This window comes from Brevundimonas sediminis, from assembly GCF_048799765.1.
GTDB lineage: Bacteria > Pseudomonadota > Alphaproteobacteria > Caulobacterales > Caulobacteraceae > Brevundimonas.
On sequence record NZ_JBLYQK010000020.1, the window covers coordinates 1 to 47,652 of the forward strand.

50 protein-coding genes and 1 pseudogene are annotated in these 47,652 nt (G+C 68.5%); 18 read left to right on the top strand and 33 right to left on the bottom strand.

Annotation, left to right across the window (positions count from 1 at the left end):
- Positions 1 to 97: 97 nt before the first annotated feature.
- From ctaD to ACLQ7T_RS11550, 10 genes are all read left to right on the top strand, one after another.
- On the top strand, positions 98 to 1,762 hold the full coding sequence (gene ctaD / locus ACLQ7T_RS11505) for a cytochrome c oxidase subunit I (RefSeq protein WP_420479557.1): 1,665 nt from the start codon (positions 98 to 100) through the stop codon (positions 1,760 to 1,762).
- 72 nt (positions 1,763 to 1,834) lie between these two features.
- Complete coding sequence (locus tag ACLQ7T_RS11510) at positions 1,835 to 2,797, top strand: heme o synthase (RefSeq protein WP_420479558.1); 963 nt, start codon at positions 1,835 to 1,837, stop codon at positions 2,795 to 2,797.
- 5 nt (positions 2,798 to 2,802) lie between these two features.
- Positions 2,803 to 2,982 (top strand): hypothetical protein, encoded by a 180-nt coding sequence (locus tag ACLQ7T_RS11515; protein WP_420471280.1) that lies wholly within the window; start codon positions 2,803 to 2,805, stop codon positions 2,980 to 2,982.
- A complete protein-coding gene (locus ACLQ7T_RS11520) occupies positions 2,979 to 3,557 on the top strand; it encodes a cytochrome c oxidase assembly protein (RefSeq protein ID WP_420471281.1) in 579 nt (192 codons plus the stop codon). The genes ACLQ7T_RS11515 and ACLQ7T_RS11520 overlap by 4 nt, the downstream gene beginning before the upstream one ends.
- A gap of 52 nt (positions 3,558 to 3,609) precedes the next feature.
- Positions 3,610 to 4,518, top strand: a complete 909-nt coding sequence (locus ACLQ7T_RS11525) for a cytochrome c oxidase subunit 3 (protein WP_420479559.1) — start codon at positions 3,610 to 3,612, stop codon at positions 4,516 to 4,518.
- Positions 4,515 to 4,904: a DUF983 domain-containing protein gene (locus ACLQ7T_RS11530; protein ID WP_420479560.1), complete on the top strand. Its 390-nt coding sequence runs from the start codon at positions 4,515 to 4,517 to the stop codon at positions 4,902 to 4,904. The genes ACLQ7T_RS11525 and ACLQ7T_RS11530 overlap by 4 nt, the downstream gene beginning before the upstream one ends.
- Positions 4,897 to 5,625, top strand: coding sequence for an SURF1 family protein (locus tag ACLQ7T_RS11535; protein ID WP_420479561.1), 729 nt, complete (start codon positions 4,897 to 4,899; stop codon positions 5,623 to 5,625). Before ACLQ7T_RS11530 ends, ACLQ7T_RS11535 begins: the two co-directional genes overlap by 8 nt.
- Before the next feature lie 47 nt (positions 5,626 to 5,672).
- The gene (locus ACLQ7T_RS11540) at positions 5,673 to 6,884 is read left to right on the top strand and encodes a M16 family metallopeptidase (protein ID WP_420479562.1); all 1,212 of its coding nucleotides are present in this window, start codon (positions 5,673 to 5,675) and stop codon (positions 6,882 to 6,884) included.
- Positions 6,885 to 6,908: 24 nt separating this feature from the next.
- On the top strand, positions 6,909 to 7,499 hold the full coding sequence (locus tag ACLQ7T_RS11545; protein ID WP_420479563.1) for a GNAT family N-acetyltransferase: 591 nt from the start codon (positions 6,909 to 6,911) through the stop codon (positions 7,497 to 7,499).
- 26 nt (positions 7,500 to 7,525) lie between these two features.
- A complete protein-coding gene (locus ACLQ7T_RS11550) occupies positions 7,526 to 9,193 on the top strand; it encodes a putative bifunctional diguanylate cyclase/phosphodiesterase (protein WP_420479564.1) in 1,668 nt (555 codons plus the stop codon).
- Positions 9,194 to 9,578: 385 nt separating this feature from the next.
- Here ACLQ7T_RS11550 and ACLQ7T_RS11555 read toward each other — a convergent pair whose 3' ends face one another.
- Positions 9,579 to 10,148: a YqgE/AlgH family protein gene (locus ACLQ7T_RS11555; RefSeq protein ID WP_420479565.1), complete on the bottom strand. Its 570-nt coding sequence runs from the start codon at positions 10,146 to 10,148 to the stop codon at positions 9,579 to 9,581.
- Positions 10,149 to 10,275: 127 nt separating this feature from the next.
- Here ACLQ7T_RS11555 and ACLQ7T_RS11560 point away from each other — a divergent pair, with 127 nt between their 5' ends.
- Together ACLQ7T_RS11560 and ACLQ7T_RS11565 are read left to right on the top strand one after the other, a co-directional pair.
- On the top strand, positions 10,276 to 10,761 hold the full coding sequence (locus ACLQ7T_RS11560; protein WP_420471289.1) for a peroxiredoxin: 486 nt from the start codon (positions 10,276 to 10,278) through the stop codon (positions 10,759 to 10,761).
- Positions 10,762 to 10,807: 46 nt separating this feature from the next.
- Positions 10,808 to 11,254, top strand: a complete 447-nt coding sequence (locus tag ACLQ7T_RS11565) for a very short patch repair endonuclease (protein ID WP_420479566.1) — start codon at positions 10,808 to 10,810, stop codon at positions 11,252 to 11,254.
- Here ACLQ7T_RS11565 and ACLQ7T_RS11570 read toward each other — a convergent pair.
- The 5 genes from ACLQ7T_RS11570 to ACLQ7T_RS11590 form a co-directional block, all read right to left on the bottom strand.
- Positions 11,215 to 13,161, bottom strand: a complete 1,947-nt coding sequence (locus ACLQ7T_RS11570; RefSeq protein ID WP_420479567.1) for an ATP-binding protein — start codon at positions 13,159 to 13,161, stop codon at positions 11,215 to 11,217. The genes ACLQ7T_RS11565 and ACLQ7T_RS11570 overlap by 40 nt on opposite strands.
- 67 nt (positions 13,162 to 13,228) lie before the next feature.
- Positions 13,229 to 14,266, bottom strand: coding sequence for a quinone-dependent dihydroorotate dehydrogenase (locus tag ACLQ7T_RS11575; protein ID WP_420479568.1), 1,038 nt, complete (start codon positions 14,264 to 14,266; stop codon positions 13,229 to 13,231).
- Positions 14,257 to 14,613 carry a DUF952 domain-containing protein gene (locus ACLQ7T_RS11580; protein WP_420479569.1) on the bottom strand — a complete coding sequence of 119 codons (357 nt, stop codon included), beginning with the start codon at positions 14,611 to 14,613 and terminating at the stop codon, positions 14,257 to 14,259. Before ACLQ7T_RS11580 ends, ACLQ7T_RS11575 begins: the two co-directional genes overlap by 10 nt.
- Positions 14,610 to 15,110 carry a SixA phosphatase family protein gene (locus ACLQ7T_RS11585; protein WP_420471294.1) on the bottom strand — a complete coding sequence of 167 codons (501 nt, stop codon included), beginning with the start codon at positions 15,108 to 15,110 and terminating at the stop codon, positions 14,610 to 14,612. The genes ACLQ7T_RS11580 and ACLQ7T_RS11585 overlap by 4 nt, the downstream gene beginning before the upstream one ends.
- 10 nt (positions 15,111 to 15,120) lie before the next feature.
- Complete coding sequence (locus ACLQ7T_RS11590; RefSeq protein WP_420479570.1) at positions 15,121 to 15,879, bottom strand: class I SAM-dependent methyltransferase; 759 nt, start codon at positions 15,877 to 15,879, stop codon at positions 15,121 to 15,123.
- A 45-nt stretch (positions 15,880 to 15,924) separates the two neighbouring features.
- Here ACLQ7T_RS11590 and gloB point away from each other — a divergent pair, with 45 nt between their 5' ends.
- Positions 15,925 to 16,653 (top strand): hydroxyacylglutathione hydrolase, encoded by a 729-nt coding sequence (gene gloB / locus ACLQ7T_RS11595; protein WP_420479571.1) that lies wholly within the window; start codon positions 15,925 to 15,927, stop codon positions 16,651 to 16,653.
- A gap of 97 nt (positions 16,654 to 16,750) precedes the next feature.
- Here gloB and ACLQ7T_RS11600 read toward each other — a convergent pair whose 3' ends face one another.
- The 24 genes and pseudogenes from ACLQ7T_RS11600 to ACLQ7T_RS11715 form a co-directional block, all read right to left on the bottom strand.
- Positions 16,751 to 17,503, bottom strand: coding sequence for a DUF4908 domain-containing protein (locus tag ACLQ7T_RS11600; protein ID WP_420479572.1), 753 nt, complete (start codon positions 17,501 to 17,503; stop codon positions 16,751 to 16,753).
- 99 nt (positions 17,504 to 17,602) lie between these two features.
- Positions 17,603 to 18,328, bottom strand: a complete 726-nt coding sequence (gene phbB, locus ACLQ7T_RS11605; RefSeq protein WP_420479573.1) for an acetoacetyl-CoA reductase — start codon at positions 18,326 to 18,328, stop codon at positions 17,603 to 17,605.
- Positions 18,329 to 18,433: 105 nt separating this feature from the next.
- Positions 18,434 to 19,186, bottom strand: a complete 753-nt coding sequence (locus ACLQ7T_RS11610) for a DUF72 domain-containing protein (RefSeq protein ID WP_420479574.1) — start codon at positions 19,184 to 19,186, stop codon at positions 18,434 to 18,436.
- A 42-nt stretch (positions 19,187 to 19,228) separates the two neighbouring features.
- Positions 19,229 to 19,576: a hypothetical protein gene (locus tag ACLQ7T_RS11615; RefSeq protein WP_420479575.1), complete on the bottom strand. Its 348-nt coding sequence runs from the start codon at positions 19,574 to 19,576 to the stop codon at positions 19,229 to 19,231.
- Between the two features lie 55 nt (positions 19,577 to 19,631).
- A pseudogene (locus ACLQ7T_RS11620) lies at positions 19,632 to 19,763 on the bottom strand (DUF72 domain-containing protein); the annotation flags it as partial.
- 2 nt (positions 19,764 to 19,765) lie between these two features.
- Positions 19,766 to 20,083, bottom strand: coding sequence for a type II toxin-antitoxin system RelE/ParE family toxin (locus ACLQ7T_RS11625; protein ID WP_420479576.1), 318 nt, complete (start codon positions 20,081 to 20,083; stop codon positions 19,766 to 19,768).
- A complete protein-coding gene (locus ACLQ7T_RS11630; RefSeq protein WP_420479577.1) occupies positions 20,080 to 20,334 on the bottom strand; it encodes a type II toxin-antitoxin system ParD family antitoxin in 255 nt (84 codons plus the stop codon). The genes ACLQ7T_RS11625 and ACLQ7T_RS11630 overlap by 4 nt, the downstream gene beginning before the upstream one ends.
- Positions 20,335 to 20,370: 36 nt before the next feature.
- Entirely contained in the window at positions 20,371 to 21,000 is a 630-nt protein-coding gene (locus ACLQ7T_RS11635; protein ID WP_420479578.1) for a hypothetical protein, read from the bottom strand.
- A gap of 63 nt (positions 21,001 to 21,063) precedes the next feature.
- Complete coding sequence (locus ACLQ7T_RS11640) at positions 21,064 to 22,620, bottom strand: PAS domain-containing hybrid sensor histidine kinase/response regulator (protein ID WP_420479579.1); 1,557 nt, start codon at positions 22,618 to 22,620, stop codon at positions 21,064 to 21,066.
- Positions 22,621 to 22,731: 111 nt separating this feature from the next.
- On the bottom strand, positions 22,732 to 23,400 hold the full coding sequence (locus ACLQ7T_RS11645) for a hypothetical protein (RefSeq protein ID WP_420479580.1): 669 nt from the start codon (positions 23,398 to 23,400) through the stop codon (positions 22,732 to 22,734).
- Positions 23,401 to 23,422: 22 nt separating this feature from the next.
- Entirely contained in the window at positions 23,423 to 23,929 is a 507-nt protein-coding gene (locus tag ACLQ7T_RS11650; RefSeq protein ID WP_420479581.1) for a CYTH domain-containing protein, read from the bottom strand.
- 3 nt (positions 23,930 to 23,932) lie between these two features.
- The gene (locus ACLQ7T_RS11655; protein ID WP_420479582.1) at positions 23,933 to 25,294 is read right to left on the bottom strand and encodes a glutamate--cysteine ligase; all 1,362 of its coding nucleotides are present in this window, start codon (positions 25,292 to 25,294) and stop codon (positions 23,933 to 23,935) included.
- A 53-nt stretch (positions 25,295 to 25,347) separates the two neighbouring features.
- The gene (locus ACLQ7T_RS11660; RefSeq protein WP_420479583.1) at positions 25,348 to 25,800 is read right to left on the bottom strand and encodes an ion channel; all 453 of its coding nucleotides are present in this window, start codon (positions 25,798 to 25,800) and stop codon (positions 25,348 to 25,350) included.
- Positions 25,801 to 25,825: 25 nt separating this feature from the next.
- Positions 25,826 to 26,575 (bottom strand): 16S rRNA (uracil(1498)-N(3))-methyltransferase, encoded by a 750-nt coding sequence (locus ACLQ7T_RS11665; RefSeq protein ID WP_420479584.1) that lies wholly within the window; start codon positions 26,573 to 26,575, stop codon positions 25,826 to 25,828.
- A 9-nt stretch (positions 26,576 to 26,584) separates the two neighbouring features.
- Positions 26,585 to 27,982, bottom strand: a complete 1,398-nt coding sequence (locus ACLQ7T_RS11670; RefSeq protein WP_420479585.1) for a hypothetical protein — start codon at positions 27,980 to 27,982, stop codon at positions 26,585 to 26,587.
- A gap of 127 nt (positions 27,983 to 28,109) precedes the next feature.
- The gene (locus ACLQ7T_RS11675; RefSeq protein ID WP_420479586.1) at positions 28,110 to 29,273 is read right to left on the bottom strand and encodes an acyl-CoA dehydrogenase family protein; all 1,164 of its coding nucleotides are present in this window, start codon (positions 29,271 to 29,273) and stop codon (positions 28,110 to 28,112) included.
- Positions 29,274 to 29,483: 210 nt separating this feature from the next.
- A complete protein-coding gene (locus ACLQ7T_RS11680; protein ID WP_420479587.1) occupies positions 29,484 to 31,271 on the bottom strand; it encodes an acyl-CoA dehydrogenase C-terminal domain-containing protein in 1,788 nt (595 codons plus the stop codon).
- A gap of 2 nt (positions 31,272 to 31,273) precedes the next feature.
- Complete coding sequence (locus ACLQ7T_RS11685) at positions 31,274 to 31,759, bottom strand: MerR family transcriptional regulator (protein ID WP_420471310.1); 486 nt, start codon at positions 31,757 to 31,759, stop codon at positions 31,274 to 31,276.
- Positions 31,760 to 31,817: 58 nt separating this feature from the next.
- Positions 31,818 to 32,165, bottom strand: a complete 348-nt coding sequence (locus tag ACLQ7T_RS11690) for a hypothetical protein (RefSeq protein WP_420479588.1) — start codon at positions 32,163 to 32,165, stop codon at positions 31,818 to 31,820.
- Positions 32,166 to 32,217: 52 nt separating this feature from the next.
- On the bottom strand, positions 32,218 to 32,640 hold the full coding sequence (locus tag ACLQ7T_RS11695) for a DoxX family protein (protein ID WP_420479589.1): 423 nt from the start codon (positions 32,638 to 32,640) through the stop codon (positions 32,218 to 32,220).
- A 333-nt stretch (positions 32,641 to 32,973) separates the two neighbouring features.
- On the bottom strand, positions 32,974 to 33,129 hold the full coding sequence (locus ACLQ7T_RS11700; protein ID WP_420479590.1) for a hypothetical protein: 156 nt from the start codon (positions 33,127 to 33,129) through the stop codon (positions 32,974 to 32,976).
- A 68-nt stretch (positions 33,130 to 33,197) separates the two neighbouring features.
- Positions 33,198 to 33,392 (bottom strand): helix-turn-helix transcriptional regulator, encoded by a 195-nt coding sequence (locus ACLQ7T_RS11705; RefSeq protein ID WP_420479591.1) that lies wholly within the window; start codon positions 33,390 to 33,392, stop codon positions 33,198 to 33,200.
- Positions 33,389 to 33,607, bottom strand: coding sequence for a hypothetical protein (locus ACLQ7T_RS11710; protein ID WP_420479592.1), 219 nt, complete (start codon positions 33,605 to 33,607; stop codon positions 33,389 to 33,391). Before ACLQ7T_RS11710 ends, ACLQ7T_RS11705 begins: the two co-directional genes overlap by 4 nt.
- 112 nt (positions 33,608 to 33,719) lie before the next feature.
- On the bottom strand, positions 33,720 to 35,174 hold the full coding sequence (locus tag ACLQ7T_RS11715; RefSeq protein ID WP_420479593.1) for a protein adenylyltransferase SelO family protein: 1,455 nt from the start codon (positions 35,172 to 35,174) through the stop codon (positions 33,720 to 33,722).
- A 194-nt stretch (positions 35,175 to 35,368) separates the two neighbouring features.
- Here ACLQ7T_RS11715 and nhaA point away from each other — a divergent pair, with 194 nt between their 5' ends.
- Both nhaA and ACLQ7T_RS11725 read left to right on the top strand, forming a co-directional pair.
- Positions 35,369 to 36,583, top strand: coding sequence for a Na+/H+ antiporter NhaA (nhaA, locus tag ACLQ7T_RS11720; protein WP_420479594.1), 1,215 nt, complete (start codon positions 35,369 to 35,371; stop codon positions 36,581 to 36,583).
- Between the two features lie 230 nt (positions 36,584 to 36,813).
- A complete protein-coding gene (locus tag ACLQ7T_RS11725; protein ID WP_420479595.1) occupies positions 36,814 to 39,444 on the top strand; it encodes a TonB-dependent receptor in 2,631 nt (876 codons plus the stop codon).
- A 330-nt stretch (positions 39,445 to 39,774) separates the two neighbouring features.
- Here the strand turns inward: ACLQ7T_RS11725 and ACLQ7T_RS11730 are convergent, their stop codons facing one another.
- Together ACLQ7T_RS11730 and ACLQ7T_RS11735 are read right to left on the bottom strand one after the other, a co-directional pair.
- A complete protein-coding gene (locus tag ACLQ7T_RS11730; RefSeq protein ID WP_420479596.1) occupies positions 39,775 to 42,981 on the bottom strand; it encodes an efflux RND transporter permease subunit in 3,207 nt (1,068 codons plus the stop codon).
- 9 nt (positions 42,982 to 42,990) lie between these two features.
- Positions 42,991 to 44,088 carry an efflux RND transporter periplasmic adaptor subunit gene (locus ACLQ7T_RS11735; RefSeq protein WP_420479600.1) on the bottom strand — a complete coding sequence of 366 codons (1,098 nt, stop codon included), beginning with the start codon at positions 44,086 to 44,088 and terminating at the stop codon, positions 42,991 to 42,993.
- Positions 44,089 to 44,321: 233 nt separating this feature from the next.
- Here ACLQ7T_RS11735 and lepA point away from each other — a divergent pair, with 233 nt between their 5' ends.
- From lepA to ACLQ7T_RS11750, 3 genes are read left to right on the top strand one after another with little or no spacing between them, the layout of a single operon-like run.
- Entirely contained in the window at positions 44,322 to 46,130 is a 1,809-nt protein-coding gene (gene lepA / locus ACLQ7T_RS11740) for a translation elongation factor 4 (protein WP_420479597.1), read from the top strand.
- Positions 46,131 to 46,179: 49 nt separating this feature from the next.
- Positions 46,180 to 46,404 carry a DUF433 domain-containing protein gene (locus ACLQ7T_RS11745; protein ID WP_420471322.1) on the top strand — a complete coding sequence of 75 codons (225 nt, stop codon included), beginning with the start codon at positions 46,180 to 46,182 and terminating at the stop codon, positions 46,402 to 46,404.
- Entirely contained in the window at positions 46,401 to 46,610 is a 210-nt protein-coding gene (locus tag ACLQ7T_RS11750; RefSeq protein ID WP_420479598.1) for a DUF5615 family PIN-like protein, read from the top strand. The genes ACLQ7T_RS11745 and ACLQ7T_RS11750 overlap by 4 nt, the downstream gene beginning before the upstream one ends.
- Positions 46,611 to 46,731: 121 nt before the next feature.
- Here ACLQ7T_RS11750 and ACLQ7T_RS11755 read toward each other — a convergent pair.
- Positions 46,732 to 47,652, bottom strand: a 921-nt coding sequence (locus tag ACLQ7T_RS11755; protein ID WP_420479599.1) for an NfrA family protein, incomplete at its 5' end; no start/stop codon positions are given.

Here is a 47,652-nt window from a genome sequence, read left to right on the forward strand (position 1 = left end):
CCTCCACCGCCGCGCCTGTCGCGGCCTCGCCGGCCCCGGCTGCGGCTCCCGCCGCCGCCCCGGCCGCCCAGTAACGATACGCGAGAGCCCCAAAGACATGGCCACCGCAGCTGAAAACCTCGCCCACGACCACGACGGGCATCACGACCACAAGCCGGGCTTCTTCACCCGCTGGTTCCTGTCGACGAACCACAAGGACATCGGGACCCTGTACCTGATCTTCGCCATCATGGCGGGGATCGTGGGTGGCGCCCTGTCCGGCCTGATCCGTCTGGAGCTGGCCGCGCCCGGCATCCAGTATTTCGTCCCGGGCGGTCTCATCGACCAGCTCGGTCTCGTTGAGGCCTCCAAGCACGGCTACAACGTCACCGTCACGGCCCACGCCCTGATCATGATCTTCTTCATGGTCATGCCCGCCATGATCGGCGGCTTCGGCAACTGGTTCGTTCCGATCATGATCGGCGCGCCGGACATGGCCTTCCCGCGGATGAACAACATCTCGTTCTGGCTGCTGGTGGCGGCCTGGATCCTGCTCTGCCTGTCGATGTTCGTCGACGGCGGTCCGGGCAAGGGCTTCGGCGGCGGCTGGACCATCTATCCGCCGCTCTCGACCTCGGGTCACACCGGCCCGGCGATGGACCTAGCGATCTTCTCGCTGCACGTCGCGGGCGCCTCGTCGATCCTCGGCGCGATCAACTTCATCACCACCATCTTCAACATGCGCGCGCCGGGCATGACCCTGCACCGCATGCCGCTGTTCGCCTGGGCCGTGCTGATCACCGCCTTCCTGCTGCTGCTGTCGCTGCCGGTCCTGGCCGGCGCCATCACCATGCTGCTGGCGGATCGCAACTTCGGCACCAGCTTCTTCAACCCGGCCGGCGGCGGCGACCCCGTCATGTTCCAGCACCTGTTCTGGTTCTTCGGCCACCCCGAGGTGTACATCCTGATCCTGCCGGGCTTCGGCATCATCTCGCACATCGTCTCGACCTTCTCGAAGAAGCCCGTCTTCGGCTACCTCGCCATGGCCTACGCCATGGTCGCCATCGGCTTCATCGGCTTCATCGTGTGGGCGCACCACATGTACACCGTCGGCATGTCGGTGAACCTGCGCGCCTACTTCGTGGCCGCGACCATGATCATCGCGGTGCCGACCGGGGTTAAGATCTTCTCGTGGATCGCGACGATGTGGGGCGGCTCGATCAGCTTCAAGACGCCCATGCTGTGGGCGATCGGCTTCATCTTCCTGTTCACCGTCGGCGGCGTGACCGGCGTGGTCCTGTCGAACGCCGGCATCGACTACAGCCTGCACGACACCTACTACGTCGTGGCGCACTTCCACTACGTGCTGTCGCTGGGCGCCGTGTTCGCCATCTTCGCGGGCTTCTACTACTGGTTCGAGAAGATGTTCGGGGTGAAGTACAACGAGTTCCTCGGCTGCCTGCACTTCTGGATCATGTTCGTGGGCGTGAACCTCGTGTTCTTCCCGCAGCACTTCCTGGGCCTGCAGGGCATGCCGCGCCGCTACATCGACTATCCGGACGCGTTCACCCTGTGGAACCACGTCTCGTCGGTCGGCTATGTGATCACGATCGTCGGCGTCGCCGTCTTCCTGATCATGCTGATCGAGGCCGCGATCCGTCGCCGTCCGGGCGTCGCCAACCCGTGGGGCGAAGGCGCCACGACGCTGGAATGGACGCTCAGCTCCCCGCCGCCGCACCACCAGTTCAACGTGCTGCCGGTGGTCAAGAGCGACGACCACTAAGACCGGCCTGGCCGGACAGTAACCGGGGGCCGCTCCTGCGCAGGGGCGGCCCTCATCCGTTAAGAAGACCCGATGACCGAACCCGCCGCCCACCCCGCGATCTCCACGGCCCAGCCGGAAGACTTCTTCCAGCTGCTGAAGCCGCGCGTGATGTCGGTGGTCATCTTCACGGCCGTCGTCGGCCTGGTCGTGGCGGACGGAACGCTGGACTGGATCTCCTCGGCCATCGCCGTGCTGTGCATCGCGGTCGGCGCCGGCGCCGCCGGGGCGCTGAACATGGCGCTGGAGGGCGAGACCGACGCCCTGATGCGCCGCACCCGCGGCCGGCCGGTCGCGGCGGGCCGGGTGCGGAAGAACGACGCCATGGCGTTCGGCGTCATCCTGTCGGTCTTCTCGGTGATGCTGCTGGGCATGACGACCAACTGGCTGGCCGGCGGCCTGCTGCTGCTGACGATCCTCTACTACGCGGTCTTCTACACCCTGCTTCTGAAGCGCCGGACGCCCCAGAACATCGTCATCGGCGGCGCCGCGGGCGCCTTCCCGCCGGTGATCGGCTGGGCCGCGGCGACCGGCCAGGCGCCCTGGCAGGCCTGGGTCCTGTTCCTGATCATCTTCCTGTGGACCCCGCCGCACAGCTGGGCCCTGGCGCTCTATTCGGCCGGCGACTACGCCAAGGCGGGCATTCCGATGATGCCGGTGGCGCGCGGGGCGAAGAGCACCCGGCTGCAGATCGTGATCTACACCGTCCTCTTCCTCGTCGCGGCGATCGCGCCGGGTTTCGTCGGCATGGGCGGCCTGATCTACCAGGTGGTTTCGATCGGCGGGGGGCTGGCCTTCCTGCTGCTGGCCCTGCGCCTGTGGCGCTCGCGCGCCGGCGACCAGCCGGACAAGGCCGAGGCCGTGGGGCGAGAGGCCGCATTGTATGACGTCCGCGCCGAGGCCAAACCGGCGCGCAACCTGTTCGCCTTCTCGATCCTGTACCTGCTGGCCATGTTCGCCGCTCTGCTGGTCGAGAGCTTCACCCCGGGACTGTAGGACCCATGCGCCAGCTCACCCCCGAAGAACTGAACGCCCGCAAGAAGCGCAACTACGCCATCGCCGGCGTGCTGGTCGCCTTCATCATCCTCGTGTTCGGCGTCACCATCCTGAACCTGAAGCGGAACATCGACGCCCGCACGGCGGCGATCGCGGCGGGCGAGCCGGTCGGGTACGCCCGATGAAACTGTCCCGGAACGCCGTGGCCATCATCTGCGTGGCGGGGGTCATGGGCATGACCGGCGCCTCGTTCGCGGCCGTGCCCCTGTACCGGATGTTCTGCCAGGTGACGGGCTTCAACGGCACGGTCAGCCGGGCCGACAAGGCCCCGGACGTCCAGCTGGACGAAACCGTCCTCATCCGGTTCGACACCAATGTCCGCGGTCTGCCCATGCGTTTCCGCGCCGAACAGGTCAGCCAGCGGGTGCGCATCGGCGAAACCGGCATGGCCTTCTTCGATGTGACCAACACCTCGGACCAGCCGATCAGCGCGAAGGCGGGCTACAACGTCGTGCCGGAACGCGCCGGCCCCTACTTCCAGAAGCTGCAGTGCTTCTGCTTCGATGAGCAGATCATCCAGCCCGGCCAGACCGTAAAATTCCCGGTCCAGTATTTCGTCGCGCCTGAAATGGCGACCGACGCCGAGGCCCGTGGCGTGACCGAAATCACACTCAGCTACACCTTCTATCCGACCGACAGGTTCCAGCAGGCCGCAAACGGCGCCCAAACAGTGGCGCAACCCTCTGGCGCGGCTGGATAGCGGGCGCTATAGCCTGCCCCAATACGACTCTCGACCGTTTCAAGAGACACCGATGGCCGACGCGCACGCGACACCGCACCACGACTACCACCTCGTCAACCCGAGCCCCTGGCCGCTGGCGTCCTCGCTGGCCGTCACGGTCATGATGATCGGCGCGGTCGTCTGGATGAAGGGCCTGGTCCCGGCCGACTCGGGCGCCGTCATGGGCGCTCTTCTGGCCAAGGGCGACAAGGCCCTGTTCTTCGCCGGTCTGGCCGGCGTGCTGATCTCCGCCGGCTGCTGGTGGGCGGACGTGGTCAAGGAAAGCCGCGAAGGCGATCACACCCCGGTCGTCCAGATCGGCCTGCGCTACGGGATGATCCTGTTCATCGCGTCGGAAGTGATGTTCTTCGTCGGCTTCTTCTGGATGTTCTTCGAGATGACGCTCTTCAATGAAGCGCGCGCTCACATCCCGGAAATCGGCGCCTGGGCCGACACCGCCAAGTCCTGGTCGACCTGGCCGCCCAAGGGCGTTGAAACCCTCGACGCCTGGCAGCTGCCGCTGCTGAACACCCTGATCCTGCTGCTCTCGGGCACGACCGTGACCTGGGCGCACCATGCGCTGGCGCAGGGTGATCGCAAGGCCACCAAGATCGGTCTGGGCATCACCGTCGCCCTCGGCCTGCTGTTCACCGCAGTGCAGGCCTACGAGTACCACCACATCATCCACGAGAACCTCTTCTTCAACGAAGAGGCCATCAACTCGGGCCTGTACGGTTCGATCTTCTTCATGGCGACCGGCTTCCACGGTTTCCACGTCCTGATCGGCACCCTGTTCCTGATCGTCTGCCTGCTGCGTCTGCTGGCCGGCCAGTTCACCCCGCAGAAGCATTTCGGCTTCGAGGCGGCGGCCTGGTACTGGCACTTCGTGGACGTGGTCTGGCTGTTCCTGTTCGCCTTCGTCTACGTCGTCTTCGGGTGACCGAAGGCCCGACAGGGCCATCGTCTCAACCGGCGCGGATCGACCCGATCCGCGCCGGTCTGCTTTGTCGCTGCCCCAACTGCGGTGAGGGGCGGCTGTACGCGGGCTTCCTGAAGGTGGTGGACCGGTGCGAGGTCTGCGCCTTCGACTTCACCCGGCTGAACACCGGCGACGGCGCCGCCATCTTCATCATGCAGATCTCCGGAGGGCTGGTGGTGTTCAGCGCCCTGTTCGCCATGATCGCGTGGAACCCGCCCATCTGGCTGCTCCTGCTCATCGCCATGCCGCTGACGGTCGGTCTGTCCGTCGGGCTGATGCGGCCGGGCAAGGGGGTGATGATCGCCCTGCAGATGCGCAACAAGGCCGGACAACACGACCATGTCTGACCCGCGCGCCCGCTTCCCCTGGGGCCTGACCGTCGCGACCGGCCTGGCCCTGGTCCTGCTGTGCGGTCTGGGGACGTGGCAGGTCCAGCGCCTGCACTGGAAGGAAGCCCTGATCGCCGAGGCCGGGGCGGCGGCCGCCCAACCGCCCCGACCGGTGGCCGAGGTGCTGGCCGGGCCCGCTCCGGAGTTCCGGGCGGTCACCCTGACCTGTCCGGGTCTGGCGTCCGCGCCGTTCGTGGAGTTGCAGACCGTCCAGGACGGACAGGTCGGCGTGCGCCTTGTTTCGGCCTGCCGTCCCGATCCCGCCGGCCCGACCTTCCTTGTCGACCGGGGCTTCGTCGCCGACACCGTTTCGGCCCGACCGCCGGTGGCCGTGTCCGATACGCCGGTCGACCTGACCGCCGAGGTGCGCCATACCCCGCCGCCCGGACCGATGGCCGCCCCGCCCAGTGGGCCGCATTTCTACGCCCGGGACACGCCGGCCATGGCGAGGGTCCTGACCGTGTCCGGCCCCGTGGCGGCCGAGACGCTCTACGCCACCACCTCCTCCAATCCGGACTGGTCGGCCCTTCAGCCCTCCGCCCCGCCGGCGGCCTTCTCCAACAACCACCTCGGCTATGCGCTGACGTGGTTCGGGCTGGCGCTCGCCCTGCTGGGGACCTACGTGGCCCTGCTCCGGCGCCGGATGAGCGCCCCGACGCCTGAAAAGAGTTCGACCTGACTACCCTTCACACCCTGTCCAACGGCGTCCGCGTCGTCTGTGATCCCATGCCGGGCCTGCGCACCCTCGCCCTGACCGTCGCCGTGCGGGGCGGGGCCAAGTGGGAGAGCGAGGCCACCTCCGGCTGGTCCCACTGTCTCGAGCATCTGGTGTTCAAGGGCGCGGGCGACATGGGCGCGCGCGAGATCGTCGAGCGGATCGAGGCCGGCGGCGGCTCCATCAACGCCGCCACCGGTTACGAGCGCACCAGCTTCGAGGTCCGGGCCCTGCAGGGCGGCCTGCCGCTGGCCATGCAGGTCCTGTCCGACCTCGTCTTCCGCCCGACCCTCGATCCGGCCGAGATCGTCCGCGAGAAAGATGTCGTGGCGCAGGAGATCGCCGAGGCCTTCGACACGCCCGACGACCACGTGTTCGAGATGGCCCAGACCCGCGCCTTCGCCGACCAGCCGCTGGGTCGTCCGATCCTCGGCTCCGTGGCCAGCCTGAAGCCCCTCGACAAGGCCTCGGTCGCGGCCTGGCGGGCGCGCCTGTATTCCCCGGACCGGATGGTGGTTGCGGCGTCGGGCGCGGTCGACGAGGTCGAACTGCTGACCCTGGCCGAGCTGTGGTTCGGCGACCAGGTCGCCACCCCGGCGGCGGCGCCGGTCACGCCCGTCTTCACCGGGGGCGATGCGGCCCTGACCCGGCGCATCGAGCAGGCGAACATCGTCTTGGAGCTGCCGGCGCCGTCGGCCCACGATCCGCTTTATCCGGCGACCCGGCTGATGAGCGAAATCCTCGGCGGCGGGATGGCCTCGCGCCTGTTCCAGAGCGCCCGCGAGGAGCGGGGGCTGGCCTACGCCATCGACGCCTGGCACGAGCCCTACGAGGACGCCGGCGTGCTGGGCATCTATTCCGGCGCCTCGGCGGACCGGGCGGTCGAGCTGGCTCAGGTCTGCGCGGCCGAGCTCAGGGCGCTGGCCGACGACGGCCCCACCGAAGCGGAACTGGCCCGCGCCAAGGCGGTCCTGAACGCCAGCCTCTGGATGTCGGACGAAAGCCCGGCCGCGCGCGCCGGGCGGGCCGCGGCCCAGGCCCTGATCTACGGCGCCCCCGTCGCATCGGAAGTGTCCGCCGACCGCATTCTGGCCCAGGGCGCCGCCGACGTTCGCGCCGCCGCCCTGGCCTGTCTGTCGCCCGGTCTGGCCGCCACGGCGGTGCTGGGCCCGAAGGCGGCGGCTCCGGCCGGCGCCGCCTTCCGTGACGCCCTGTTCGTCTGACCCGCACGGGACTAGTCTGGCCTGATGGCGCTTCTGGACTGGATCAGTGACGCGGGCGGTCCCGTGGTGGAGGGCGAAGGCGTCATCCTGCGCGTGCCCCGCGCGTCCGATCACGACGCCTGGGCGACCTTGCGGCAGGAGTCGCAGGCCTATCTGCAGCCGTGGGAGCCGACCTGGCCCGAGGACGACCTGACCCGGGCCGCCTTCCGCCGCCGCCTGTCGATCTACCAGCGCGAACTGGACGCCGGGAACGCCTGGCCCTTCTTCATCTTCATTGACCACGGCCGCACCCTGGTCGGGGCGATCACCCTGTCCAACGTCCGGTGCGGCGTCGCCGAGACCGGCACCATCGGCTACTGGGTCGCCAGCCGGTTCGCGGGCCGGGGTCTGGCGACGGGGGCGGTGAAGACCCTGGCGCGCTACGCCTTCGACGAACTGGGCCTGCATCGGGTCGAGGCGTCCTGCGTCCCGCACAACGCCGCCTCGCGACGGGTGCTTGAGAAGGCGGGGTTCGAACTGGAGGGGCGGGCCCGGGCTTATCTCAAAATTAACGGCGCTTGGGCAGATCATCTCCTGTTCGGCCGGGTGAATGACGGGACCGGACGCGCCGGCTGACGCCGGGGATCGGAGAACCTCGGCGCGTGAACACTCGCTCCAGAAGTCTGGCATGGGACGCGACGACCGCCATCGAGGCGTTGGCCGCCGCCGATACGGCCCTGTGGATCTGGACCCCCGCGGATGACCAGATGCGCTTCACCGGGGCGACCCGGGCGCTCGGGCTGGGGCCGCTGGCTCCCGAATGCTCCGGCGCGGCCTTCACGGCCGTGGCCGTGCCCCAGGACCGCGCCCTCGCCGAAAAGATCCTCAAGCCACAGGAGGAGGGGACCGAGGTCGCCGTCCGCCTGCGCATGCGCGACGCCGAGACCTGCATCTGGCGCGGCGTCTGGCTGGAGGACGGCTTGCGCGCCGCCGGGGTTGTGGCTCTGGAAACCAAGTTCGCCGCCTCCCATCGGGACGCCCTCACCGGTCTGCTGGACCGTCGCACCTTCCTGGCCCGCGCCGGCGAGACCCTGACCCAGCCGGGCGAGTTCGAGCTGGTCGCCGCCGACGTCGATCGCCTGCGCCGGCTGAACGAGGCCCTCGGGCACGAGCGCGCCGACCTGGTCCTGGCGGCCCTCGGTTCGCGCCTCGCCGCCGCCTTCCCGCATGGCTCCAACGCCGCGCGCGTGGGCGAGGACGAGTTCGCCATCCTGATTCCGCGCGGAGCCGCGGCGGCCTCGGAACGCCTGCGCGAGGCGCTGGAGCAGCCGCTGCGGGTGGCCGGTTTCGACATCTATCCGACCGTCTCCATCGGCGCGGTGACCGTCGAGGGCGGTCCGGACGCGGCCGACCCGGCCGAACTGCTGCGGCGGGTCGAACTGGCGGTGGAGCAGGCCAAGACCGCCGGTCGCGGCGGCATCGCGGCCTATGGACGGGCGCTGGAAAGCGACAGCCTGTCCCGGCTGGCCCTCGAGGCGGACCTGCGCAACGCCTTCCTGCGCGGCGAGATCGAGCCCTTCTACCAGCCCATCGTGAACCTGCACACCGGCGCCGTGGCCGGCTTCGAGGCCCTGGCCCGCTGGCGGCACCCCAAGCGCGGCATGGTCCCGCCGGACGAGTTCCTCGGCCTGGCCGACGAGATGGGCCTGATGAACGACCTGGGCCTGCTGATGATGCGGGCCTCCGCCCGTCAGCTGGCCGAATGGCTGGCCCGGCACCCGGCGGCGGGCAAGTTGTTCTGCAGCGTGAACCTGTCGGTCGGCGAGATCGAGCGCGCCAATCTGGTCGAGGATGTCCAGCGCATCATTTCCGAAGCCGGCCTGCCCCGCGGCGCGCTCAAGCTCGAGGTGACCGAGGGCGACATCATGCGCGACACCACACGCGCCGCCGAAACCCTGAAACAGCTGCGCGACGTCGGCGCCTCTCTGGCGCTGGACGACTTCGGCACCGGCTTCTCGTCGCTCAGCTACCTGGCCAAGCTGCCGTTCGATACGCTGAAGATCGACCGCTACTTCGTTCTGACGATGGACAAGGACGAGGGCTCGGCCAAGATCGTCAAATCGGTCGTCAACCTGGGCCGCGACCTGTCGCTGGAAGTCGTCGCCGAGGGCGTCGAGAACGCCGGCCTGGCCAAGCTCCTGCTCGACGCCCAGTGCCACTACGGCCAGGGCTTCGGCTACGCCCAGGCTCTGCCCGCGCAGGAGGCCGAGGTCTATCTGAATGAGTCCCTCGCCGACGGCTCGGCGCCGATCAAGCAACGCTCGGCGTGAGCAGGGCCATGCCGCCCGTCTGGGTGCGCATTCTGGCCCTCGCCGTCGCTCTCGCTCTGGTGGGTTGGGGTGTCCGGGACAGAATGGCGGTTGCGGGGCCCGCCCCTGTCGAGAGTGCATTACGCGAGATTGATCCAACCATCGCGGATGCCGTCATCCATCTCACGGAAGGGCCATACTTCGTGGATGCCGAGGGATACCAGCGACCGCGCAATACCCTTTGGTGCGGACGCATCGAGGGGCGGGCTGACGGTCGGGTGGCCGCTCTGACGCACCGGTCTCGTCGCCGCACCAGTGTCAACATTGTCGAGGTCGCGGTCGCCACATCCCCGTCGCTGACGGACAGCGGACGCTGGCTCCTGTCAAAGTGCGAAGGGGTAGGCCCCTAGGCCCGCCCGCCATGCCCTGACAGCTGCGCCGGATCGACGCCCAGCGTCGCCACCGCCCGGCTCCATTTGCTGTCGTAGTCCGTATCGAAGATCAGGGCCGGGTCGGCCTCGGCGGTCAGCCAGACGTTCTCGATCAGCTCATCTTCCAGCTGGCCGTCGCCCCAGCCGGCGTAGCCCAGCATCAGGACGGACTTTCGCGGGCCGGCGGCCGGATCGACCATCGCCGCCAGCGCCTCGCGCGTGCCGGTCATCGCCAGCCCCTCGCCGAACGGCATGGAGGCGTCCTCGATCAGCCAGTCGTCGGTATGCAGGACAAAGCCGCGCTCCCGCTCCACCGGTCCGCCGACCAGCACCTTGCGGCGCGACGCCGAGTCCGGGGCGGGCGTGTCCAGCTTGTCCAGCACGGCCTTCAGGTCCACGCCCGGCGCCGGACGGTCCAGCCGCAGCCCCATCGCGTGGTCCGGACCGTGGGCGCAGACCAGGATCACCGCGTGCTCGAAGCGTTCGTCGCCGATGCCCGGCATGGCCACCAGCAGCCGCCCGACGAGGGATTGGAAGTCGTCCATGCCCTTATCATCGGTATGCGGGCGGGACGGCGCAAGGATGCGCGGCGACGCAGGTGTTGGCGGGACCTTCGGCAACGCCTATCTGGTCCGGGAGTTTGATCCTCACATTCCATTTTCGGAGCCTGCCATGACCGTCCAGATCGGCGACCGCATTCCCTCGGCCAACCTGACCCGCGCCACCGATGACGGCCCCAAGCCCGTCACCACGGATGACATCTTCGCGGGCAAGACCGTGGCCTTGTTCGCCGTCCCGGGCGCCTTCACGCCGACCTGCTCGGCCCGCCACCTGCCGGGCTTCAAGGACAACCGCGAGGCTCTCGCCGGCAAGGGTGTGGACACCATCGCCTGCGTGTCGGTGAACGACGCCTTCGTCATGGGCGCCTGGGCCGACAGCCAGGGCATCGGCAAGGAGGACATCCTGATGCTGGCCGACGGCAACGGCGACTTCACCCGTCAGATCGGCCTGACGCTGGACGCCAAGGGCTTCGGCATGGGCGAGCGCTCGCAGCGCTATTCGATGCTGGTCAAGGACGGCGTCGTCGAGCAGCTGAACATCGAGCAGGGCGGCGAGTTCAAGGTCTCGTCGGCCGAGCACCTGCTGGCGCAGCTCTAAAGCGCGCTATCGCTCGTGACGCCGTCACTCGCTGCTTGAGCGCGTCATGAGCACCGACGTCTTCACCCCCGAACAACGCAGCGCCGTCATGCGGCGCGTGAAGGGGAAGGACACCACGCCTGAACTGGCCGTGCGCCGCATTCTGCGCACGGCCGGGATCGGCTACCGCCTCGGCGGCGCCGGACTGCCCGGAAAGCCCGATGTCGTGATGAAGGGGCGGCGCACCGTCGTCCTTGTCCACGGCTGTTTCTGGCACGGCCATGACTGCCCGCGCGGGGCGCGGCAGCCCAGGGCCAACGCCGACTACTGGATCGCCAAGATCGACCGCAACCGGACCCGCGACCTGACCAACGCCGGGGCGCTGCTCGCCGCCGGATGGCGCGTGATCACCGTCTGGGAGTGCGCGATGAAGGCCCCGGACTTTCCCGACCGCCTGCTGGCGGCGGTGCGGGGTCAGGCGACCGCGGCGGCCCTGTCTTCCGGCGCATCCTGAGCCATGGTCATCACGTGGGTGATGGCCCCCAGCAGCATCGGCGGGGTGATCGGCTTGGGCACGAAATAGGTCATGCCCGCCGCGGTGCAGGCGGCGATGTCTTCCGGGGCCGTATCGGCGGTCACGGCGATCACCGGCACGTCGGCGTTCGGACCGTTCCCGGCGCGGATCCGCCGGGTGGTCTCGCGACCGTCCAGCTCGGGCATCCGCACGTCCATGAAGATCAGATCGAAGGCGGTCTGCTCGCAGATCTTCAACGCGGCCATGCCGTCGGCGGCGGTGGCGATGTCGCAGCCCAGCGGCTGCAGGATCAGCTGGATGGCGCGGCGGTTGATGTCGTGGTCGTCGACGACCAGAACCCGCATGGGGCGACCGTCCTCGTCATCCCCGGCCTCTTCCACCACCGCTTCGGCGCTGTCCCCGACGGCGACCGGCTCGGCAGCGACCGGGGCAGGGGCCGGCGCGGCGAGGGGCGCGGGCTCCGCGATGAAGGCGGGGGCGGGGTTGGACAGGACGCGCGCCACGACGTCGCGGCTCGCCTGGTCGAGACCGGGCGTCATGGCCTGGCTGGTCTCGCCGGGCTGCATGCGCAGGGCCAGGGTGAAGTTGGCGCCCTCGCCCGGCTGGCTGCGCGCGGTCACGCGACCGCCCATCAGGTCCGCCAGCTGGCGGCTGATCGACAGGCCCAGACCGGTGCCGCCGTGGCGGGCGCTGACGCCGTCCTGCGTCTGGTCGAAGGGGGTGAACAGGCGGGCGACCTGGGCCGCCGTCATGCCGGGGCCGGTGTCCGCGATCTCGATCAGGACGGCATGGCCGCCGGGTTCATCGATCCAGCTGTTCAGCCGGACCGTCACCGATCCGGACTGGGTGAATTTCACCGCATTCGAGATCAGATTGTTCAGGATCTGGCGCAGGCGCATGGGATCGCCGCGCACCGCCGACGGGATGGTCGCGGCGCCCTCGACGCGGAACTTCAGCCCCTTGGCGCGGACCGGACCGCGCCAGAGACGGACGGTCTGGTTCAGCAGTTCACGCAGGTCGAAGTCGATGACGTCGACCGTCATGTGACCGGCTTCCAGCTTGGCGTGATCCAGCAGATCATCCAGCAGGGCCTTCATCATCACCCCGGCGTCGTTGATCAGTCGGGCCTGGCTGCGGCCCGCGCCGTCGGCGGCGCCGCGCTCCAGTTCCGCCGCGCCGGTCAGGATGGCGCTGATCGGGGTCCGCAGGTCGTGGCCGACGGCGGCCAGGAAGGCGCTGCGCTCCTCCATGATGCGGATGGCGTCGGTCCGCTTCTGCTCGGCCTCGATCCGGGCCGCGCTTTCCGCGGCGCGGGCCTCGTTCATGCGGCGCCAGGTGGACAGGCAGTAGGTGATGAAAACGCCGACCGCGATCGCCGCGGCGGCGACATAGCCGCTCGAGGCGCCGAACCACGCCATGTAGAAGGGAATGGTCGTCAGGTAGAGAAACTGAGGCGTGACCGTCAGCACCAGCACCCGGCGCGAACGCGGGGCGTTGATCATCGAATAGATGGCGCCGGCCGACAGCAGCATGGCGGCGCTGATGCCCCCCATCGGTCCGCCGATCAGCCACAGCGGTATGGACAGGCTTCCAAAATAGCTGGCGTTGATGAATAGGACCACGTCCGCCGTCAGGGCGCGCAGGCCGGTCAGCCGCTCCTGCTTCCCGTCAAGGATCGGTCCGAACACCCACAGATCCAGGCCCTGGATCACGAAGTAGCCGATCACCCATGCAAGGCTCAGCTCCCAACCGATCAGCGGGGTGAACACCAGGGCGCTGGCCGCGGCCATGCCGAGCCTTTGCAGCAGGGCTTTTCGCCTCTGCAGAACCGCCTGGACCCAGGGGTCGGACGTCTGTGTACTGATGGCGGCACTGGCGATCGCCATGCGTCTCCCCGGAACGTGGCCCTTTCGGCCTTACCGGAGATCATCCCGCATCGGCCCTAACGCTCCGTCAACGGGCGGTTCCGACAGCCTCCGACACTGTGGAGAACCCCTCGGCCCGCAGGCGCGCCGCGAGGTCGCGCTTGATCCGCGCCACCAGTCCCGGGCCCTCGTAGATCAGGGCCGAATAGATCTGCACCGCGGCGGCGCCGGCCCGGATCCGGGCCCAGGCCTCGGCCCCGCTGTCGATGCCGCCGACGGCGATCAGCGGCAGCCGTCCGGCCGAGGCCTCTGCGGCGGCGCGCAGGGCCTCGGTCGCGCGTGACTTCAGCGGCGCGCCGGACAGGCCGCCGGCCTCGCCCCGGTCGGGGGAGCGCAGGCTGTCCGGCCGGTCGAGGGTGGTGTTCGACACGATCAGGGCGTCCAGGCCGTGGTCCAGGCTGGCCTCGACGATCAGGCCGATCTCGTCGGCGGTCAGGTCGGGTGCGATCTTCAGGAAGACCGGCGTCGGATCCTCGCCCCGCGCCTCGGCCAGCCGGCCCAGCAGATCGTCCAGCGCGGCGCGCCCCTGCAGGGCGCGAAGGCCGGGCGTGTTGGGCGAGGAGACGTTGACCGTCACATAGTCGGCCAGCCCCTTCAGCCGGATCAGGCCCTGCACATAGTCGGCGGCCTTGTCCTCGGTGTCCTTGTTGGCGCCCAGGTTGGCGCCGATCACCGCCTGCGTCGGACGTCGCCCCAGACGGGTCGCGAAGGCGTCCAGACCGGCGTTGTTGAACCCCATGCGGTTGATGATCGCCCGGTCCTGATACAGCCGGAACAGGCGCGGCCTGGGATTGCCCGGCTGCGCCAGCGGGGTGACCGATCCGCACTCCACAAAGCCGAAGCCGAGGCGGGCCAGGCCGTGCAGGGCCTCGCCGTTCTTGTCGAGGCCGGCCGCCAGCCCGACGGGATTCGGCAGGTCCAGCCTGCCCACCCGGGTGCGCAGGACCGGATCGTCCGCCCCCGGGGCGGGCAGGGGGGTGACCTGCAGCGCCCGGATAGCCAGCTGGTGGGCCGTCTCCGGATCGAGGGTGCGCAGCAGGGCCGCGCCCAGATCAGTCAGGCCCATCCGGCCGCTCCGTCATCGAATCGCATCACCCCGTCGGCGTCCACCGACAGGCCGCGCGCCTCACGCGCCGCCGACAGCGGCAAGTGGGCGAACAGGTGCGGGAACAGGTCGCCGCCCCGCGAGGGCTCCCACTTCAGGGCCTCGCCCAGACCCGTCAGGTCCACCGTCACCAGCAGCAGGTCGCTGCGGCCCGCATAGTGGCGGCGCGCGGTCTCCGCCAACTGGGCCGAGGTCGACATGTGGATGTAGCCGTCCTGCAGATCGACGGCGGACCCGGCATAGGCGCCGTCCAGACGGGCCAGCTCCCACGCCTCGCGATCAACCAGCTTGTAGGCGATGTCGGTCATCCGGCGAGGTCCCGCGGCTGCAGATAACCCTCGAAGGTGCAGCGCCCGGCGACGTCGACGGTGAACAGGGCCGCCGCGCCCGGCGGGAAGCCCCCGCTCATCCGGTCGAGAATGGCCGGCGAGGCCGCGCTCTCGATCAGATACTCGACCGCCAGAAGGTGAACGCCCGGATTGTGCGCCAGCACCAGCAGGGTGCCGGCCTCGTCCTCGACCGCCTCGACGGCCCGGCGCAGGGTGTCCGCCGAGCCGTTGTACAGCGGCTCATCGTCCCGGACCTCGACATCCCCCATGGCGTCATGGACCAGGTCCCAGGTCTGGCGGGTGCGGCTGGCCGGCGACACCAGGGCCAGGTCGGGGCGCAGCCCTTTCGCCGCCAGGGCGCGGCCCATGGCGGCGGCGTCGGTCCGTCCCCGCGCCGACAGGTCGCGGTCCCGGTCGCGGCCGGAAGCGCTCGCCCGCTCCGCCTCGGCGTGGCGCATGAGGATCAGTCTTTGCATGTCCCCGCCTTTACGGATGTTTGGCCCGTCTCGCCAGATCGCGTGATGCGCGCGACGCCGGTTGCGGCTGCAGGCCGGGCGCCAGGACGGGCGCCGTCGCCACCGCCCCGCCGGGGCGGGCGCGGGCGTACATCTGGCGCGTGGCCTCCAGCAGGATCAGGCCGGCCGCCCCGGGCAGCACGCGCCGCCCGATCTGTTCCAGCCCGTCGGCCAGCGGCAGCAACGGGCCCCAGGGCGGCGCATACAGGGTCTGGGACCAGGCCGTCGGCTCCAGCCCGGCTTCACGCACCAGTCGCTCCAGCTGCCGTCGGGTGAAGGGTCGCCCGTGACCGAAGGGGGTGTTCTCCGACCGGGCCCACAGCCCGCCCCGCGCCGCCGCCACCAGGATGATCCGCCCGGTCGGGGCCAGGGCGCGGACCGCCTCCAGCATCAGGGCCTGGGCGTCGTCCGCCTCTTCCAGCGCGTGAACCAGCAGGATGCGGTCGAAGGATCCGGCCGCGAACGGCAGGCGCCGGTCGTCGACCAGCACCGTCCGGTTCTTCCCCGCCTGCGGCCAGAGCTCGACGCCCTGTCCGCCCGGCATGGCCGCCGCCAGCCGGCGGGCGCCGACGAAGGCGTCCAGCCACGGGGTGGCGTAGCCGAGGCCCAGAACATCGCAGCCGTTGGCCTCTCCCCAGGCGTCCTCCAGCCGCCGGGCCAGCAGGCGACGCACCACGGCCCCGGCGGGCTCGCCGTAGAACAGTCTCAGGTCGTCGATGCTGCGGCGCATGGGTGCAGCATAGACCCGTCGCCGGACGGCTGCCAGAATGACGGCATGACGCTGGAAATCCGCCTGTTCCCCTGCCTGACCGACAACTACGGCTTTCTGGTTCGTGATCAGGCGACCGGGGCGGTCGCGGCCGTCGACACCCCTGACGCCGACGCCATTCTGGCCGAGCTGGAACGGTCCGGCTGGGGGCGGCTGGACCTGATCCTCAACACCCACTGGCACCCCGACCACACCCAGGGCAACGCCGCGCTGAAGGCCGCGACCGGCTGCGAGATCGTCGGGCCGGAGGAGGTCCGCAGGGCGGCGCCGCTGGACCGGGCGATCGCAGGCGGCGACACGGTAAGGCTGGGCGAGACCGTGCTGGAAGTCTCCGACGCGCCGGGCCACACCCTGGGACACATCGTCTACCGGTCCGTCGCCGACGGGCTGGCCTTCGTCGGCGACGTGCTGTTCACCCTCGGCTGCGGCCGTCTGTTCGAGGGGACGCCGGACCAGATGTGGGCCAGCCTGCAGAGGCTGGCCTCATGGCCGGACGAGACGGTGATCTGGTGCGCCCACGAATACACCGCCGCCAACGCCCGTTTCGCCCTCAGCCTGGACGATCGTCCGGAGATGCAGGCTCGCGCGGCGGAGGTCTTCGCGGCGCGTGAACGGGGCGAACCGACCGTGCCCACCACCATCGGTGCCGAGAAGGCCTTCAACCCGTTCCTGCGCGCCGCCGATGCGGCCGACTTCGCGGCCCGACGGGCGGCCAAGGACAGCTTCGCCGGATAGGACGACGGCGGCCCGACTCCGTAGAGCGCCACGCCAGGGTCCGCGCGGCTTCGACAAGCGGCCGGTCCAGAGGCTCGGCCGGATCGGATGGCGCACGCTACCGTGTCCGGGAAGGCTCGGTCAGCAGGGCCCGGATCACCCGGGCGGAGGAGGGGCGGCCGGCCATGCCTTGATCCGGGTCCAGCTCAACGGTCAGCACGCCGCCGGCGAAGGTGACGCTCGACCGACGGCCTTCGGTGATCAGAATGGTGCGCAGGCCGTTCAGGCTCGCCCGGGTCGTCGGCGAACGGGCCATGCGGATCACGGCGTCGGTGGTCACGATGAGCGCCTCGACGCAAAGCGCCTCGGAACGTTCACCGTCGAGATTGATGGAGATCAGTCGTCCGGTCGCCTGGCTGATCATGGCGCTCCGGCGCGCCATCAGCTGCCACAGCTGAAGGGGCCCCAGTCGCGGGTTCGTCAGGCTCTCGCCGGGGCCGGTGAAGGAGGCCGGGGAGCCGCTGGGCGCGCGGGTGGTGAAGACCGTTATTCCCCCGCCCGGCGTCAGACGCAGAATCTGCTGACCTGCATCGTTGCGATAGATGACGTCTCCCCGCGGCGCCGGGGTCGGACGCAGCACCCAGGTTTCGTCGCGCACGTCAAACCGCAGCAGCGGCAGCTGCCCGGAGCGATCCAGGGTGAAGGCTTCGCCCGCTTCGGACACATAGTGGCCCACCCGGGGCAGGGTCCGCGTGCCCACGCCCCGCTCGCGCAGGGCCTGGCTTTGCTCGGCCTGGGCGTTGCCGCGCTCCTGGGCGACGACCGGACCGGCGGCGAAAACAAGGGCGCTCACCGCGACGGCGAACGCCATCGCGGTCTGAAGCGGCGTCGACGCCGTTCTGACCTTCCCCGTCAACTTCATGGGTGTCTTGGTGGAATCGCCACGCGGCGGATTTTGGGCAGGCTGCGGTCAGCCGACCAGATACTGACCGCCGTTCAGCGACAGGGTGCAGCCTGTGACATATCCGGCACGCTCCCCGGCCAGCCACGACACCATGTCGGCGATTTCCTCGCCTTTTCCGAGCCTTCCGACCGGAATCTGGGCCACAATCCCGGCCAGCACCTTCTCGTCCATCGCGCCCACCATCTCGGTGTCGATATAGCCGGGGGCGATGCAGTTCACCGTCACGCCCTTGCGCGCATTCTCCAGCGCCAGCGCCTTGGTGAAGCCGATCATGCCCGCCTTGGCGGCCGAATAGTTGGTCTGGCCGATCTGGCCCTTCTGGCCGTTGATCGAGGAGATGTTGATGATCCGGCCGTGGCCGCGGTCGCGCATGCCGTTGATCACCTGGCGCGTCATGTTGAAGACGCTGTCCATGTTCACGCGGATCACGTCCGACCACTGGTCGGCGCTCATCTTGTGGAAGAAGCCGTCGCGGGTGATGCCGGCGTTGTTCACCAGCACGTCGATGGGGCCCAGTTCGGCCTCGATGTCCGCCACGGCCCGGGCGCAGTCGTCAAAGCTGCCGACATTGCCCTTCACCACCATCACGCCCAGCTCGCGGGCGGTCGCCTCGGCGGCCTCGGTGTTGCCGGAATAGCCGGCCGCGACCTGCAGGCCGTCTTCCTTCAGACGCTGAACGATCGCCTTGCCGATACCGCGGGTTCCACCCGTCACCAGTGCGACGCGAGCCATGGGCGCTTCCTTGTGTTTTCCTGGGGCGGCGACCTCTGCCGGGCCGCCTGCTTCTCTACGCTTTAACCCGCAGGTCGTTGCGCGCAAAGACAAGCTTCTGTGGCGTTACGCCTTCAGCCTGTCGATCAGGGCCATCGCCGCCGCCGGATTGCGTACCTTCGCCCCGGCGATGAAGTAGGCGAACACATCGCCGCGTTTCGCCCAGTCCCGCGTCTGTTTCGCGATCCCGTCCAGTTCGGCCGGGGTCATGCCGGTCGGCTCGTCCGGTTTCGAGGACATCATCCGGGCGTAGGTGAAGTCGGCGGTCGGCTGGTCGATCTTCGGCCACTCCGGCGCCTCGTCATCCTCGGCATAGACGATGGCGCAGCCGTACTTCGCCGCCAGATCGTAGAACTGCGGGGTGTCGAAGGTCGGACTGCGGACCTCCAAGGCGTGCCTCAGGCGAACGCCGTCCTTCTCCTTCGGCAACAGCTTCAGGAAGCCCTCGAAGTCGACCGGATCGAACTTCTTGGTGGCCATGAACTGCCAGTTGATCGGCCCCAGCTTGTCGCCCAGCGCCGTCAGCCCCTGATCCAGGAACCGCTCCAGGCTCTCATTGCCCTCGGACAGCACCTTGCGGTTGGTGCAGAACCGGCTGGCCTTCACGGCGAAGACGAAGTCGTCCGGCGTCTCGTCGCGCCACTTCATCCAGGTGTCGATCTTGAAGCCCGAATAGTAGGTGCCGTTGATCTCTATGCTGCTGAGTTTGCTCGACGCGTACTCCAGCTCGCGTTTCTGACTGAGCTTCTCGGGATAGAATACCCCGCGCCAAGGCTCGAACGTCCAGCCGCCGATGCCAACCCTGATGGTGTTCGTCACTGACTGTCTCCGTTCATCGCGATCCGGGTTTCGCTCGCCTTACTAGTCCAGAAGCGGCGCTGTTGGTCGAGCGGTCGAGGCCGTGACGTTGCGAGAATCCACCAGGATGTGAACTTCTCCCGGCTCCTCTGGTAGGGGGACCGTCACCTCCCCAGACGCGGTTGCGATCTTGATGCTACCGGTGACTGGGCAAAGGCGAAACGCGGCCGACAGATCCGTTGAAGGGTCATAGTCGTCGAGAAGTCCTTCCCATCGCGTCTCGTCCGACACCACTGAAGCGTTGGAGCGCTGGAAACCCACGAAATAGATGTTCGCGCACGTCGATGTTGCTTGCTGCTCCGCGCCTGCCTGAACGGCCAAGGCTAACAACGACGCAAGGATGGAAATCATCTCCGCACTCCGACAGTCAGTTTTGATGATTTGTTTGGTGTAGAGCCCCACACACAATTTCGATCGAGGTCAGCCTCTCGCTGGCGTACGCCAGCTCCTTCTTCTGACTCAGCTTGTCCGGATAGAAGGTCCCGCGCCACGGCTCGAACGTCCAGCCGCCGATGCCGACGCGAATGGTGTGGGTCATGATCAATCGTTACCTGCCTCTGTGCCACCGCGCGGATCATCCTGCCAGTCTTCGTGGCCGTGGCGAACGCGTATGATCACAATCCCGTCCGTTTCCCGCTCATAGACAATCACATGGGAGCGGTGCGGGTAGATGTGTACCGGCGGCTCGTAGTCCAGACGCAGGCGGGCCATCTCGGGATACAGTGCAAGGTTCTCGAACACGTCGGCGAGTTCGTCCTGATATCGATCAGCCTGTCGGATGCCGAACTGATCGTGGCCTTGAACGTAGATCGTGATCAGATCCTCACTCGCCTGATCTGTCAGGCGGTACCGTCTCATCCCGCTTTACGGCGTTGGGCAATGCGGGCAAGCGCCTCCGTCCTGATGTCTTCCATGGTTCGGGTGGAGATTCCGCTGGCCCGGCCCTCGTCGATCAGCGCCTGCATATGCGCGATCTTCTCCGCCTTGATCTGCTCGCGGCGGATCAGGTCGCGGATGACGTCCGAGGAGTTGGCGTAACGCCCGTCCTTCGTTTGGTCCTCGACCCATTTCTTCATCTGGGCGGGCAGGGAGATGTTCATGGTGGCCATGGGGACAGGGTCCGCCTGATGGCAAACCTTGTCAAATCACGGACGGTCGCCCGCCGCGGCCTCTCGCCCGCCGGCCGCAGTGCTGGCCATCTGTCCGGGCGTGGTCACGCTCAGCACCGCCAGCGCCAGATAGATGGCGATGTGGAGGCCGACGGTCAGGGCGAAGACCCAGCCGCGCCGGAACAGGGCCGCCGGCGTCACCAGCCCGACGTAGAGCAGCAGGTTGAAGCCGTAGGCCGAGGCCATGAACGTGAAGTTCGGCTTTCCGACATGCATCAGCAGACACAGGGCCACCATCAGCACATTGGCGAGGATCAGCAGCAGCAGGACCGGCGTCTTGTTCGCCTCGAAATGCGCATCGAGGCTGGGCGCGTCGTCTTCCGGTTCCGGAAAGATCAGGCTGGCGGCGATGAAGTAGACGATCGCCACCACCAGACCGGCCAGAAGCATGCCGTAGCTGTAGGGCGCCGTGCCGAAATTGGTCCAGGCCGCGTCCCAGAAGGTGGCGATGTCGAAGGCGGCGAAGAGGGCCAGCAGGGGCGTTCTCCAGCCCACCTTCACCGTCTTGCGGTGCTTGAAGGCGCGGGCCGCGCCCGTGGCCAGCACGGCCACCGACAGGCCCAGCACAAGGCCGTAGAAACTGAAGAAGAATTCGAACGCGCCCACGGCTGTCCCCCGACACAAAACCCGGCTTCACCATAGGCGGCGGCGTGTCCCGCGTCACCGGGGTCAGGCCGCCAGCGCGTCCTGCATTCCGGCCAGAAGGCTGGCGGCGGTGATCGGCTTGGCGATGTGGCCGTCGGCGCCCGCGGCGGCGCCTTCGGCCCGATGTTCGATCATGGCGTTGGCGCTCAGCATCAGGATGGGGATGCGCATCCGCTGCGGCGTCGCCGCCTCGATGGCGCGGATGGCGCGGGTCGCGCTCAGCCCGTCCATCACCGGCATCTGCATGTCCATCAGCACCAGATCAAACTCGTCAGCCTTGAAGGCGGCCACGGCGGCGGCCCCGTCCTCGACGATCTCCACCTCGACCCCCTGCGCCTGCAGGATGAGCTGGACGACCCTCTGGTTGGTCGGGTGATCCTCGGCGACCAGCACCCGAAGGGCCCGGGCGATCATCGGAATGGGGGCGGCCGAGACCGGTCGGGCGGCGGCCCGTTCGAGGGGCACGTGGAACTGGAACCGGCTGCCCTTGCCCGGCGTCGAGCGGGCGCTGATCGCGCCGCCCATCATCTCGACCAGCGAACGACAGATCGACAGGCCCAGACCGGTCCCGCCGAACCGGCGGGTGATCGTGCCGTCGGCCTGGTTGAAGCGTTCAAACAGCCGCGCCGCATGGTCCGAATCGAAGCCGATCCCGGTGTCCTCGACCGCGAACATCAGGCTGGCCGCGCCGCCTTCCGACAGGATGGACACCTCGACGGTGATGCCGCCCTCGGCGGTGAATTTCAGGGCGTTCGACAGCAGGTTGCCGATCACCTGCCGGATGCGCGTGCTGTCCCCGACAAAGAGGCCGGTCGCGTCGGCCGTCCGGCGCACGGCGAAGGCCAGCCCCTTGTCCTGGGCCCGCGCCTGCATCAGGTCGATCGGGCCGAGGGCCTCGTCCAGATCGAACGCCCGGGCTTCCAGGTCCAGTTGTCCGGCCTCGATCTTGGACACATCCAGAATGTCGGACACCAGCCGCTCCAGCGTCACGCCGGAGCCGCGGATCAGTTCGACCATCTCGGCCTGTTCCGGCGTCAGTCCCGTCCGGGCCAGGGCGTCGACGATCCCGATCACCCCGTTCAGCGGGGTGCGGATCTCATGGCTCATGTTCGCCAGGAAGTCGGATTTGGCGACATTGGCCGCCTCGGCCGCGGCCTTGGCCTCGACCAGGGCCGTTTCGGCGGCGACCCGTTCGGTCACGTCCCGGGCCACGCCGTAGATTCGGTCCCCGAACCGCTGTGCCCGCCATTCCAGCGTCAGGTAGTGGCCGTCCTTGTGCCGGTAACGGTTGATGTAGCCTCGCGGGTGGTCGCACGGGCGGCGCTGCTCGACCTCGACCGCGCTGGCGAGCGTGCCGGGCATGTCGTCGGGATGCACCAGATCCAGCAGGCGGGTGCCCTGTATCTCCTCGGGCGCATAGCCGAGGAGACGCCGCCAGGAGGGGTTTACCCGGACGACGACGCCGTCGATGTCGCGGATCACCAGCAGGTCCAGGGAAACGTCGAAGAAGATCGACAGCTCCTCACGCGGCGCGTCGTCGGCGGGTGCGAAGAGGGCGGGCGCCGGATGGACGGAACTCATTGAGGCGCTCGGCTGGACGTCATGCGCTGACGGTAACCCGGCTACCGTTAAGGTCGCCTTGCCGACACCCGGGTTCGATGGGGACAGAAGGTCGCGGCGCGTCGGTTCGCGTCAGGGGCGCGGCGGGAACCGGAGTGAGCCTATCGCGGCGTTGGCCGGACCGATGGCGTTGCCGTAGCCGCTGGATTCGATGATGACGGACCGGCTCCCGTCGCTGATCACGGCCGAGATGCAGTCGCCCGCCCCCGCATGGAAGCCGGTGTCCGGCTCGCTGATCCCGCAGGTCGTCGTCGCCCGGAGCCCGGGGTGGCCGTTGACGGTGAAGGCTTCGACGGGGTTGGGTTCGAACCGCCCGTAGGTGGTCATCAGCTGCCCGTCGGCGTTGCGCCGGTAGCCAAGATCGTCCGCCGCGACGGCCTCCAGCGACGCCGCCTTGACCTGCACGGTCAGCAACTCGCGCATATAGGGCTCCGCGGACGGGTCCGACACGACCACGCATTGCGGCATGTCGCCTTCGCAAGGCGAGACAGTCAGCCCGGGGCCGGGGTCGAATGCGACGCCGAGCGCGGCCCGGGGGGCGGCGACCGGTTCCACCGCGGCCGACGGGGCGGCTTCGCCAGCCGTCGCGGGGCCGGTCGAGGAGGGCGGCGCCGGGCTGTCGGACGCCGGTTCACAGCCGCTGACCGCCAGCGCGGCCACCACCATCACAATGCCCGGCCTGACCACATCGTCCTCCCTATTCGCGGGGGCGAGCTTCAGTCCGTCGCGCGCGGCGATCAAGCCCTTGGTCGGCGTTCCCTGATCAGAGGGCCAGCGAGGCCACATAGGCCGGGTCGGCCAGCCTGCTGTTGACGAACTCGGTCTGTCGCTCGCGTGGCACCACATAGCGGATCAGGGGCGCCAGCTCCGGCAGGATTTCCGGCGGCTGCTCCATGTCCTCGGGCATCTCGCACTCGGCCATGGCGAGATAGAAGCGGCCGTCGGAGTCCAGGAACAGGTCAATGTCCCACGCAAGTCCGTGCGCGTCGGTCACCGCCCGACGCAGCTTGTGGATGCGCCGGGTGGTCAGCGGCCACAGGTCGTCGAAATCGCGCGTCTCCAGCGCCGTCTCGATCTCGACCAGCCGCCCGCCCGCGTCGATCTTGTAGGTGAAGCTGTCGCTTGGCCGGCCGTCGCGCATCCGGCGGCGGATACGGGCGTCACCGGGCAGATAGCCCTGACGGACGTCGTCCCAAGCCTCGCGCGGCCACACCGCCAGCACAGCCGCCGGATCGGCCAGCACGAATTTGCGCTCGTTCTCGGTCGGCACGGTTCAGTAGGCGAAGTCGCGGTACAGGCGGGTCAGGTCGCCCTGCCAGTCGCCGTTGTACAGCTCCAGCAGACGCTCGGCCGGGGTCACGCCGCTGTCGGCGATGTCTTCCAGTTCGGACAGGTAGCCGCGTTCGTCCACCATGCCGCCGGAGAAGCGGGCGCGGTTTTTCAGGCCCTGCTTGGCGATGGCGACCATGTCCACGGCGATGTCGCGCACGGTGCGGCCGCCGACCTCGGCCCTGAGGCCCAGACGGGTCACGTCACGGCGCAGGCGCTCGTGATCGGCGATGTCCCAGGCCTTGACCAGGTCCCAGGCGGCCGCCTGGGAGGGGGCGTCGTAGAGGATGCCGGCCCAGAGGGCCTGCAGCGCGCAGATGCGGCTCCACGGCCCGCCGTCGGCGCCGCGCATCTCCAGATAGGCCTTCAGGCGCACCTCGGGGAAGAGGGTCGTCAGGTGGTCGTTCCAGTCCTTCAGCGTGGCCCGTTCGCCCGGCATGTCCTCCAGCCGGCCGTCCATGAACTGGCGGAACGAGCGGCCCGACAGGTCGATGTAGCGTCCGCCGCGCTTGGCGAAATACATCGGCACGTCCAGCGCATAGTCGGCATAGCGCTCGAAGCCGAAGCCGTCCTGGAAGACGAAGTCCAGCATGCCCGTCCGGTCCGGATCGGTGTCGGTCCAGACATTGGCGCGGGCGGTCAGGAAGCCGTTCGGCCTGCCCTCGGTGAAGGGGCTGTTGGCGAACAGGGCCGTAGCCACCGGCTGCAGCGCCAGCGATGTGCGGAACTTGGCCACCATGTCCGCCTCGCTCTCGAAGTCGAGGTTCGACTGGATGGTGCAGGTGCGCAGCATCATGTCGAGGCCCAGCGAGCCCTTCTTCGGCATGTAGGCGCGCATGATGCCGTAGCGGCCCTTGGGCATGACGGGCACGTCCTCGCGCGCCCACATCGGATCGAAGCCCGCGCCCAGGAAGCCGAGGTCCAGCTGATCGGCGACCTGCTTGACCTCCAGCAGGTGCTGGCCCGTCTCGTTGCAGATGTCGTGGACGTCCTTCAGCGGTGCGCCCGACAGTTCGAACTGCCCGCCCGGCTCCAGACTGATGGAGGCGGTCATCCCTTCGGCGTTCTTCCGCTCCAGGGCGATGACGTTCTCGCCCTCATAGACCTTGTCCCAGCCGAAGCGGGTCAGGCCGTCCAGCATCGCCTTGATGCCGTTGGGGCCCTCGTAGGTCGGGCGGCGCAGGGTCGAGCGGTCGAAGCCGAACTTCTCGTGCTCGGCGCCGATGCGCCATTCGGCGCGCGGCTTGATGCCCTTCGACATGGCCCCGATCAGGTCATCCCGGGAAAGCGGTGCGGCGTCGGCCATGTGGATCTGTAACCCCTCTTGTCGCGGCTAGATGGGCGACAAGACGGCCCGGCTCAAGGGGGAAGCTGACGATGCTTTCGGGACGGGGGCATGAACCGGGTCATCACCGTCACGAAGAAGGCGATCGACCAGCCCAGCAGCAGGGCGCCGTTCACCCCCTCGATTCCGCCCAGAAGCCGCCACTGACGGTCGACGACCGCATCGGAATAACCGATCGAGGCATAGCTGATGGTCGAGAAATAGATCGCGTCCCTCAGCCCCTCGATGGCGCCGACGCCGAGGTACAGCAGGCCGTAGAGCCAGATCTCCAGCCCGTGCAGGGTCAGCAGTCCGAGGGCCAGCAGGCAGGCGATCGCGGCGCCGCGAAGCGAGGCCGGGCTGACCCGGGTCTCTTCGTGATGACCGTCGAGCGCCCGCAGCATCCGGCTGAGCACCAGCAGGCCCGCGCCGTGGATCACCACCGTCAGGACGACCATCACGGTCGCGAAGACCAGCTCGATCAGCATCCGGCCATTGTGCCGGAACGCCGCTCTACGGCAAGTCCGCCCGGTCCCAGTCGCCGATCGCCGCCTGCCACAGGGTCAGGGCGGTGGTGGCGGCGGTGTCGGCCCGCAGCACGCGCGGGCCCAGCGACACGGCGGTGGTGAAGGGCAGGGACCGCAGCCGCTCCCGCTCCTCCGGCGTGAACCCGCCCTCCGGCCCGATCAGGATGGCCCACGGAACTCCTCCCTCACCGGGAGAGGGCGCATAGGAGGCGAGCGCGCTCATCACCGGCGCCCCGCCGGTCTCGTCGCAGAACATCAGCCGGCGGCCCTCGTCCCAGCCGTCCAGCAGGGCGGCCAGGGTCTGCGGCTTGTCCACCGGCGGCACGTCCAGCCGCCCGGTCTGTTCGGCGCTCTCCTCGGCGATGGCGTCCAGCCGGTCGAGGCGCAGGTGCTGCGGCTGGGTGCGGGCGGTGGTCATCAGCCGGATGCGCGCGGCGCCCAGTTCCGTCGCCTTCTCCACCGCGAACTCCAGCGCCGCCTTCTTCACCGTGGCGATGACCAGATGCACGTCCGGCGGGTTGATCTGCGCCCGAACCTGGTCTTCGGCCTTCAGCACCACACCCTTCTTCAGCACCTCGGCGACGCTGACGCGCCACTCGCCGTCCTTTCCGTTGAAGACCCGCAACGCGTCGCCCGCCTTCAGCCGCATCACCTGCGTGAGATAGCGGGACTGGTCGAGCGTCGGCGCCAGGGGGGCGCCGGCGGACAGGGGCTGGGGGATATGGAGACGGATCACCCGGCTGTTCTAGTGTGCGGGCTCGTCCATGGGTAGGGCTTCCCCACCCGCGCTCCCGTCCCATCCCAACTGCGACAGCAGGTCCCGGCCGGCCTCGCCCGCATTGTGCAGGGCGTCGTCGAGGAAGGCAGGGGGCGCGGAGGCGGCGACCGCGTCGCCCCGCTCGGCCCGCGTGGTGGTCGGGCTCCAGCCGGTCAGGTGCAGCATGACCGCGAAGCCCGCGACATAGGCGATCGGCACATACCAGCCCTTCCAGAGCCAGCCCCAGACCGACCGGCCTTCCGGGAACAGGGTGGTCAGGGCGACCCCGGCCGAGGAGCCGAACCACATCATCGAGCCGCCGAAGCCGACGGCGAAGGCCAGGATGCCCCAGTCATAGCCGCCCTGCTTCAGCGCCAGGGCGGTCAGGGGAATGTTGTCGAACACCGAGGAGAGCACGCCCAGGCCGAAGGCCGTCTCCCACGAGGCTTCCGGCAGGCGCTCCACCGGCATCAGGGAGGCGGTGGCAACGAGAGCGGCCAGGAACAGGGCGCTGCGCGAGGCGTCGCCCAGCACCGCCAGCCGCGGCGTGCGGATCACGCTGGTCAGGATCAGGGCGGCCCACAGGCTCAGGCCCAGCCACGGCGCGGCGTCCTGATATTCGGGATACCAGGCGTTCCCGGCGAAATTCACCACCAGCATGGTCAGCAGGATGAAGACCACCACCCCGGTCCGGACCCGGTCGACGCGCGGGGCGTCCGGCGCCTCGTGGGGCTGGATCGGCGCATGCCGGTGCTGCTGGATCGCCGCCGGCACCCCGAGGATCAGGACGGCGACGGCGGAGGCGAGGAAGGCCTTCATCACGTCGAACGGCGAGACCCCGCTGATCCACATCATCGTCGTGGTGGTGTCGCCCAGGACGCTGCCCGCCCCGCCCGCATTGGCGGCGGCGACGAGGGCGGCGAGGAAGCCGAGACTGACCTTGCCGTTGAACACATGCCGCGCCGCCACCCCGCCGATGATGGCGGCGGCGATGTTGTCCAGGAAGACCGACATCAGGGCGACCAGCCCCAGCAGGGCGAGGCCGCCGGTCCAGCCGTCCGGCAGGATGCGCGGCAGGGCCTCGGGCAGGTTGCTGCGCTCGAACTGGTTGGCCAGCAGGGCGAAGCCCAGAAGCAACAGGATCAGGTTGCTCAGCAGCACGGCCTCGTGGCCGGCGTGGACGATCAGCCCCTCCAGCCCCGGGCCCTCGTTGAAGCCGGTGAAGACCAGCTTGTAGAGGCAGGTCGCCGCCAGTCCGCCCAGGGCGACCAGCAGGGTTCGATGGTGGAAGATCGCCACCCCGGCCAGGGTCAGGCCGAAAATGAAGAATTCGCCCGGCGTCGCGCGCAGGGCCTCGCCCGCCGTAGCGGCCGCTGAAAGCAGCATGTCCAAGATCACACCCCCCGATGAGGGCGCGATTAGTTAATGCAAAGCTTCCCCGATCAATGGGCGTCGAACGCTGTCCGGCGGAATCGTATGCCTCTGTGGCCTTCCGGTCGCCCTTGATCCGTCGTCAGAGCGTCCGGGCGATCAGCAGCTTCATGATTTCGTTGGTGCCGCCGTAGATGCGCTGGACGCGGGCGTCCTTGTACAGCTGGGCGATCGGATACTCGTTCATGTAGCCGTAGCCGCCGTGCAGCTGCAGCATCTCGTCGATGACCTCGCCCTGGATGTCGGTGACCCAGTATTTGGCCATCGAGGCGGTGGCGGCGTCCAACTTGCCCTCGAGGTGCAGGCCCATGCAGTGGTCGACGAAGACCTTGGCGACCGTCAGCTTGGTCTTCACCTCCGCCAGTTTGAACTGGGTGTTCTGGAAGTCGATGATCCGCTTGCCGAAGGCCTTGCGCTCCTTGACGTAGGCCAGGGTCGATTCCAGCCCGCGCTCGGCGGCGGCGACGCCCTGGATGGCGATGTTCAGGCGCTCCTGCGGCAGCTGCTGCATCAGGTGGATGAAACCCTGCCCCTCGGTCCCGCCGATGACGTTCTCCAGCGGCACCTTCACGTCGTTGAAGAACAGCTCGGAGGTGTCGTTGGCCTCCATGCCGATCTTGTGCAGGTTCCGGCCGCGCTCGAAGCCCTCGGCCCCGTCGGTCTCGACCACGATCAGGCTGGTGCCCTTGGCGCCTTCCGACGGGTCGGTCTTGGCGACGACGATGATGAAGTTGGCCAGCTGGCCGTTGGTGATGAAGGTCTTGGAGCCGTTCAGGACGTAGTGGTCGCCCTGTTTGATGGCGGTGGTCTTCACGCCTTGCAGGTCAGACCCGGCGCCGGGCTCGGTCATGGCGATGGCGCCGACCAGTTCACCGGTCAGCAGGCGCGGCAGCCAGCGCTGCTTCTGCTCCTCGGTGCCGTAGTGCCAGACGTAGGGCATGACGATCGCATTGTGCAGCGAGATGCCGAAATGGTCCGCGCCCTTCCAGCCCAGCTGGCGCATCAGCACGACCTCGTGGCGATAGTCGCCGCCGAAGCCGCCGTCCTCTTCCGGCATCGACAGGCCCAGCAGGCCCGCGTCCCCGGCGTCGTTCCACAGCTTGCGCGGCACCGAGCTGTCGGCGATCCATTGCTGGACCTTCTCCAGCGGCGCGTGTTCGTCGATCCATTTGCCGACGCTGTCCGAGAAGAGGGTGATCTCCTCGTCCTGCATGAAGGCGGGTTCGGGGCTGTTGAGGACGTTCATGATCAGTCTCCAGATCCTTCTCCCGACGGGAGAAGGTGGCGGGGCGGAGCCCCGTCGCATGAGGGTCGGGTGTGTCAGTCGGCGTAAGCCGACCCTCACCCTTTCGCCTTGCCGATCGCTTCGCTCCCGGAGGCTCAAGCCCTCTCCCGTCGGGAGAGGGTCTTTCAGTCCGTCGCTGCCGGGGTCACGCCACGGCAGTCAAATCCGTCGTCAGAAGGCGTCCGCCGGCATGTCCATCAGGACGTCCGCGCCGGTCTTCATCTTGACCAGATGCGCGGCGGCGTCCGGCAGGATGCGCTCGACGAAGTAGCGGCCGGTCTGCAGCTTGCCGGCGTAGAACGGATCGGTCGAACCGGCGTCGATCTGCTTCTGGGCGGCGATGGCCATCTGGGCCCAGACATAGGCCAGGGCGGTCAGGCCGAAGATGTTCAGATAGTCGGTGGAGGCGGCGCCGGCGTTGTCCGGATTGGCCATGCCGTTCTGCATCAGCCACATGGTGCCGTCCTGCAGCTTCTTCTTCACATCGGCCAGACCGTCGATGAAGGGCTTCACCGACTCGCCGGCGTCGCCATTCTCCGAGACGAAGGCGTCGATCTCGCCGAACCAGCTCATGATGGCGCGGCCGCCGGCGGACGGCAGCTTGCGGCCCACCAGGTCCAGCGCCTGGATGCCGTTGGTGCCCTCGTAGATCATGGTGATCCGCGCATCGCGCAGATACTGCGAGGCCGGGAAGTGTTCGGTGTAGCCCGAGCCGCCGTGGACCTGCATGGCCAGCGAGGCGGCGTGGAAGCCTTTGTCGGTCAGATAGGCCTTCAGCACCGGGGTGAGCAGACCCATGTAGTCCTTGGCCTTCTGGGCGACGGCTTCGTCTTCCGACTTCTCGAGGTCGGCCTGGAGCGCGGTCCACAGGATGAAGGCCTGGCCGCCTTCGACGAAGGCCTTGGCCTCCAGCAGCATGCGGCGCACGTCCGGGTGGACGATGATCGGATCGGCCGGGCCGTCCGGGTTCTTCGGTCCGGTCAGCGAGCGGCCCTGCAGGCGATCCTTGGCGAACTCGACGGCGGCCTGATAGGCGGCGGTGCCGATCGCCAGGCCCTGCAGGCCGGTGCCCAGGCGGGCCTCGTTCATGACCACGAACATGTTGTTCATGCCGCGGCCTTCCTCGCCGATCAGCCAGCCCTTGGCGCCGTCGTACTGCATGACCGCCGTGGCGTTGCCGTGGATGCCCATCTTGTGCTCGAGGCCGGCGCATTCCAGCGTGTTGCGCTCACCCAGCGAGCCGTCCTCGTTGACGAGGAATTTCGGCACCACGAACAGCGACAGGCCCTTGATGCCCGGGACCGCGCCTTCGACGCGGGCCAGCACGGTGTGGATGATGTTGTCGGCGAAGTCGTGCTCGCCGGCCGAGATCCAGATCTTCTGGCCGGTGATCGAATAGCTGCCGTCGCCGTTCGGCACGGCCTTGGTGCGCACCATGCCCAGATCGGTGCCGCACTGCGGTTCGGTCAGGTTCATCGTGCCGGTCCATTCGCCGGTCGACATCTTAGGCAGGTATTTCTGCTTCAGTTCTTCCGAGGCGTTGGCGTGGATGCCGGCCCAGGCGCCGGCGGTCAGGCCGGGGTACATCGAGAAGGCCGCCGAGGCGCCGGCGGTGAACTGGCCCACGGCCGAGCCGATGACCGAGGGCATGCCCTGGCCGCCGTAGGCCGGGTCCATCATCAGCGAGGGCCAGCCGGCCTCGACCATCTGGTGATAGGCTTCCTTCCAGCCCTTGGGCGTGGTGACCACGCCGCCGTCGGCCCAATGACAGCCTTCCTTGTCGCCCGGATTGTTGATCGGGGCGATGACCTCGTCGGCGAACTTGCCCGCCTCTTCGAGGATCTGCTGGGCCAGCTCCGAGGACACGTCCTGGAAGCCGGGCTGGTTGGTGTAGCGATCGATCTCCAGCACTTCGGACAGGATGAAGGTCAGGTCGCGGACAGGCGCCTTGTAGGCCATGATCAGGCTCTCGCTTTGAAGGGCTGGTGGTGGTGTTCGGTGTTGAGGCGGGCCTTCATCAGGCTCGCGTATTCGTCGGCGCCGGGCAGGAGGTCGGGGCGGTATTCGCCCAGCTTCTCCTCCATCCAGCGGCAGGCTTCTTCCGCCGTCTCGATGGCGCCTTCGATGTCTTCGAGTTGCTGCTTCAGCGCCGCGATCTGGGCGCGGTGCTGGCGCAGGGCCACGGCCATCTGATGGGCGTTGTGGTCCTTGCGGTCATACAGATCCAGCATCGACTGGATCTCCTGCAGGCTGAAGCCGATGCGGCGGCCGCGCAGGATCAGTTTCAGGCGGGCGCGGTCGCGGGCGTCGTAGACGCGCGTCTGGCCCTTGCGCGCCGGCGTCAGCAGCCCCTTGTCCTCATAGAACCGCAGGGCGCGCGCCGTGGCGCTGAACTCGCGGCACAGCTGGCGGATGGAATAGGTGCGGTGATCGTCAGCGGTCGCCATGCGCAAGGCATAGCGCAAACTTTACGCGGACGTAAAGGGAAGCTTTCGGGCCCGGTCGCTAGTCAGCCCAATCGAGCCAGACCGCGAACATGACAGGGTTGGTTTCCTGCAACGCGGTCCTGACGAGATCGCCGACCAGCCGATGCGAATCCTGCGCCCTGACCGACCAGGATTCGAGCTTCTGATCGGGCGTCTCGCCGTGCAGGCTGAGGTCGAGCCGCGCGACGTCGTGCTCACCGTCAATCTCGAACGCCTCGATATTGCAGATGACGCGATCAGCCCCAAGGCACCGTTCGGACAGCGCCAGCAGATCGTTCGTGGTGAGGTAGGGAGCCTTGCCGTAACCCGAGAGGCCGTTTCTGAAAACGGCCTCGATATCGGCGCCGCCGTCGCGTGCTTCTGTCATGTCCGTCTCCAGTCAGGCGAGCTTAACGGGAGGCGGTATCGGGCTGAAGCGTTCAGCGCACTTCCCGCGCCCGCATCCACAGCACCGGGGCGGTCATGGCGACCAGGATCAGGTTGGTGACGGCCGGGCCGGCGTCCAGGCCGAAGGCGTGAACGGCCAGCATGACCGTTTCGAGCACCAGCAGGCCCGAGGCGGCGACGACCAGCAGCGGGCGGCCGTGTCTCCACGAGAGGACGGGCGCCAGCATAAGGGCGGCCAGCACCATCTCGGCGACGCCGAGGCCGCGCACGAAATTCTCCGGCGCGAAGGCGGGCCAGCGCATCAGGTTGATCAGATTGGCGAACGGCTCGCTGATCTTGGCGTAGCCGGCCGCGACGAAGAACATCGCGATCCAGCCCTGCAGGGTCCACAGGGTCAGGTTCCGGTAGCTGGCGTTCAGCCGCGCGCGGGCGGGGGTGAGGGTCTGAGAAGTCATTTTCGATGACGCCGATGTGGCGCTCTTGTTATTTGCAACAGTCGCGAGATCGGATCGGCCGGTCCCTTTTGCAAGGGCGTGAAGCGGGGGCGTAACCATCCGTGACTTTCCTGTGACATCACCCCGCGGCCAAAGCGTGGCCTTATCTATAAAACATTGTAATGCGACCGGCGTTTCCCGAGCGTTAAGCGGCGGAACGCGCGGCGGGGGCGGGCAGGTCATGGCGATCTCCGGCGGGCGAGGGGCCGGCGCTGCGCCGACCCCTTCCGGATCTACCGCCACCCTGCCGCCAGCCTGCTGTCAGCAGTCCCCGACCGGGTCCCGGGCCGGGGCTCAGGCGGGGGTGCTGACGGCCGCGACCGGCGCGGACGGCGGCGTGGTCTGGGCGTCGACGGCGGACAGGAAGGCCGAGGCGACGATCGTCAGGCAAAGGCCGGCGGCGAAGGCTTCCAGGCAGGCGACAGCGCGCCCCAGGGTGCTGGTGGTCATGGTCGTGTTCCTTAGATGTGAAGGCAGGGGCCGGGGCGAGTCCCGGCGGGATGGGCCTGGGGCCCTGTTCAGGGATGGAAGAGGGCTTCCACCGGGGTCTGCAGGTGTCGGGCGACCCGGCAGGCCAGGGTGACCGACGGATCGTAGCGGCCGTTCTCCAGCGCTCTCAGCGTGCGCAGGGAGATGCCGAGCCGCTCGGCCAGTTCGGCCTGGGTCAGGCTCTGGGCCTGACGCATGGCCCGGATCGGATGGGCGGGGATCATTGGCTGTCCCATCCATAGCGGCGGCTGAAGCTGATCAGGGCGTTGACCAGGGCGACCACGATGGCCGCGGCGCCGATCGAGGGGGCGTCGCCCCAGTTGGCCGGCCAGAGCGGCAACGGGTCCGTCAGGCCGCCCGCGAGGACGACGACGATCAGCAGCATGAAGGTGGCGGCGCCCGGCGAGCGCCAGTCCTGTTCGGATATCGACTTGGTCATGACAAGGCTCCCTGTCGTTGTGACAAGGGTGTTTTACATCACTGTCCAAGTTAGTCAAGCGTCTTTGACACGATGACAAGCACGCTTGCTCAAATCCCGCTGTGGCGGGCGTCTACGGGGCTCGCGCGGTCCGGATCGCCGCCAGTCGCGCCAGTTTTTCGTGGAAGGGCGCCCAGTCGTCCGCCTCGGCTATGGCGGCCCAGATCGCCTCGACCTCGTCGATCAGCATCTCCTCCGGCTCCGGTTCGGCGAAGGCCGGGTTCTCCAGCCGCTCCGGTCGGTCGGGTTCGTGCTCGAACAGCGAATACCGGAAATTGTCGAACGTCTTGCCCTGCCACAGCTTTGCGCGCGGTCCGGCCACCGCCCGCGCGGCCGAGGCGAAGCCGCCGAACCAGTCGTGGAACACGGGCTCCCAGCGACCGGCCTCCCCGACCTCGCGCAGCAGGGCCAGGGTGGTGTCGAGCAGCCGCTGGTCGGCGGCCTCGCCGAGGCTCTTCACGCCCAGCCGCATCAGGAAGGCCGCGCGCAGTTCGCGGATATAGGCCTGGCCGAACCCGTTCAGCGCCGCCGTCAGGCGCTCCGCGTCCGCGATCGGCTTCAGCGCGCCGCCCAGCTGGGTCAGGGCCCAGAACACCGCCTCCGGCTGGCGCGCGAAGGCGTAGAGGCCGGTCTGGTCGAAATAGGCCGCCGTGAAGCCGGGTTCGTACCAGGGCAGGAACCGCCAGGGGCCGTAGTCGAAGCTCTCGCCGGTGACGTTCAGATTGTCGGTGTTCAGCACGCCGTGCACGAAGCCCGCCGCGACCCAGCGCGCCGTCAGCCGGGCCGAGGCGTCGACGACGGCGGCCATGAAGCCGGCGACGTCTCCGGCGGCGACCTGCGGATGGTACAGGGACCGGGCATGCTCCACGAGCGTCTCCAGCATGTCCGTCCGGCCGAAATAGGCTGCGCGCTGGAAGGTGCCGAAGCGGATGTGGCTGTGCGACAGGCGCACCAGAACGGCTGACCGGGCGGGCGAGGGCTCGTCGCCCCGCTCCAGCGCCTCGCCGGTCTCGATCAGGCTGAAGGCGCGGCTGGTCGGAACGCCCTGGGCCTCCAGCATCGCGGCCGCCAGCACCTCGCGCACGCCGCCCTTGAGGGTCAGGCGGCCGTCGGCGGTGCGCGACCACGGCGTCGTGCCCGACCCCTTGGAGCCCAGATCAAGAAGTCTTCCCGGAAGGGCGCTATCGCTCGCGACGCGGTCGCTCGCGGCTTGAGCGCCCGGCGTTTCCCTCAGCTGCGCCGCCAGAAACCCTCGCCCGTCGCCCAGCTCCGGATTGTAGGTCCGGAACTGATGGCCGTGATAGCGCATGGCGATCGGGCCCGGCTGGTCGGGCAGGGGCGTGAAGCGGGCGAAATGCGCGATCCACTCCACGTCGGTCAGGGTCTCCAGTCCGACGGTCGCCGCGGCGCGGTCATTCCGGAAGCGCAGCACGGTCTGGGGGAAGCTCGCCGCGTGTACGGCGTCGCCGTATTCGTCGCCCAGGGCGGAGAAATGCGGTTCGGGGCGGTAGCGGGCGGACACGGGCATGGCCGCCACATGCGGCCTCAAAGCCGCTTTCGCAACTGCGAAGCCTTGAACCTCCGGCCGCCCTCCGTATTGTAAAGGCAGACATCAGGCCGGTCTGCTCGCGGACCCGGCCAGGCCGGCGCCCCCGCGGCGAACCCGGTCCGGCGCCCGTCGATAACCTGGCGTCATGAAACCCCCTTTGGTCCGGAGGCGACATGGCGCGCAAACTCACGCTTGAATTCCTGAAGACGGAGGCCGGCTCGGGCACGGTGCTGGGCTTCGCCGCCCTGCTCGCCCTCGTGGTCGCCAACTCGCCGTGGTCGGCCGACTATTTCGGCTGGCTGAAGAGCGAGCATGTGGTCCAGCTCGGACCGATCATGCTGGAGCTGACGATCTCCGAGTGGATCAAGGAAGGCCTGATGGCCATCTTCTTCCTCGTCGTCGGCCTGGAGATCAAATACGAGATCCTGCGCGGCGAACTGAGCGATCCGCGCAAGCTGGCGACGCCGGTGCTGGCCGCCGTCGGCGGCATGGTGGCTCCGGCCCTGGTCTATCTGGTCTTCTCGACCGCCTTCGCCGGGCCGCACGCCGGATGGCCGATCCCGCTGGCCACCGACATCGCCTTCGCCCTCGCCGTCTTCGCCATGGTGGCGCGCAACCTGCCGTCGTCGCTGCGGGTCTTCCTGTTGACCCTGGCCATCGTGGATGACCTCGGCGCCATCGCCCTGATCGCTGTCCTCTTCTCCAGCGGGGTCCAGGTCGGGCCGCTGATCTGGGTCGGGGCCCTGCTGGTCGCCGGCTTCCTGGTCGCCCGGTGGAAGAAGATTCCGTCGCCGTTCTGGGTCCTCGGCTTCGGTCTGGTCTGGTATCTGACCGTGCAGTCGGGCCTGTCGACGTCCCTGACCGCCGTGGCCTTCGCGGCCATCGTGCCGGTCAACGACCGCCGCTGCGACGGGCAGAGCCCGCTGCAGGAGGCGATGCACGACCTGCACCCCTATGTCGCCTACGTCATCCTGCCCCTTTTCGCCTTCGCCAAGGCCGGGGTCAGCTTCGCCGGCCTGTCGATCGAGCAGGCCTTCGCGCCCCTGGTTCTGGGCATCGCCCTGGGCCTGTTCATCGGCAAGCAGGTCGGCGTTCTGGGCGCGGCCGCCCTGGCCGCCGTCACCGGCATCGGCCGTCGTCCGACCGGGGCGACCTGGCTCGAACTCTACGGCGTGGCCCTGCTCTGCGGGGTCGGCTTCACCATGAGCCTGTTCATCGGCATCCTGGCCTTCCCCGGCGCGATCGACTCTCCGGAGCAGGTCGAGGTGAAGATCGGCGTGCTCGGCGGCTCTATGTTATCAGCGATCACTGGCGCAATAGTTCTTGGGATCGCCGCCCGTCGGCGCAAAAAAATGGTCGGCCCTGACGCTGAAACCGGGGCGGATTGAGCGAATATTGACCTAACGTCATCGCTTTTTGTCGCTTTTGCGTCACAGTTCGGCTTCGCCTAACGATGAAATGCGGCGCGGCGGAACGGCGCTTCTTGTCGGTGAGTCCCGCCTGAGTTACCCAAACGACTGGAGTATCGCGTTCCACGTCAAGAACGCGGCCCAAGGGATCAGGAAACGCCGCGGCCGCCGTTGAAGCACGGCGCCCCGGCCTCAGTCGGGGAGTGGGCATGCGCCTCACCAACAGTCTTCGCACCACCGTTTCGGCCGCTGTCGTCAGCGCCTGCGTCTTCGGCTTCGCCGGCGTCGCGGCGGCGCAGGACCAGGGTAGTCCGGCAACCATCGACGACATCATCGTCACCGCCCAGAAGCGCGAGCAGAACCTGCAGGACGTGCCGATCGTGGTCACCAGCCTGCCGGCCGAGGCGCTGGAGAACGCGGGCGTCCGCGACATCAAGGATCTGCAGATCCTGACGCCGGGCATGACCGTGACCTCGACCCAGTCGGAGGCCTCCACCACCGCCCGTATCCGCGGCGTCGGCACCGTCGGCGACAACCCCGGCCTGGAAAGCTCGGTCGGCGTCGTGATCGACGGCGTCTACCGTTCGCGCAACTCGGTCGGCTTCGGCGACCTGGGCGAAATGAGCCGCATCGAAGTGCTGAAGGGGCCGCAGGGCACCCTGTTCGGCAAGAACACCTCGGCCGGCGTCATCAACATCCTGACCGAGGCGCCGTCCTTCACCCCCGGCTTCTCGGGTGAGCTGACCGGCGGCAACTACGGCGCCATGGGCGCCTCGGGCTCGGTGACCGGTCCCCTGACCGACCAGCTGGCCTTCCGCCTGTACGCCGGACGCCGTGTGCGCAACGGCTTCTACGACGTCGACACCGGTGACGGCCCGCGCGCCAACACCGACGACCAGAACCAGGACTTCTTCACCACCCGCGGTCAGCTGCTGTGGCTGCCGAACGACAACACCTCGATCCGGGTGATCGGCGACTACACCACGCGCGACGAATATTGCTGCGTCGGCGTCCAGCTGCGCACCGGCCCGACCTATCCGTTCATCGACATGCTGTCGAACGGCACCGGCCAGCGTCCGCCGGCCACCGGCTACGGCGCCCTGCCGTACTCGCGCCAGGCGTTCGCCAACCGCGGCACCGGCCAGGAAATCCATGACATGGGCGTCTCGGTCGAGGCGAACATCGATCTGCCGTCGCTGTTCGGCGGCGCCACCCTGACGTCGATCACGTCGTGGCGCGACTGGAACGGCGAAATCGGCATGGACATCGACTACACCGGCGCCGACATCCTGTATCGCGAACAGGATGGCGACTACGGCTACTCGGTCGACAACCTGACCCAGGAACTGCGTCTGGCCGGTTCGAACGACCGCTTCGACTGGCTGGTCGGCCTGTTCGCCACCCGTGAGCGCATCGGCCGCGCCGACAGCTACTACTTCGGCGCCGACTACGGCCCGCTGCTGTCGCTGCTGCTGACGGCCCAGCTGAACGCCGCGACCGCCTCGACCCCGACGCCTCCGGGCCCGATCCCGATCAACCCGGGCCGGGTCGGCTGCTTCACCGCGACCGGCCAGACCGCCGCGGGCCTCGGCGGCTGTCTGTACGGCGCCGTTCCGGCCACCGGTCCCGGCTTCATCGTCGGCCAGGGCGTGGAGGACTTCTACGAGCAGGAGTCGACCTCCTACGCCATCTTCACCAACAACTCCTGGCACGTCACCGACCGGTTCGACCTGACCCTGGGCCTGCGGTACACCCTGGACGACAAGAGCCTGGAAGCCCGTCAGCGCAACGTGAACGGCAACGGCGCGACCTGCGCCGCCTTCGGCGCCAACGCCGCCGCCATCGCGGGCGCCCTGGGTCCGTCGGCCGCGTCGACCATCGTCGGCAACGCCTGCCTGCCCTGGGCCAACGCCGCCTACAACAACCGGAACATCTCCGAGAGCTTCGACGACGGCGAACTGAGCGGCACCATCAAGGCGTCGTACCGTCTGAACGACTCGGTCATGACCTATGTGTCGTACGCCCGCGGCTACAAGAGCTTCGGCTACAACCTGGACCGGGTGCAGACCGGCATCACCCCGACGGCTTCGCTGCTGTTCCCGTCGGAAGTCGTCGACAGCTATGAAGCCGGGGTGAAGATGACCCTGGTCGACCGCACCCTGCTGCTGAACGCGACCTACTTCGACCAGACCTTCAGCGACTTCCAGCTCAACACCTTCCTCGGCACCGCCTTCGTGGTGGAGTCGATCCCCGAGCTGACCTCGCGCGGTGTGGACGCCGACTTCCTGTGGTTCACCCCGGTCGAGGGCCTGAGCCTCAGCGGCGGCGTGACCTACACGGACACCCAGTACGGCGCCTTCACCGCGGCGGACCTGACCAACCCGGGCAACTTCCCGCAGCTGTCGCTGCTGCCGGGTTCGCGGGCCTCGTTCGCGCCGGAATGGTCGGCCTCGGCCTCGATCAACTATGATCGCAGCATCGGCAACGGCGGCCGCGTCGGCTTCAGCCTCTCGGCCAAGTACATGAGCGAGTACAACACCGGCTCGGATCTGCTGCCCTGGAAGATGCAGGACGCCTTCACCACCGTGAACGGCCGCATCTCGATCGGCACCGACGACGAGCGCTGGACCCTCGACATCTGGGGCCAGAACCTGACCGACGAGGAGTATGTCCAGGTCGCCTACAACGCGCCGCTGCAAGGCTCCGCCTTCCAGTCGACGCTGCAGTCGGGCGGCACCCACCCGGGCACCTACTACAACGGCAATCTGGACACCCAGACCTACGACGCCTTCCTCGGCCAGCCGCGCACCTACGGTGTGACGCTCCGCGTGAAGTACTGATCGCTTCAGCCTCGCTGAAACGAGGAACCGGCCGGGGGCGACCCCGGCCGGTTTTGTTTTGGGCGATACCCGGGATGGCCGACGAGTGAGTGGTGAGGGGTGAGCGGACGACGGCCGGGATTGGCCGCTTGCGGATTACGCCATCACGTCCGCATTCCTGCTGTCATGCATTCCGGAGCCGGTCCCTACGCGCCGCGGGCGGAAGCCGCTTCCGCGTGCGGGTCAGGCCAGGGAGCGAAGTGGGGCCGAGGGGCGGGCCGCCCCCCACTCACCACTCACGACTCACTCTTCACCAGCCACCGGCTGCCGGCCACCAGCCGACAAGGGACGTCACTCCGCCGCCGGCGCGTCGTCCTCATGATGCCCCCGCTGGGCATGGAACAGCTTGGCCATGCGCCGCTCCAGCCGGGTCTTCGCCCCGTCGATCAGGCTGAACACCACCGGCACGAACAGCAGGCTCAGCGCGGTCGAGGTGATCAGGCCGCCGATCACGGCGATGGCCATCGGCGAGCGGAAGGCGGTGCCTTCGCCCAGCGCGGCGGCGATGGGCAGCATGCCCAGCCCCATGGCGAAGGTGGTCATGATGATCGGCCGCGCCCGCTTGTGGGCGGCGTCCATCAGGGCCTCGCGCTTGGTCATGCCGTCCCGCATGGCCATGATCGCATAGTCGACCAGCAGGATGGAGTTCTTCGCCGCGATCCCGGTCAGCATGATGATGCCGATCAGGGCCGGCATGGACATCGACTTTCCGGTGATCAGCAGGGCGAAGAAGGCCCCGCCGAAGGACACCGGCAGCGCCGCCAGGATGGTGATCGGGTGGAAGAAGCTGCCGAACAGCAGCACCAGCACCACATACATCAGCAGGATGCCCGTCACGATCGCGAAGGCGAATCCGGCGCCCAGTTCGGCGTTGCTCTCGGCGTCGCCGGTCAGCTGCTGCTCCACGCCCTCGGGCAGGTTCTGCATCGCCGGCAGTTCGTCGATCGCCTTGGTCGCCTCGCTGAAGGTCGTGCCGCTGATCTCGGCGGTGATGTTCGACACCCGGCGGCGGTCCAGACGGTCAATCTGGTTCGGACCGGCGCCGAAGCCGATGTCGGCCACCGCGGACAGGGGAACCGCGCCGCCCGATGCGGTCGGCACCTTCAGGTTCTCCAGGATCGCGAGATCGGTCCGGGCCTCCTCGCGCAGCATGACGCGGATCGGCACCTGACGGTCGCCCAGGTTGAACTTGGGCAGCAGCTGGTCGGCGTCGCCCAGGGTGGCCACGCGGGCGACCTGGCTGATGTCCTGGGTCGAGACCCCCTGCAGGGCGGCGATGTCTGCCTTGGGCGTGATCAGGATTTCCGGTCGCACCAGCGCCGAGGAGGAGATGACGTTGGCCACGCCCTTGATGTCGCGCATGCCGCGCTCGACCTCGGCCGAGGCCTGTTCCAGCGCCGCCGGGTCGTCGCTGACCAGGGCGATGGCGATCAGGCCGGAGCCGCCGGCGCCGGCGGCGCCGAATTGGCTGCGGGCGCCCGGGATGGCGCGCAGCACCGGGCCGAAGCTCTGTTCGAATGCCTGCTGGCTGATGCTGCGGTCCGCGCGCGGGACCAGGTTGACGGTCAGGGAGGCCTTGCGCACCTCGCCCGCACCGCCGCCGCCGCCCGGTCCAAAGCTGACCGTGGCCGACCCGATCGAGGAATAGACGGAGCGCACCTCCGGCCGCTTCATCAGCTCGGTATTGATCCGCTGCACGGCGGCGTCGGTTTCATCCAGGGTGGTGCCGGGCGGCAGCTGGATCGTCAGCGACGAGCGCGACTGGTCCTCGACCGGGATGAACTCGCTCGGCAGGAAGGCCGCCAGGACCAGGGAGCCGACAAAGAAGGCGGCGCCCATACCCATCACCCACAGCCGGTGATCGCAGAAGCGCGCGCGGACCCGCTTCAGGAAGGGCGGCTTGCGGCGCGGCGGCGCGACCGGCTCGCCGGGAACCGTCTTGCCGCGATCGCCCAGCGCCCACTCCAGCGCACGCAGGTACGGGCCCATCCAGAACGGGTCCTTGTGCTCCTTGCCCTGGTCGCGCTTCAGCAGATAGGCGCCCATCAGCGGCGTCAGGGTCCGCGCCACCAGCAGGGAGAACAGCACGCTGACGCAGGCGGCGATGGCGAAGCTGACGAAGAACTGGCCGACGATGCCCGGCATGAAGCCGGTCGGGGCGAACACCGCCACGAGCGTCGCCGTGGTTGCCATCACCGCCAGGCCGATCTCGTCCGCCGCCTCGATGGCGGCCGGATAGGGCGCCTTCCCGTCGCGGATATGCCGGACGATGTTCTCGATCTCCACGATGGCGTCGTCGACGAGGATGCCGACCGTCAGCGACAGGGCCAGCAGGGACACCACGTTCAGCGACTGCCCCATCAGGTCCATGACCCAGAAGGTCGGGATCAGGCTCAGCGGCATGGCGACGGCGGCGATCAGGGTCGCCCGCCAGTCCCGAAGGAAGACGAAGACGACGGCCACGGCCAGCAGGGCGCCCAGCACAAGGGCTTCGACCGAGGCGTGGAAATTGTTGATGACGTCATCGGTGGTGTTGGCCACCTCCTCGATCGTCACGTCGGCGCGCTCGGCGTCCAGTGCGGCGATGGCGTCCTGGGTCGCGTGGTACACGCCGACCTCCGACGAGCCGATGGCGCGTGAAATGCCGAAGCCGACGACCTCCTGGCCGTTGAAGCGGGCGCGGCCGCGCTGCTCCGACCACTCGTCGGTCACCTCGCCCAGGTCGCCCAGCCGCACGCTCCGCGACCCGACCGGGATCAGGGTCTCGCGCAGCTGTTCGACCGACTTCGCCGAGCCGACCGTGCGGATCGCCTGCTCGCGTCCGGCGATCTCGCCCCGGCCGCCGGGCAGGTTGATGTTCTGGGTGCGCAGCTGGTTGGACACCGCCGCGGCCGTGACGCCCGCAGCCTCAAGCCGGGCCGGGTCCAGCTTGATGCGGATTTCCCGGCTCACGCCGCCGTCACGGCTGACCTGGCTGACGCCCTTCACCGACAGCAGCCGCTTGGCGACGGTGTTGTCGACGAACCAGCTCAGCTCCTCGGGGCTCATGCCCGGCGCCCGCACCACATAGTTGGCGAAGGGGATCGCCGTGAACTCGATGCGCTGGACGATGGGTTCCTGAACGTCGGCGGGCAGGTTCTGGCGGATGCCGGACACCGCGTTCCGGACGTCGTTGGTGGCCTTTTCCAGCTCCACGCCCAGCTGGAATTCGATCGAGGTGGTCGACACCCCCTCATTGACCGTCGAGGTGATGTGCTTGACCTGGCCCAGGCCCGCGACGGAGTCCTCGACCAGGCGGGTGACCTGGGTCTCCATCTCGGTCGGCGCGGCGCCCGACTGGACCACCGTGACGGCCACCACCGGCAGGTCGACGTCGGGGAAGTTGTTGGTCCGCAGCTTGAAATAGCTGCTGAGCCCCGCGATCGTGAGGACGATGAACAGCAGGACGATCGGGATCGGGTTCCGGATCGACCAGGACGAGATGTTCTGGAAATTCATGGCGGCGGCCTACTGGTTGGCCGTCATCGCCGGACGCGCCGGCTGTCCGATCGTGACCAGGTCGCCGTCGCCGAGGAAGCCGGCGCCCGAGACCACCACCCGCTGCCCGGCCTGAAGGCCGCCGGTCACGGCGACGTTGTCGCCGCTGCGTGCGCCCGTCTCGACCAGGGTGAAGTGCACGGCGTTGTTCTGGCCGATCACATAGACGCCCGGCTTGCCCTCGCGGAACACGACGGCGGCCGCCGGAATGATCAGGGCGGGGGCCGCGCCGACGTTGATGGTGGCGCGGGCGAAATTGCCCGGCTTCAGCGCCGAGCTCGGGGACAGGGTGATCCGGGCCACGCCCAGACGGGTCTGCGGGTCGACCTCCGGCGTCACGATCCGGACCGAGCCCGTGGTGCTGCCGTTCTGATCCGAGACGATGGTCGCGGTCTGGCCGGCGGCGACCAGCGGCAGTTCCGTCTCGGGCACCTGCGCGTCCAGCTCCAGACGGCCGTCGCGCACCATGCGGAACAGCTCGGTTCCGGCGGCGACGATCTGGCCGCGGGTCACGCTGCGGCTGATGATGCGGCCCGCCACGGGCGCGCGGATGACGCTCTGGTTCAGCCGGGTCTGGGTCTCCGACAGGGCCGCCAGCGCCGCCGCCAGACTGGCCTGCGACGACCGCTGGTTGGCCAGGGCCGTGTCCAGCGAGGCCTGGCTCAGGAAGCCCCGCTCCTTCAGCTCCTGCGCCCGGGCCAGGGCGGCGTCGTCGCGGGCGGTGTTGGCCCGCGCGGTCTGCACCTGCGCCTCCTGCTGGCGCAGCTGGGCGCGCAGGAGGGCGTCGTTCAGCTGCACCAGCGGCTGGCCCTGCCGGACCCAGCTGCCCTCGTCCACGAAGACGCCGGTGGCGACCAGTCCGCCGGTCTCGGCGCCGACCGGCACCTCTTCCCAGGCCGAGACGCTGCCCGAGGCGGTCACCGTGCGGGGCAGGGCGACCTGCGTCACCGTCGCGGCGGTCACCGTCTGGCGGGAGGGCGCTGCGGCCTCCTCCGGCTTCTTGCAGGATGCGACGCCCAGGGCGGTCGTCATCAGGAGGGCGGCGATGGTCCAGCGGCTGCGAAGCATGTTCGGCACGTGCGATCCCCTTGGCGGCCGCGCGGGAGGCCGCGGCCGGGCAAATGAACGCCTTTGCGGGCGTCCGGTTGTCATCCGTCGTTGAATAGCGGTTCCCCGGCCGGTCGGAAACCTCAAAGCGGCGCCTTACGAGTTCGTAATCCGTAACGAAATCAGTGGCGGAGACAGTTGATTTCGCCGTTCCGTTGGCGCTTTCCCGCCTGTCGTGCTAGGCGCGCCGGACCATGCCGACCACCCCGATCGAACGCATCCGCAACTTCTCCGTCGTCGCCCACATCGACCACGGCAAGTCCACGCTCTCCGACCGCCTGATCCAGTACACGGGCGGCCTGACCGCGCGTGAAATGTCCGCCCAGGTGCTGGACAACATGGACATCGAGAAAGAGCGCGGCATCACCATCAAGGCGCAGACCGTGCGCCTCAATTACAAGGCCAAGGACGGGCTCGACTACGTCCTGAACCTGATGGACACGCCCGGCCACGTCGACTTCGCCTATGAGGTCTCGCGCTCGCTGGCCGCCTGCGAAGGCTCGCTGCTGGTCGTCGACGCCTCCCAGGGCGTCGAGGCCCAGACCCTGGCCAACGTCTATCAGGCGATCGACAACAACCACGAGATCGTGCCGGTCCTGAACAAGATCGACCTGCCCGCCGCCGAGCCCGAGCGGGTCAAGGCCCAGATCGAGGACGTCATCGGCATCGACGCCTCCGAGGCCGTCATGGCCTCGGCCAAGTCGGGCATCGGCATCGAGGAGGTGCTCGAGGCCATCGTCACCCGCCTCCCGGCGCCGAAGGGCGATCTCGACGCGCCGCTGAAGGCCATGCTGGTCGACGCCTGGTACGACCCCTACCTCGGCGTCGTGCTGCTGGTCCGCGTCTTCGACGGCACGCTGAAGGCCGGCCAGCGCGTGAAATTCATGCAGAATGGCTCGACCCACCTGGTCGACCGCGTCGGCGTCTTCCTGCCCAAGAACACCCCGGTCGACCAGCTCGGCCCGGGCGAGGTCGGCTTCATCACCGCCCAGATCAAGGAAGTCGCCCACGCCGCCGTCGGCGACACCATCACCGACGAGAAGAAGCCGACCGCCGAACCGCTCAGGGGCTTCAAGGAAGTCCAGTCAGTGGTCTTCTGCGGCCTCTTCCCGGTGGACGCCGCCGACTTTGAGGACCTGCGCGCGGCCATCGCCCGCCTGCGCCTGAACGACGCCTCCTTCACCTATGAGATGGAGAGCTCGGCCGCCCTCGGCTTCGGCTTCCGCTGCGGCTTCCTCGGCCTGCTGCATCTGGAGATCATCCAGGAGCGTCTCAGCCGCGAGTTCAATCTCGACCTGATCGCGACGGCCCCCTCGGTCGTCTACAAGATCAAGCAGCGCGACGGCACGACCATCGACCTGCACAACCCGGCCGACCTGCCCGACGTCATGCAGATCCTCGAGATCGAGGAGCCGTGGATCAAGGCCACCATCATGACGCCGGAGGAATACCTCGGCGGCGTCATCAAGCTCTGCCAGGACCGTCGCGGCGAGCAGAAGGAACTGACCTGGGTCGGCGCCCGCGCCATGGTCGTCTACGAACTGCCGCTGAACGAGGTCGTGTTCGACTTCTACGACCGCCTGAAGTCGATCTCGAAGGGCTACGCCTCGTTCGACTACGAGATCACGGAATACAAGACCGGTGACCTCGTGAAGATGTCCATCCTGGTCAACGCCGAGCCGGTCGACGCCCTGTCGATGCTGGTTCACCGCACCCGCGCCGAGACCCGCGGCCGCGGCATGGTCGAGAAGATGAAGGAGCTGATCCCTCCGCACATGTTCCAGATCCCGATCCAGGCCGCCATCGGCGGCAAGATCATCGCCCGCGAAACCGTCCGCGCCCTGCGCAAGGACGTGACCTCCAAATGCTACGGCGGCGACGCCACCCGGAAGAAGAAGCTTCTGGAGAAGCAGAAGGAAGGCAAGAAGCGCATGCGGCAGTTCGGCAAGGTCGAAATCCCGCAGGAAGCCTTCATCGCGGCGCTGAAGATGGATGAGGATTGAGGCATAGCCTCGATTTTCTGACCGCGTCGCTTTGCGCCATACTGAGCGCATGAGCGATCTCGACCGCATCACTGTTCGCCCCGATCAGTGCGGGGGACGCCCCTGTATCCGGGGGCTGCGCATCCGCGTCAGCGATGTCCTTGGCATGCTGGCGGCGGGAGAGACTCCGGCGTCGATCCTCGAACATCACCCCGACCTCGAGGCGGAGGATATCTCCGCCTGCCTCGCCTATGCGGCGAGGGAGGTGGACCACGCGGTCGTCACTGCCGCGTGAGGTTCCTGGTCGATCAGCAGCTTCCGCCGCGTCTGGCGGAAGTGCTGAGGGCCCGGGGATGTGACGCCGTTCACGCTCGTGATCTTGGACTGAGCGCCGCGGCAGATGGCGTGATCTGGGCGGAGGCCTGTCGTGACAATGCTGTCGTCATCAGCCGGGATGAGGACTTCCTCGCCCTGACCGACACCCCGCAGGCGCGCGGTTGATTTGGATCAGGTTCGGCAACTGCACCAACGCCGACCTGCTCAGTCGGATCGAGGCGGTTTGGGTCGAAGCTGAGAAAAGGCTGGCTGAGGGCGAGGTCCTGATCGAACTCCGCCCTGACGGCTAGAACCCCACCGTCACCGCCGCCACGATCCCCTCATCTCGCGGGCCGTCGCCGATGGGCACATAGTACCCCAGCGAAACATCCAGATAGCTTCCCGGCGCGCGCAGGTCATCGCCGCCCATCCAATGGCGCCAGGCGACGCGGGGGCCGGCGGCGACGGCCCATTCCTCGGCCCGCAGGCTGTCGTAGTCGGCGCGCACGCCCACCCCGGCGGTGAGCGTGTCGCGGCGGCTCTTGCTCGTCACCCAGGTCCAGCCCAGGTTGGCGTCGGCGACCACATAGGTCTGCTCGTCCTCCAGCAGGCGAGCCGCGTCCACATAGACGTGGGCTGAGGGCCAGCTGTCGCGGTCGTAGCGCAGATCGCCGCCCACGTCCGCCGACCAGGCGGCGCGCAGCATGGTGTCGTCCCGCGCCGCGTCGCCGATGGCGATCAGGCGGCTGGCCTCCAGCGACAGATTGGTCTCGGTGAAGGGCTTCCAGCGCACGCCGACCCAGCCTTGCGTGCTCTCGCCGCCGGTGGGGCCGGTGTCGGCGTCCAGCGTCTGATAAGCGCGGGCGAAGACCTGGACCGGGCGGCCGTTGTTGTCGCCGCCGACGCGGGCCCAGACCTCGCCGCCGACCTGGGTCACCTGATCGCCGCCGTTGTTGAGCAGGGTCGCGGCGCTGTCCGCCGGGCCTGTCGAGACGGTGGCCGTGCCGCCGATGCGATGCTCCAGCGTCTGAAGCTCGCGGCCGATCTCGTGGCGGCGCTGCGGCGTCAGCTGGTCGGCGGGCAGGGTGCGCGCCCCCTGTTCCAGCCATCTGATGGCGTCCGGGTCCTGCCCGGCGCGGCGGGCGGCATAGGCGGCGTCCAGCGCCTGCGCGCCCTTCAGCGGCTCGGCGCGGTCGGCGGCGGCGAAGGCCTGGACGGCCAGCCGGTC

Excerpts from the sequence above, each read along its gene's own strand:
- ACLQ7T_RS11525 (WP_420479559.1), top strand. The coding sequence starts at position 3,610 with ATGGCCGACGCGCACGCGACACCGCACCACGACTACCACCTCGTCAAC.
- ACLQ7T_RS11515 (WP_420471280.1), top strand. The coding sequence starts at position 2,803 with ATGCGCCAGCTCACCCCCGAAGAACTGAACGCCCGCAAGAAGCGCAAC.
- ACLQ7T_RS11670 (WP_420479585.1), bottom strand. The coding sequence starts at position 27,982 with ATGCTGCTTTCAGCGGCCGCTACGGCGGGCGAGGCCCTGCGCGCGACG.
- ACLQ7T_RS11700 (WP_420479590.1), bottom strand. The coding sequence starts at position 33,129 with ATGACCACCAGCACCCTGGGGCGCGCTGTCGCCTGCCTGGAAGCCTTC.
- phbB (WP_420479573.1), bottom strand. The coding sequence starts at position 18,328 with ATGGCTCGCGTCGCACTGGTGACGGGTGGAACCCGCGGTATCGGCAAG.
- ACLQ7T_RS11705 (WP_420479591.1), bottom strand. The coding sequence starts at position 33,392 with ATGATCCCCGCCCATCCGATCCGGGCCATGCGTCAGGCCCAGAGCCTG.
- ACLQ7T_RS11565 (WP_420479566.1), top strand. The coding sequence starts at position 10,808 with ATGAGCACCGACGTCTTCACCCCCGAACAACGCAGCGCCGTCATGCGG.
- gloB (WP_420479571.1), top strand. The coding sequence starts at position 15,925 with ATGACGCTGGAAATCCGCCTGTTCCCCTGCCTGACCGACAACTACGGC.
- ACLQ7T_RS11640 (WP_420479579.1), bottom strand. The coding sequence starts at position 22,620 with ATGAGTTCCGTCCATCCGGCGCCCGCCCTCTTCGCACCCGCCGACGAC.
- ACLQ7T_RS11680 (WP_420479587.1), bottom strand. The coding sequence starts at position 31,271 with ATGGCCTACAAGGCGCCTGTCCGCGACCTGACCTTCATCCTGTCCGAA.
- ACLQ7T_RS11560 (WP_420471289.1), top strand. The coding sequence starts at position 10,276 with ATGACCGTCCAGATCGGCGACCGCATTCCCTCGGCCAACCTGACCCGC.
- ACLQ7T_RS11535 (WP_420479561.1), top strand. The coding sequence starts at position 4,897 with ATGTCTGACCCGCGCGCCCGCTTCCCCTGGGGCCTGACCGTCGCGACC.
- ACLQ7T_RS11685 (WP_420471310.1), bottom strand. The coding sequence starts at position 31,759 with ATGGCGACCGCTGACGATCACCGCACCTATTCCATCCGCCAGCTGTGC.
- ACLQ7T_RS11545 (WP_420479563.1), top strand. The coding sequence starts at position 6,909 with ATGGCGCTTCTGGACTGGATCAGTGACGCGGGCGGTCCCGTGGTGGAG.
- ACLQ7T_RS11585 (WP_420471294.1), bottom strand. The coding sequence starts at position 15,110 with ATGCAAAGACTGATCCTCATGCGCCACGCCGAGGCGGAGCGGGCGAGC.
- ACLQ7T_RS11580 (WP_420479569.1), bottom strand. The coding sequence starts at position 14,613 with ATGACCGACATCGCCTACAAGCTGGTTGATCGCGAGGCGTGGGAGCTG.
- ACLQ7T_RS11730 (WP_420479596.1), bottom strand. The coding sequence starts at position 42,981 with ATGAATTTCCAGAACATCTCGTCCTGGTCGATCCGGAACCCGATCCCG.
- ACLQ7T_RS11710 (WP_420479592.1), bottom strand. The coding sequence starts at position 33,607 with ATGACCAAGTCGATATCCGAACAGGACTGGCGCTCGCCGGGCGCCGCC.
- ACLQ7T_RS11735 (WP_420479600.1), bottom strand. The coding sequence starts at position 44,088 with ATGCTTCGCAGCCGCTGGACCATCGCCGCCCTCCTGATGACGACCGCC.
- ACLQ7T_RS11570 (WP_420479567.1), bottom strand. The coding sequence starts at position 13,161 with ATGGCGATCGCCAGTGCCGCCATCAGTACACAGACGTCCGACCCCTGG.
- ACLQ7T_RS11715 (WP_420479593.1), bottom strand. The coding sequence starts at position 35,174 with ATGCCCGTGTCCGCCCGCTACCGCCCCGAACCGCATTTCTCCGCCCTG.
- ACLQ7T_RS11590 (WP_420479570.1), bottom strand. The coding sequence starts at position 15,879 with ATGCGCCGCAGCATCGACGACCTGAGACTGTTCTACGGCGAGCCCGCC.
- ACLQ7T_RS11655 (WP_420479582.1), bottom strand. The coding sequence starts at position 25,294 with ATGGCCGACGCCGCACCGCTTTCCCGGGATGACCTGATCGGGGCCATG.
- nhaA (WP_420479594.1), top strand. The coding sequence starts at position 35,369 with ATGGCGCGCAAACTCACGCTTGAATTCCTGAAGACGGAGGCCGGCTCG.
- ACLQ7T_RS11675 (WP_420479586.1), bottom strand. The coding sequence starts at position 29,273 with ATGAACGTCCTCAACAGCCCCGAACCCGCCTTCATGCAGGACGAGGAG.
- ACLQ7T_RS11695 (WP_420479589.1), bottom strand. The coding sequence starts at position 32,640 with ATGACTTCTCAGACCCTCACCCCCGCCCGCGCGCGGCTGAACGCCAGC.
- ACLQ7T_RS11630 (WP_420479577.1), bottom strand. The coding sequence starts at position 20,334 with ATGGCCACCATGAACATCTCCCTGCCCGCCCAGATGAAGAAATGGGTC.
- ACLQ7T_RS11625 (WP_420479576.1), bottom strand. The coding sequence starts at position 20,083 with ATGAGACGGTACCGCCTGACAGATCAGGCGAGTGAGGATCTGATCACG.
- ACLQ7T_RS11725 (WP_420479595.1), top strand. The coding sequence starts at position 36,814 with ATGCGCCTCACCAACAGTCTTCGCACCACCGTTTCGGCCGCTGTCGTC.
- lepA (WP_420479597.1), top strand. The coding sequence starts at position 44,322 with ATGCCGACCACCCCGATCGAACGCATCCGCAACTTCTCCGTCGTCGCC.
- ACLQ7T_RS11575 (WP_420479568.1), bottom strand. The coding sequence starts at position 14,266 with ATGGGCCTGACTGATCTGGGCGCGGCCCTGCTGCGCACCCTCGATCCG.
- ACLQ7T_RS11520 (WP_420471281.1), top strand. The coding sequence starts at position 2,979 with ATGAAACTGTCCCGGAACGCCGTGGCCATCATCTGCGTGGCGGGGGTC.
- ACLQ7T_RS11510 (WP_420479558.1), top strand. The coding sequence starts at position 1,835 with ATGACCGAACCCGCCGCCCACCCCGCGATCTCCACGGCCCAGCCGGAA.
- ACLQ7T_RS11615 (WP_420479575.1), bottom strand. The coding sequence starts at position 19,576 with ATGATTTCCATCCTTGCGTCGTTGTTAGCCTTGGCCGTTCAGGCAGGC.
- ACLQ7T_RS11745 (WP_420471322.1), top strand. The coding sequence starts at position 46,180 with ATGAGCGATCTCGACCGCATCACTGTTCGCCCCGATCAGTGCGGGGGA.
- ACLQ7T_RS11660 (WP_420479583.1), bottom strand. The coding sequence starts at position 25,800 with ATGCTGATCGAGCTGGTCTTCGCGACCGTGATGGTCGTCCTGACGGTG.
- ACLQ7T_RS11555 (WP_420479565.1), bottom strand. The coding sequence starts at position 10,148 with ATGGACGACTTCCAATCCCTCGTCGGGCGGCTGCTGGTGGCCATGCCG.
- ACLQ7T_RS11540 (WP_420479562.1), top strand. The coding sequence starts at position 5,673 with ATGCCGGGCCTGCGCACCCTCGCCCTGACCGTCGCCGTGCGGGGCGGG.
- ACLQ7T_RS11600 (WP_420479572.1), bottom strand. The coding sequence starts at position 17,503 with ATGGCGTTCGCCGTCGCGGTGAGCGCCCTTGTTTTCGCCGCCGGTCCG.
- ACLQ7T_RS11690 (WP_420479588.1), bottom strand. The coding sequence starts at position 32,165 with ATGACAGAAGCACGCGACGGCGGCGCCGATATCGAGGCCGTTTTCAGA.
- ctaD (WP_420479557.1), top strand. The coding sequence starts at position 98 with ATGGCCACCGCAGCTGAAAACCTCGCCCACGACCACGACGGGCATCAC.